The 56,854-nt window shown below is 54.2% G+C and carries 59 protein-coding genes, 1 tRNA gene and 1 pseudogene (1 of these 61 cut by a window edge); 26 read left to right on the forward strand and 35 right to left on the reverse strand.

Going from position 1 to position 56,854, the window contains the following annotated elements; genetic code table 11:
• Nucleotides 1–49 precede the first annotated feature (49 nt).
• Nucleotides 50–126: transfer RNA gene (locus J7447_RS25275), tRNA-Met, on the forward strand.
• Nucleotides 127–364: 238 nt separating this feature from the next.
• Nucleotides 365–673 carry a hypothetical protein gene (locus tag J7447_RS31410; RefSeq protein WP_286189594.1) on the forward strand — a complete coding sequence of 103 codons (309 nt, stop codon included), beginning with the start codon at nt 365–367 and terminating at the stop codon, nt 671–673.
• Nucleotides 674–718: 45 nt separating this feature from the next.
• Here the strand turns inward: J7447_RS31410 and J7447_RS31415 are convergent.
• From J7447_RS31415 to J7447_RS25305, 6 genes and pseudogenes are all read right to left on the reverse strand, one after another.
• A pseudogene (locus tag J7447_RS31415) lies at nt 719–1,837 on the reverse strand (recombinase family protein); the annotation flags it as partial.
• A 221-nt stretch (nt 1,838–2,058) separates the two neighbouring features.
• A complete protein-coding gene (locus J7447_RS25285) occupies nt 2,059–2,382 on the reverse strand; it encodes a hypothetical protein (RefSeq protein ID WP_209171335.1) in 324 nt (107 codons plus the stop codon).
• On the reverse strand, nt 2,379–2,684 hold the full coding sequence (locus tag J7447_RS25290) for a hypothetical protein (RefSeq protein WP_209171336.1): 306 nt from the start codon (nt 2,682–2,684) through the stop codon (nt 2,379–2,381). Before J7447_RS25290 ends, J7447_RS25285 begins: the two co-directional genes overlap by 4 nt.
• A gap of 1 nt (nt 2,685) precedes the next feature.
• Nucleotides 2,686–4,347 (reverse strand): type IV secretory system conjugative DNA transfer family protein, encoded by a 1,662-nt coding sequence (locus tag J7447_RS25295; protein WP_209171337.1) that lies wholly within the window; start codon nt 4,345–4,347, stop codon nt 2,686–2,688.
• Between the two features lie 69 nt (nt 4,348–4,416).
• Nucleotides 4,417–4,560 carry a hypothetical protein gene (locus J7447_RS25300; protein ID WP_209171338.1) on the reverse strand — a complete coding sequence of 48 codons (144 nt, stop codon included), beginning with the start codon at nt 4,558–4,560 and terminating at the stop codon, nt 4,417–4,419.
• Between the two features lie 33 nt (nt 4,561–4,593).
• Nucleotides 4,594–4,893, reverse strand: a complete 300-nt coding sequence (locus J7447_RS25305; RefSeq protein ID WP_209171339.1) for a hypothetical protein — start codon at nt 4,891–4,893, stop codon at nt 4,594–4,596.
• 125 nt (nt 4,894–5,018) lie between these two features.
• Here J7447_RS25305 and J7447_RS25310 point away from each other — a divergent pair, with 125 nt between their 5' ends.
• Nucleotides 5,019–5,966, forward strand: a complete 948-nt coding sequence (locus tag J7447_RS25310) for a hypothetical protein (RefSeq protein ID WP_209171340.1) — start codon at nt 5,019–5,021, stop codon at nt 5,964–5,966.
• A gap of 110 nt (nt 5,967–6,076) precedes the next feature.
• Here the strand turns inward: J7447_RS25310 and J7447_RS25315 are convergent, their stop codons facing one another.
• Complete coding sequence (locus J7447_RS25315; protein WP_209171341.1) at nt 6,077–6,934, reverse strand: hypothetical protein; 858 nt, start codon at nt 6,932–6,934, stop codon at nt 6,077–6,079.
• Between the two features lie 220 nt (nt 6,935–7,154).
• On the opposite strand from J7447_RS25315, the gene J7447_RS25320 reads away from it, so the two are divergent.
• The gene (locus tag J7447_RS25320) at nt 7,155–7,751 is read left to right on the forward strand and encodes a DUF1566 domain-containing protein (RefSeq protein ID WP_209171342.1); all 597 of its coding nucleotides are present in this window, start codon (nt 7,155–7,157) and stop codon (nt 7,749–7,751) included.
• 313 nt (nt 7,752–8,064) lie between these two features.
• Nucleotides 8,065–8,298, forward strand: coding sequence for a DUF3892 domain-containing protein (locus J7447_RS31575; protein ID WP_209171343.1), 234 nt, complete (start codon nt 8,065–8,067; stop codon nt 8,296–8,298).
• A gap of 49 nt (nt 8,299–8,347) precedes the next feature.
• Here J7447_RS31575 and J7447_RS25330 read toward each other — a convergent pair whose 3' ends face one another.
• The 4 genes from J7447_RS25330 to J7447_RS25345 form a co-directional block, all read right to left on the reverse strand.
• On the reverse strand, nt 8,348–9,277 hold the full coding sequence (locus J7447_RS25330) for an endonuclease/exonuclease/phosphatase family protein (protein WP_209171344.1): 930 nt from the start codon (nt 9,275–9,277) through the stop codon (nt 8,348–8,350).
• 93 nt (nt 9,278–9,370) lie between these two features.
• Entirely contained in the window at nt 9,371–10,267 is an 897-nt protein-coding gene (locus J7447_RS25335; RefSeq protein WP_209171345.1) for a plasmid partitioning protein RepB C-terminal domain-containing protein, read from the reverse strand.
• On the reverse strand, nt 10,264–11,148 hold the full coding sequence (locus J7447_RS25340) for a plasmid partitioning protein RepB C-terminal domain-containing protein (RefSeq protein ID WP_209171346.1): 885 nt from the start codon (nt 11,146–11,148) through the stop codon (nt 10,264–10,266). Before J7447_RS25340 ends, J7447_RS25335 begins: the two co-directional genes overlap by 4 nt.
• Nucleotides 11,148–12,719, reverse strand: a complete 1,572-nt coding sequence (locus J7447_RS25345) for a recombinase family protein (RefSeq protein WP_353653818.1) — start codon at nt 12,717–12,719, stop codon at nt 11,148–11,150. The genes J7447_RS25340 and J7447_RS25345 overlap by 1 nt, the downstream gene beginning before the upstream one ends.
• A 108-nt stretch (nt 12,720–12,827) precedes the next feature.
• Between J7447_RS25345 and J7447_RS25350 the strand changes: the two genes are divergently transcribed.
• The 3 genes from J7447_RS25350 to J7447_RS25360 all read left to right on the forward strand — a co-directional run bounded on the left by J7447_RS25350 (nt 12,828) and on the right by J7447_RS25360 (nt 14,963).
• Entirely contained in the window at nt 12,828–13,196 is a 369-nt protein-coding gene (locus tag J7447_RS25350) for a hypothetical protein (RefSeq protein WP_209171348.1), read from the forward strand.
• A gap of 690 nt (nt 13,197–13,886) precedes the next feature.
• A complete protein-coding gene (locus tag J7447_RS25355) occupies nt 13,887–14,321 on the forward strand; it encodes a hypothetical protein (RefSeq protein ID WP_209171349.1) in 435 nt (144 codons plus the stop codon).
• Nucleotides 14,322–14,963 (forward strand): TIR domain-containing protein, encoded by a 642-nt coding sequence (locus tag J7447_RS25360; RefSeq protein ID WP_209171350.1) that lies wholly within the window; start codon nt 14,322–14,324, stop codon nt 14,961–14,963.
• Between the two features lie 29 nt (nt 14,964–14,992).
• Here J7447_RS25360 and J7447_RS25365 read toward each other — a convergent pair whose 3' ends face one another.
• Nucleotides 14,993–16,048 carry a hypothetical protein gene (locus tag J7447_RS25365; RefSeq protein WP_209171351.1) on the reverse strand — a complete coding sequence of 352 codons (1,056 nt, stop codon included), beginning with the start codon at nt 16,046–16,048 and terminating at the stop codon, nt 14,993–14,995.
• A 583-nt stretch (nt 16,049–16,631) separates the two neighbouring features.
• On the opposite strand from J7447_RS25365, the gene J7447_RS25370 reads away from it, so the two are divergent.
• The 6 genes from J7447_RS25370 to J7447_RS25395 all read left to right on the forward strand — a co-directional run bounded on the left by J7447_RS25370 (nt 16,632) and on the right by J7447_RS25395 (nt 23,243).
• The gene (locus J7447_RS25370; protein ID WP_209171352.1) at nt 16,632–17,138 is read left to right on the forward strand and encodes an antirestriction protein ArdA; all 507 of its coding nucleotides are present in this window, start codon (nt 16,632–16,634) and stop codon (nt 17,136–17,138) included.
• An 86-nt stretch (nt 17,139–17,224) separates the two neighbouring features.
• On the forward strand, nt 17,225–18,937 hold the full coding sequence (locus J7447_RS25375) for a ParB/RepB/Spo0J family partition protein (RefSeq protein ID WP_209171353.1): 1,713 nt from the start codon (nt 17,225–17,227) through the stop codon (nt 18,935–18,937).
• A gap of 321 nt (nt 18,938–19,258) precedes the next feature.
• Nucleotides 19,259–20,104, forward strand: a complete 846-nt coding sequence (locus tag J7447_RS25380; RefSeq protein WP_209171354.1) for a type IV toxin-antitoxin system AbiEi family antitoxin domain-containing protein — start codon at nt 19,259–19,261, stop codon at nt 20,102–20,104.
• Complete coding sequence (locus tag J7447_RS25385) at nt 20,091–20,999, forward strand: nucleotidyl transferase AbiEii/AbiGii toxin family protein (RefSeq protein ID WP_209171355.1); 909 nt, start codon at nt 20,091–20,093, stop codon at nt 20,997–20,999. Before J7447_RS25380 ends, J7447_RS25385 begins: the two co-directional genes overlap by 14 nt.
• Before the next feature lie 140 nt (nt 21,000–21,139).
• Nucleotides 21,140–22,168, forward strand: a complete 1,029-nt coding sequence (locus J7447_RS25390; protein WP_209171356.1) for a hypothetical protein — start codon at nt 21,140–21,142, stop codon at nt 22,166–22,168.
• Nucleotides 22,169–22,493: 325 nt separating this feature from the next.
• Nucleotides 22,494–23,243, forward strand: a complete 750-nt coding sequence (locus J7447_RS25395) for a hypothetical protein (protein ID WP_209171357.1) — start codon at nt 22,494–22,496, stop codon at nt 23,241–23,243.
• On the opposite strand, the gene J7447_RS25400 is transcribed toward J7447_RS25395, so the two are convergent.
• Nucleotides 23,240–23,596, reverse strand: a complete 357-nt coding sequence (locus tag J7447_RS25400) for a hypothetical protein (protein WP_209171358.1) — start codon at nt 23,594–23,596, stop codon at nt 23,240–23,242. The two genes, J7447_RS25395 and J7447_RS25400, sit on opposite strands and share 4 nt — an antisense overlap.
• A gap of 158 nt (nt 23,597–23,754) precedes the next feature.
• Here J7447_RS25400 and J7447_RS25405 point away from each other — a divergent pair, with 158 nt between their 5' ends.
• Nucleotides 23,755–24,384, forward strand: a complete 630-nt coding sequence (locus tag J7447_RS25405) for a recombinase family protein (protein ID WP_209171359.1) — start codon at nt 23,755–23,757, stop codon at nt 24,382–24,384.
• Nucleotides 24,381–24,530, forward strand: coding sequence for a hypothetical protein (locus J7447_RS25410; protein WP_209171360.1), 150 nt, complete (start codon nt 24,381–24,383; stop codon nt 24,528–24,530). Before J7447_RS25405 ends, J7447_RS25410 begins: the two co-directional genes overlap by 4 nt.
• Nucleotides 24,531–24,595: 65 nt before the next feature.
• On the opposite strand, the gene J7447_RS25415 is transcribed toward J7447_RS25410, so the two are convergent.
• The 20 genes from J7447_RS25415 to J7447_RS25510 form a co-directional block, all read right to left on the reverse strand.
• Nucleotides 24,596–24,778 carry a hypothetical protein gene (locus J7447_RS25415; RefSeq protein ID WP_209171361.1) on the reverse strand — a complete coding sequence of 61 codons (183 nt, stop codon included), beginning with the start codon at nt 24,776–24,778 and terminating at the stop codon, nt 24,596–24,598.
• A 168-nt stretch (nt 24,779–24,946) separates the two neighbouring features.
• Nucleotides 24,947–25,852, reverse strand: coding sequence for a DUF5677 domain-containing protein (locus tag J7447_RS25420; protein WP_209171362.1), 906 nt, complete (start codon nt 25,850–25,852; stop codon nt 24,947–24,949).
• Between the two features lie 50 nt (nt 25,853–25,902).
• The gene (locus J7447_RS25425) at nt 25,903–27,783 is read right to left on the reverse strand and encodes an antitoxin Xre/MbcA/ParS toxin-binding domain-containing protein (RefSeq protein ID WP_209171363.1); all 1,881 of its coding nucleotides are present in this window, start codon (nt 27,781–27,783) and stop codon (nt 25,903–25,905) included.
• Nucleotides 27,784–28,178: 395 nt separating this feature from the next.
• A complete protein-coding gene (locus J7447_RS25430) occupies nt 28,179–28,568 on the reverse strand; it encodes a hypothetical protein (protein ID WP_209171364.1) in 390 nt (129 codons plus the stop codon).
• Between the two features lie 157 nt (nt 28,569–28,725).
• Nucleotides 28,726–29,121, reverse strand: a complete 396-nt coding sequence (locus J7447_RS25435) for a hypothetical protein (RefSeq protein WP_209171365.1) — start codon at nt 29,119–29,121, stop codon at nt 28,726–28,728.
• Between the two features lie 34 nt (nt 29,122–29,155).
• Entirely contained in the window at nt 29,156–29,971 is an 816-nt protein-coding gene (locus J7447_RS25440; RefSeq protein ID WP_209171366.1) for a CBS domain-containing protein, read from the reverse strand.
• Between the two features lie 889 nt (nt 29,972–30,860).
• Nucleotides 30,861–31,865: a hypothetical protein gene (locus J7447_RS25445; protein WP_209171367.1), complete on the reverse strand. Its 1,005-nt coding sequence runs from the start codon at nt 31,863–31,865 to the stop codon at nt 30,861–30,863.
• A gap of 80 nt (nt 31,866–31,945) precedes the next feature.
• Complete coding sequence (locus tag J7447_RS25450) at nt 31,946–33,241, reverse strand: relaxase (RefSeq protein WP_209171368.1); 1,296 nt, start codon at nt 33,239–33,241, stop codon at nt 31,946–31,948.
• The gene (locus J7447_RS25455) at nt 33,238–33,630 is read right to left on the reverse strand and encodes a hypothetical protein (protein ID WP_209171369.1); all 393 of its coding nucleotides are present in this window, start codon (nt 33,628–33,630) and stop codon (nt 33,238–33,240) included. The genes J7447_RS25450 and J7447_RS25455 overlap by 4 nt, the downstream gene beginning before the upstream one ends.
• Nucleotides 33,631–34,178: 548 nt before the next feature.
• A complete protein-coding gene (locus J7447_RS25460) occupies nt 34,179–34,526 on the reverse strand; it encodes a cupin domain-containing protein (protein WP_209171370.1) in 348 nt (115 codons plus the stop codon).
• Between the two features lie 12 nt (nt 34,527–34,538).
• Nucleotides 34,539–35,543 (reverse strand): zinc-binding alcohol dehydrogenase family protein, encoded by a 1,005-nt coding sequence (locus J7447_RS25465; RefSeq protein WP_209171371.1) that lies wholly within the window; start codon nt 35,541–35,543, stop codon nt 34,539–34,541.
• A gap of 39 nt (nt 35,544–35,582) precedes the next feature.
• Entirely contained in the window at nt 35,583–36,461 is an 879-nt protein-coding gene (locus tag J7447_RS25470) for a 3-keto-5-aminohexanoate cleavage protein (protein WP_209171372.1), read from the reverse strand.
• Between the two features lie 3 nt (nt 36,462–36,464).
• A complete protein-coding gene (locus J7447_RS25475; RefSeq protein WP_209171373.1) occupies nt 36,465–37,211 on the reverse strand; it encodes an SDR family oxidoreductase in 747 nt (248 codons plus the stop codon).
• A complete protein-coding gene (locus J7447_RS25480; protein WP_023003765.1) occupies nt 37,208–38,134 on the reverse strand; it encodes a dioxygenase in 927 nt (308 codons plus the stop codon). Before J7447_RS25480 ends, J7447_RS25475 begins: the two co-directional genes overlap by 4 nt.
• A 9-nt stretch (nt 38,135–38,143) precedes the next feature.
• On the reverse strand, nt 38,144–38,938 hold the full coding sequence (locus J7447_RS25485) for a glutathione S-transferase family protein (protein ID WP_209171374.1): 795 nt from the start codon (nt 38,936–38,938) through the stop codon (nt 38,144–38,146).
• A gap of 16 nt (nt 38,939–38,954) precedes the next feature.
• Complete coding sequence (locus J7447_RS25490) at nt 38,955–39,992, reverse strand: branched-chain amino acid ABC transporter permease (RefSeq protein ID WP_023003763.1); 1,038 nt, start codon at nt 39,990–39,992, stop codon at nt 38,955–38,957.
• On the reverse strand, nt 39,992–40,870 hold the full coding sequence (locus J7447_RS25495; protein WP_023003762.1) for a branched-chain amino acid ABC transporter permease: 879 nt from the start codon (nt 40,868–40,870) through the stop codon (nt 39,992–39,994). Before J7447_RS25495 ends, J7447_RS25490 begins: the two co-directional genes overlap by 1 nt.
• An 11-nt stretch (nt 40,871–40,881) precedes the next feature.
• Nucleotides 40,882–41,610, reverse strand: a complete 729-nt coding sequence (locus J7447_RS25500; RefSeq protein ID WP_209171375.1) for an ABC transporter ATP-binding protein — start codon at nt 41,608–41,610, stop codon at nt 40,882–40,884.
• Entirely contained in the window at nt 41,610–42,353 is a 744-nt protein-coding gene (locus tag J7447_RS25505) for an ABC transporter ATP-binding protein (protein WP_023003760.1), read from the reverse strand. The genes J7447_RS25500 and J7447_RS25505 overlap by 1 nt, the downstream gene beginning before the upstream one ends.
• Nucleotides 42,354–42,425: 72 nt before the next feature.
• Nucleotides 42,426–43,718, reverse strand: coding sequence for an amino acid ABC transporter substrate-binding protein (locus tag J7447_RS25510; RefSeq protein WP_023003759.1), 1,293 nt, complete (start codon nt 43,716–43,718; stop codon nt 42,426–42,428).
• A 579-nt stretch (nt 43,719–44,297) separates the two neighbouring features.
• Here J7447_RS25510 and J7447_RS25515 point away from each other — a divergent pair.
• From J7447_RS25515 to J7447_RS25560, 10 genes are all read left to right on the forward strand, one after another.
• On the forward strand, nt 44,298–45,329 hold the full coding sequence (locus J7447_RS25515; protein ID WP_152505457.1) for a LacI family DNA-binding transcriptional regulator: 1,032 nt from the start codon (nt 44,298–44,300) through the stop codon (nt 45,327–45,329).
• Nucleotides 45,330–45,999: 670 nt separating this feature from the next.
• The gene (locus J7447_RS25520) at nt 46,000–47,418 is read left to right on the forward strand and encodes an NAD-dependent succinate-semialdehyde dehydrogenase (protein WP_353653821.1); all 1,419 of its coding nucleotides are present in this window, start codon (nt 46,000–46,002) and stop codon (nt 47,416–47,418) included.
• Nucleotide 47,419: 1 nt separating this feature from the next.
• Entirely contained in the window at nt 47,420–48,298 is an 879-nt protein-coding gene (locus J7447_RS25525) for a fumarylacetoacetate hydrolase family protein (protein ID WP_209171377.1), read from the forward strand.
• The gene (hpaH, locus tag J7447_RS25530; RefSeq protein ID WP_209171378.1) at nt 48,292–49,092 is read left to right on the forward strand and encodes a 2-oxo-hept-4-ene-1,7-dioate hydratase; all 801 of its coding nucleotides are present in this window, start codon (nt 48,292–48,294) and stop codon (nt 49,090–49,092) included. The genes J7447_RS25525 and hpaH overlap by 7 nt, the downstream gene beginning before the upstream one ends.
• A gap of 5 nt (nt 49,093–49,097) precedes the next feature.
• Complete coding sequence (locus tag J7447_RS25535; protein ID WP_209171379.1) at nt 49,098–49,859, forward strand: HpcH/HpaI aldolase/citrate lyase family protein; 762 nt, start codon at nt 49,098–49,100, stop codon at nt 49,857–49,859.
• 223 nt (nt 49,860–50,082) lie between these two features.
• Nucleotides 50,083–50,970: a methylisocitrate lyase gene (prpB, locus tag J7447_RS25540; RefSeq protein ID WP_286189597.1), complete on the forward strand. Its 888-nt coding sequence runs from the start codon at nt 50,083–50,085 to the stop codon at nt 50,968–50,970.
• Between the two features lie 20 nt (nt 50,971–50,990).
• Nucleotides 50,991–51,962 (forward strand): tripartite tricarboxylate transporter substrate binding protein, encoded by a 972-nt coding sequence (locus J7447_RS25545; RefSeq protein WP_023003742.1) that lies wholly within the window; start codon nt 50,991–50,993, stop codon nt 51,960–51,962.
• A 76-nt stretch (nt 51,963–52,038) separates the two neighbouring features.
• Nucleotides 52,039–52,425 carry a 5-carboxymethyl-2-hydroxymuconate Delta-isomerase gene (locus tag J7447_RS25550; protein ID WP_023003740.1) on the forward strand — a complete coding sequence of 129 codons (387 nt, stop codon included), beginning with the start codon at nt 52,039–52,041 and terminating at the stop codon, nt 52,423–52,425.
• A 19-nt stretch (nt 52,426–52,444) separates the two neighbouring features.
• Nucleotides 52,445–52,885, forward strand: coding sequence for a tripartite tricarboxylate transporter TctB family protein (locus J7447_RS25555; protein WP_075284051.1), 441 nt, complete (start codon nt 52,445–52,447; stop codon nt 52,883–52,885).
• A gap of 2 nt (nt 52,886–52,887) precedes the next feature.
• The gene (locus tag J7447_RS25560) at nt 52,888–54,393 is read left to right on the forward strand and encodes a tripartite tricarboxylate transporter permease (RefSeq protein WP_145903903.1); all 1,506 of its coding nucleotides are present in this window, start codon (nt 52,888–52,890) and stop codon (nt 54,391–54,393) included.
• 31 nt (nt 54,394–54,424) lie between these two features.
• On the opposite strand, the gene J7447_RS25565 is transcribed toward J7447_RS25560, so the two are convergent.
• Both J7447_RS25565 and J7447_RS25570 read right to left on the reverse strand, forming a co-directional pair.
• Nucleotides 54,425–55,195 carry an IclR family transcriptional regulator gene (locus J7447_RS25565; protein ID WP_023003734.1) on the reverse strand — a complete coding sequence of 257 codons (771 nt, stop codon included), beginning with the start codon at nt 55,193–55,195 and terminating at the stop codon, nt 54,425–54,427.
• Between the two features lie 256 nt (nt 55,196–55,451).
• Nucleotides 55,452–56,854, reverse strand: partial view of an AAA family ATPase gene (locus J7447_RS25570; RefSeq protein ID WP_209171380.1) — the 3' portion only. Its footprint extends 1,357 nt past the window's final position; 1,403 of the gene's 2,760 nt are visible here — the last part of the coding sequence; the start codon falls outside the window, past its right edge — the gene reads right to left on this strand; the stop codon is at nt 55,452–55,454.

The following is a 56,854-nucleotide window of genomic DNA, read 5'->3' on the forward strand; positions in this document are numbered from 1 at the left end:
ACCCACTTGGACCAAACGCGCAGCGCGCCAAGGACAAACAAAAAAACAACGCGGGATGGAGCAGCCCGGTAGCTCGTCAGGCTCATAACCTGAAGGTCGCAGGTTCAAATCCTGCTCCCGCAACCAACTTATCCTGCGAAGGTGCAGCATTACCCGTTTCCTCGGGCAACTCTTGATCTAGAGCGGCTTTATGCGCCTCAATCGCAGCGTTGTTCACTCCCGCATGGGAGTGTTTTTCTGCGGACATTGCAAGAATGCCTGCAAGGTTACCGAAGAGATCGGCCACCAGACGGTTTTCGCTTTCATCTGGTGTCAGTACGATCTTTTCGATCAATGATCGAACGATGTCTGCCGCTTCCGCGCGATGCTCGGCAACATTCATCATGGCGATCAAATCCCGAACTTGAGCATGGTACCGTTTTGCCATCTGGGGATGAAGGAGCGGTGGAGCCTCTTCGAAATCCTCCAGCAGGGCTTCCAGTTCCAAACGCCTTGCTTCAAGCGAATGCATCTTGTCTTTGATGGGTGCAACTGGTGCGCCATTCGCAATTGCGTCAACCATCTGGGCAAGCTGCCTTTTGACTTTCTCCAATTCTTGATGGTGATGATCCATCGCAGCATTGTGCGCTTGGCGCAGCTTATTCATATGCCGGGTGTATTCTTCGCAAAATAACGCGCAGAGTTCGGCATCCATCAGATGCGTTTCCAGCGCCATCAAGACGTCAGATTCAAGCCTTTCGCGATGAATCGACTTTCGATTATCGCAAGTGCCTTTGTTGCGCGCATTAGAGCAACCCATATGGGTTTGCGAAATCATCGAATATCCGCCGCCACAGCAACCGCACTTAACCAGTCCCGAGAATAGATTGCGTGGCCGCTGCTTTGCCCAGAACGGCTTGTTGAGCGTGTTCAGTGCTCCCTGCCGATCCTTCACCTTTTGCCAAAGTGGCGCATCAATAATGGTCAACTCCGGGATGTCCTGTGTAATCCATTCACTTTCAGGGTTGAGTTTGGAGACACGTTTTCCGGTGCTCGGGTCCTTGAGATAGCGCAGACGGTTCCACACAAGTCTCCCGGCGTAGAGTTCGTTGTTGAGGATACCCGTGCCTCGCTGGCGGTTACCGTTGATCGTGCTTTGACCCCAGCCCTTGCCGCTCGGTCCGGCGATGCCTTCTTTATTGAGCTGTGCTGCTATCGCTTTCGGTGATTTGCCCGCCGCATATTCATCAAAAATGCGGCGAACGACCGATGCCTGTTGCTCATTGATTGTGCGCTGACCGCGTTCTTCGCCGCCAACGACATCATAGCCAAAACACTTTCCGCCACCTGAAAACCCATTCTCAACGCGGCCGCGCAAACCGCGATGCGTTTTGGCCGCGAGGTCTTTCAGGAAGATCGCATTCATGGTGCCTTTCAGGCCGATATGCAACTCCGTGACTTCTCCCTCTGCCAGGGTGATGATTTTGATGCCCGCGAAAGTCAGGCGCTTAAACACAGCGGCTACGTCTTCCTGATCACGGCTTAGACGGTCAAGCGCTTCGGCATAGACATGATCGAATTTCCCGGCGGCGGCATCCTGCATTAAAATCTGAATGCCGGGCCGCATGAGAGACGCACCAGACAAAGCATGATCGGTGTAGCTCTGGACAATTTGTCCTCCGTCCGCACGCGCCCGTTCGCTGCAAAGCCTGATCTGGTCCTCGATGGATGCCTGGCTTTGTAGATCAGTGGAATAACGGGCATAAATGGCGATACGGGTCATAACTGTCCTATTCTGTGTTCCTCTTGGTTGGTTCTTTATCGCGATTTTCGCATGCCAAAGAATTTTTGAAATCATTATCGGCAGCGCACCGGGCCATAAACCTGACCAGTTCGCGAAGGTGTTGCCGGGATTGAATTTCGCTCATCGCGCGAAACTCCATCCGGCAACCTTTATTTGGCTGCCGACGAGACATACAATGCTACTTTCTTCGTGTTTTATGCAAGAAATAGTTGTGGATACTTTTCTTGCCCTCTTATTTTGAGTTTACCATAATGCAATTATAAGTTGCAAAAAGACTATCGTTCCCGGTCTTTTTTCTGATAGTCCCGTGCGGTTCCAAAATCCTGCCGGGCTTTTTGCGGGCGCTCGTGGAAGTCGCGGCGCAGGGCGTTGATCTGGTCCTGATGGGCCTGTCGCGCGACCTGGATGGCCTCGTCGTGCAAGGCCGGATTGTCGATATCAAGCTCTGGCGATGGCGGTTTCGGGTGCCGGGCTTCCAGCCAGTCGAGGCTCTCTTTGGTGCGGATGCCGCGCTCGTTGAGCGCCGCCGGGTCAGGCAAGCCCTCACGCCGCCAAGCAGCATCTTTGGCGGCAGCGCGCTCAAAAGGTTTCTTGCTCATCTTTCGCGGTCACTATCCCTATCCCGGTCCCGAGCACGGGGACGCTCTTTGGGTTCCTGCTCGCGGGCAGCTTCCCGGATTGCCTTGATCCGGTCGTAGGACTGCTCCGCAAGCCTGGAGAGGCGCAGCAGGTCATTGCTGGTGAAACTATCCGTGTCGCGGTACTGGCCGTCCTGATCCCGGTAGCTCTTGCGGAACTGGACGTTATGCATTGTCTTGTCCTCGCGCTCGTTCTCCCAGATCGCAGCTTTCAAGCCGCCATCGCGCAGGATTTCGACGGGGCGGTTCTTTTGATCGCTCATTTCACTTCTCCTTCCTGATTAGGTCTTTCGGGCGACAGCCCTCGATGAATTGCCATTCGCCATGGCGGTATTGCGGAAAATCGCGGTAGCGGGCCGGAACGGCCTCGCGGATGACGCGCCGCGTCCGGTATCCGAAGTGCGTGCGCACGCGGATATGGTCCATGTCGCGGTCGAAATACGGGTTCGGAAAGAAGCGTCCCGCGTAATGTCGGATCGTGAAGTACGGCACCTTGTCTGCAAAGAACGGGCGGATGCCATAACCCGAAGCCCAGACCAGCGCCTTGTTCGCCGGCATGGACAGGATTTCATCGGGGCTCATCAAAGCGCGCGCCATCTTGCGCGTATGGCTCATCTCGGTGTCCATGGCGCGCAAAGCCAACCCGGTCTTTACCGGGTCTGCGCCGCCGAAGAACGCTGCATGCATGGCTTCCCGCCGTGCCCGCTCTGCCCGCGCATTGGTCAGCGGATCGTTCAGGCTAAGCGTTTGATTGCCGAACTTGCGGCTTAGATGCTGGGCGGTTTCCAGATCGGAAATCCCGCCGCCGAGGTAAATCTCGATGTCTGAACTGGCCGAGAGTGTCATCGCGCCTGTGGGGCCGAGATTGGCCTTGGGCTGGCCGATATCCTGATAGACGCAAAGTGGCGATAGCCCGAAGCCCCGGCCAATCGCATAGAATTCTGCGATTTCGGGGAAGCGGCCAAGCTGCGCTGCCTCATCGATGACGAGATTTACGGTTGGAGCCTGCGGCTTGCGCTGCTTGAGCGTGCGCAGGGTGGAAAAGAATTGCCGGATGACGACAGCGTTTTGGGCAACCAATTCCGCTGGCATCATCAGGAAAACAAAAACCGGACGGTCAGACTCTTCGGTGAGAACATCCAACGTGAAATCCGCCTCCGCCGTTCCGGTGAAGGTGTTCTGCAAAGCCGGATCGGTCATGAAGGCGAGCGCGTTTGTGATCTCGGCCATCACCGAGTCATAAGTGCGGCGGCTTTCCGCTGCCATCTCCCGCATCTCCGCATAGGTGATGGCAAGGTCAGGCTCGCCAAGTGCCGCCATGTGTTCGGACATCTCCGCCCAGGCTTCCGGCGCGGCGCGCATCATGCCTACATGCTCGAACAGGCTGAGCGGAGAAATACCGCCATCGGCATGAACCAGGCCGCGTATAATGGCATCTAACCAGTTCTGCGCCTTTTGTTCGAAGAACCGGGCTTCGCTGCCGCCACTTTCCGGCAGCAAGGTTCTGGCCGAACGCCGGGAGTCCGCCACGAGCGTTCGTGAACCTGGAACCAGATGACTGTAAAGCGCCAGAGTGTGGCTTAAGATGCCGTGCAGGCCATAAGGATTGACGAAGTAGACATGCGCACCGCTCTGGACGAGGCCGGGGCCGATAACGGCAGCCATCTCGCCTTTGGGGTCGAGGATCGCGTAACGTGCAGGTTCACCTTTTCGGCCACGTGCAGCCATGATGTGGGAAAGAATGGTTGTAAACTTGCCGCAGCCCGCGCCACCAAACAGTAACGCTCCGGCATGCCCGGAATGGGTCAGCATCCGGCCATGATAGAAACCTATCGGCAAACCGCCTTTTCTCCGGAAAGCGAGGCGCACTTCCAGTCTAGACGCAAACCGCGCCGAGCCATGCGGATGGTCATGGGCAAAGGACATTGAGGTACTTTCGGTTCTGGATCACGAGATAGGTCGGGGCGGACATGCCGCCCCGCCTGCTTTCAGGGATCAGCCAACGATGATGCCGATGATCACTATGATCACCACTATTCCGCCAGCGATCTGGGCAACCTCTTTCACCTTGTCGCCGAAGGTCTTGACCGTGCGGACACGGTGAACCTCCCCAATTTTTTCACGAATTTGCCTGGGCACTAAAATCACCTCCTTTCAGGTGTAGGGGCATGTTCAAATGAAGCGGTAGGCGAGATAGACGCCCGCCGCCGTGAGTGCGTAGGCAATGCCTGCCCGCGCGGCGAAAAATGTCAGCGGAAATGCGAGGACCATCCACGCCGTCTCAAAGAGCGAAACGATGTCGGGTGGATAGGACCTCCGGGCGATCCCGACCACGAAGGGCAATGTGAGTTCGCTCAATGTCGGGGCGAAGATCATGGCGAGCATGAGCGCCGCAACGCTCGCAAAACCGCCCTTCAGATCGTCACCCGGCCCGCCGTGCTGACCGCCGGGTTGCTGGTTGTTTCCGAACATGTGTTCCTTCCTCGATTGAGCTTTTGGAACCATGTTCGATTTTTCGGAAAATGAGTTCTGTTAAAAATTGCAATTTTGCAGCAACTCAATCTAAGAGTTGTCCAAATGATCCAGCGGGGTCCAGATTGGTGCAACTAGATTTCAACAAACGAAATTTGATGACGTTGCTGCTAACGGTGCACCAGCATCGCAGCGACGGAATTTTTCTGAGCGATCTTTGGGAAGCTATCGCAGAAGCTGAAGCGCAAAATCGCGGCGTTCACGGCGCAAGAGCGCCGTCGCGCTCTACGTGGTTCAATTACTTTCGGGACATTGACCACGCATTCCCTGATGGGTTGCACGGTAGGCCACTATCACTGGCAGCACATGATTTTGTGCGTGAAAACCCAAAACTCACGGACAAGTTTTTCCGGAAGTTCAGGCCAGACACCTTCGCGCGCATGTGCGTTTTTTTGTTTGAGCGGGGCTATTGGGGAAGTGATACACTTGCCGAAAATCTGGCAAGTGTGCCGGGAAGTCTCTACTTCTCTCTTGTCGAGTTTCTCAAACCGGCAATAAGGCCCGAAGGTGACCACAACAGCTTGCCGGGCGTTTACCGCGTCTATCGACCATCCCTGAGCGCGCCGGGGAAGATATTGGTCAGTGCAGCCCTTGTTACATCAAAGACGGACGGAAGCCTGCATTATGCCGAACGCATGCATTTCCGTACAAGTTTCGGATGGCGGGAACAGCACTTGGAAGGGTATATATTAGGCGTTGAAGGCAAAGCGTTTTTGTTGACCAAGGACGACAACACAAAACTGCCGCAGTTCAGTATTCTTAAGCCTCTTGTACGCCAGCCCAGCGGTGACGGTGAAACGCACATCGTTCGCGTAATGGCCGGTTCGTACACCGGGTCGAGCACGTATCGAGAGAACGGCCATTTCTCGACGGGAATCGTCATGGTGCGTGACAACCTGCGCAGCCTCGAAAAGCATCCTATTGGGCGTTGGAAAATTGGTCTTCTTGGCTCCTTTGGGTTACAAAATAGGGAAGACGTACCTGAACAGTTTTTGAAGTATTTGTACGAATAAATTCGTGTCTTCAAACGTATGTTCAATACGTATAGATGTATTAGGAAATACTCACACTCATGAGAAGTATCATCAATGATAACTTGTTGGATACTTTTGGAGTTGCGGACTTAAAAGGTCTTTTCCAAGTTCTCAAATGACTCAATAATTTGTTTTTTCGATTGTAAGAAAAGGTCCTTTTTTACAGGAGCGCTTTCACGTAGCGTTCGTGAATACGAACGCATATTTGGAAAATTTTGCGAATCTAAGGCGTCTTCTAGATCATCCATAGTAGAGTTAAAAGACAAACTCTGTTGCGCATAGCTAGTTTGAAGTTGCTTAGCACTAATTACTAAGCTCCGCACCCTAGATAGAAAAGACTCTCTCAATTCTTGATTATTCCTGTCTTTTTCGAGGCGGTCTGCGTATTCAGCTACGGAAAGAATTGCTAATTCATAATTTCTCCAATTCTTTTCAGCATTTTGGAATTGGGTGTTTTCTTGAGTGGCTAAATCGTAACCCTCTTTATATCCGATTGCCTGCCCCTCTTTTTTTCCGGTTTCATAGCCTAGCTTCTGACCTTCAGTTGAGCCGTCTTTGAAGCCTTGATCATAGGCAACCTTTTTTACTTTTTCGCCGCCCGATTTCTCTCCTTCACTAAAACCAATTTCGCGACCTTGTCTGTAGCCTTCGTCTTTACCTTTTTTAAACCCATCTGCTTCACCCACCTTTCTAGCATTTTGAAGTTCAATTGAATACTTCTTCGCTAAGCGTTCGTTTAAAGTGTTGTTAAAAGTAGTCTCAGCATCAAGAAGGCCATTTTGCAGCCCCTTTTCGTAAGCCTTTTTTATTTCAGATTCCTTTTCTACGGAAAAATTCTTTTCGTAATAATAATTGCTAGTCAAGTAACCTGCGCCAATACCTGCCACTGTGAGTGCAAAAGGAAAGATGTATTGCTGCAGTTTTTCTGTAATTCTATTTTTTGTCATGCCAGCTCCTAATCGCTGAGGCAAAAATTTCCTAACGTAGCGTCAATTCAACCACTGTAGTGCAATGATTAAATCACTTCAAATTGTAAAATGTTTTTGAACTTTGTTTGCAAATGATTGAGGCGCTATCAATCTTCCACTAGGCTGAAACAGAAAATTTTTCTTGTTATTCTTAAAATAGTAAGTTATTGGTAAATATACCAACGTATAGGATATTTGCGTGATAGGAAAAAATTGGCAAACATTAGCGTTTTTTGGAGCGGTTTCTCTATCAAGTATTTTTTCCGGATCAGTACTGTCGAACTCTGAAGCTCAAATTCTCTGTAATGATCCTGGTGATGTTTGCAGAGATGGAACAATTTATGTGGGAGTTTCACCTGATCGTAAATCTAAGATCTTTTCTACGACTTTGGGCGCACCTTCTCAAATGCCATGGCAAAATACCACTCCTAACCTGAATACATTTTCCGGTGCTGAAAGCGAGTTAGAAGGTGATTCGAATACCAAAAAGCTATCAAACGGTATTTTTCAACACTCAGCCGCAAAATATTGTGAGGAGCTAGTATCCAATGGGCATGATGATTGGTATTTACCTGCGAAGGAGGAGCTCGGACGATTATTTGCAATCAAAAAACATGTAAGTGGATTAATAGTGAGGGCCGGTTCTCAATATTGGGCGTCTTCGGAGTATAGTAATATTTTCGCTTGGTCACAGAATTTCCATACAGGCGAATACAGCGGGGTCGTCAAAAATCAGAAACTTAATGTGCATTGTATTCGAAGCATCCCGACAGAAAATACAAATTTAGTATTTTAAACAGCACTTTATTAATAAACCCAAGTTTCGTAATGTATTAGAATAGATATTATGTATGGTTTGATCCAGATTTCGGATAGCTCCAACTCGATCGCATATGTGTTCGCTCCAGATCATGCGCTGGCCACAAGACCAACCGAACCTGTTTTACTTCTTCATCTAATAGCGATCAGGAGCAATCTAGTGAGTTGACCTTGGGGCGCTCAATTAAGCAAAAATTTCGAACCGATCTCCTATACTTAATCTGATCCTGTTGCTCGAAAGTCTGAAATATGTTAAGAACAAAATAGCAACAAGTGCATGGAGAAATGCAATGCCACCGCGCAAAGTTGTAGATGCACGTGCAGATGCCGAAGGGGATATCACGCACGTTCGTCTTGAAGGAAACACCAGGTTTACATCTGTCGAGAAGGCCATGGAGATGGCGGACAGGGGTGACATTTCGAATGCACACTCTGTGCATCGAAGGAACGCAAAACCGCATCTCCGGACAAATCCGGATGGCAAACGTTCAAATAATTTGGACGATATGGCAGGCGATACCTGACCTTCATTCGTCGTCGGATCGAACGGTGAATTGGAAAGGGTAGTTTTACCTATACCATAGGTGCGCCTACGTTGATTTCGACGGTTACGGGTGCGTGATCAGAGGCTTTAGGGTTGTCTTGCCCGACATCGTCGAACCTGTCTTCATTGACGCGGTCAGCGCGCCAAGGCATGCCGCGCAACTCGCGTTCCGGGACCGGATTTCCGGAAGCATCGTCGAGTTTTCTAGACAAGAACACGTAATCCAGTTGTCGGTAGTGACCTTTACGTGACCAGTAGTGTGTCCATTGGTCTTCAGGATCCAACCGCAGCATCGGATCTACAAGAGTGTTGTTATCAAGCAATGCCCCGAGAGCAGTCGTTGTTTCCTGATCTGCTTCACGATAGTCGTTCAGATCACCCAGCACGACGACATTTCCGTCAAGCTCAGCCCCATAATCATCGTGAATGATCTGGTGCACCCCTTCGGCTTGCTCTAGACGGCGGTCCCGAGTCCCTTTGCGTCCCCCCATCATCGACTTGAAGTGATTGCCGTAAAGAGACAGAATTTCTCCCCCAATTTCAAAATCTACACGAAGGCAATCACGAGAAAACAGTTTTGAGCGACCGTTGCTACTTCTGATGTCGCGCGAACTGCGCATGGACTTAACGGGAATGCGCGATAGGAATGCTACATCAATTGCACGGGGATCGTTCCCGTCGAACAGAGTGCGATAGTTATAGCGTTTATTGCTACTTGTTCCCAGGAATTCAGAGTTAAATCTGTCGAGTACAGGCAAACTTTCGACTTCTTGCAGGCAAATAATATCCGCATCTGTTGCTTTAATCGCGCTTGCGGTAATTCGCTTTGCACGAGTACTCAAGATGTCGAATGCGAGGTCGTTGATTGTGAAGCCATTTCCAGCGGAAGCGTTTTCTCGGAAATTGTAGCGAGCAAACAAATTTTCGCAATTAAACGTGGCAATTCTAATTGTTGGCATGACCCTCTCCCAGCCGATTTCTCGAGCAATCAAAGGGTACCACGCATAGGTAGCAACGTTAACACCGTAGGTTGATTAATCGGATTGGAGCGCTCAAGCGCTTGATTGCGAGCTTTCGGTAATATTCTGGAACTCCGTCAGTAGTTCGGGGTAGTGCTGGGCAAGGTAACGGACGACACGGGCGTTTTCCAACAATCGCCGCAAATATCCGACAGCGATTACGAGATCGAGGTGGTCTTTCCCGTAAGTTTCTTCGATCAGCCGTACTTCGCGGTCCAGATTGGCCGACTCCTGCTCCATTAGAGCAATTTGTTCATCCGAGAGCCCGCCATTCTTTTTCGATTTGGCAGTTTCCACGAGCTGTGCCGATGGTGTCGCGCTCACCAATGAGCGGGCGTAGGTGATCGAATATTTATTCATGGTGACCATGAGCTGCGCCGCCTCGATCTGGCGCAAAGGCTTCATCTTGCGCAGTTCGGTGAACGTGTTCATCGGTACATGTTTGTCTTTGAGTAGGTCCACGACTTCCGGACAAATCCCGACAAGGAGACGGCTTTTCGAGCGGATGCTGGAGATATTGACGTTCAGGACCCTGGCAATGGTTTCTTGCGGCACACCTCGCTCGATGGCCCTGAGGATCATTTGATGTTCCTGAACGATGGCAAGGCGGCTGATACGCTTGTTATAGGTGTAGGCTTCATCGTCGGTGGCGATCAGGCAGTTAACTTCACCGATCTCCATTTCCTGCAAGATAGCCAGGCGGATATGCCCGTCCAGCAGAAGATACTTTCCCTTTTCGCTGTGATCCCGCGCCACGACAGGCGGCTCGGCCAGACCTGAATGCTGAATCGAGGATCTGATCTGTCCGTATTTTACTGAGTCTTTGATATGCTTTGAAACGATCCGCAGCGGGGTGATATCCGCAAGGGGAATTGTCTTGAACTCCGGCTCGAAGGCAAGCTTCACAGGTTGGGCCGGCTTGTCGTTCACCGCATCAACTCCTGCCGGTCCATGCGCGCAGCCAGCTTTTTTGGAACGGTATCAAGACTCTCGGTCTGCAGAACTTGCGCGAAGGAATCGTCGTAAAAGAGTTCGCGCATGGCATGCGTGATGAAGATCAGACGGTTGCGGGTGGCATCGGCCTTCCGGATCAGCATTCGCTTGCGGTCTGTATCTTCCTGATAAGCTTTGACAAGAGCGTCCGTCGATAGCTGTTTCTTTGTTTTTGTCGAGGGACTGAGGCCCTTGCCCCTGCGGTTCCGGCTTTCAATCAAACGCTTGGCAACAAGCAGCTTGCGTCCCCGAAGAACGTTCTTTTCATAGGCTTCCTGCAAGGCATCCTGAACGCCGTCATCATCGGTATCGGCGATTTGAACGGCAACACTGACGGGTATGTGGCCAGCTTCGACAGCGCGAAGGAGGCGCTGTTCGTCCTGAAGCAAGAGCTTTGCTATGCCGCGGACATAATCAATCGACAGGCCCGTCTTGTTGGCAATCTCACGGTCTGTATATCCACGTTTTTTCATGCCGCCGATGTCGTAGACAAGATCGATCGGCTGATGTTGCCGGCGCGCACAATTCTCGACGAGGCTCTTGACCATACAATCGTGTGGATCGGCATCTATCACAATTGCTGGAATCTCGGATTGCCCCAATTGTTGGAACGCCTCCAGGCGGCCCTGACCGCAAACCAGATCGTATTCGTCATCACCGCCATTCCTTCGTCTGGTCACAGTGATGGGGCGCTTCAATCCTACTTCAGCGATGCTGGCAACAATCTCTTGAAAGTTCTTTTTGTTCCGGACGCGCGGGTTCAGAACCGTAACGCGGTCCACGGGGATGAGTTCGATGTGAGGCGGTTCTTCCGGCATCACGCGGCCTCCGAAATGGAAATGCGTTCCGCCATTTCAAAGAGCGGAACCAGTGAATCGAAACGGTAGGCGTCGAACCAGATCGCGTTGTTTTCGGCAAGGCGCAGGACGTGCTTGTCCATATCAAGGCTAGGAAGAAGCAGGTAATCGCGCGCCTGTCGGTTTTCGCGGTCCATACGCACGGCGACTGTCAGATCGGGCAATAAGCCCCGGTCAAGCCGGACCTTCCAGCGCAAGGAACCGGAAGATGTTTGAAGAGACCGGACGATTGCCAACGACGCGGTGAATTCGCGGTTTATCGTCAGAATTTCGCTGAGCGGGTCGCGCTCTACATAGCCGCCCGCATCCTCTAGTCCGGATATCGTTTGCGCGACGATATCGGGGTGAAGCCTTCGCAGTGTGCGATTAATCTCGATATAGTGATAGTCGCGATCCGGCGTAAAGCCGACCAGTTTGTAGGCTTTCAAAAGCCCGCCAAACCGATGCTGATAGGCTCTGCTGGATGGACAGTTGTCCGCCTCGTCAATGATCAGGCCTGAAAGCAGGCCCGTGCGTTTATAGAGACCGCGCAGCAAGTCCAGCATCTCGTCATTGGAAAGATGATGGGACCTGGCCTCGATCAAGGCGCGCGCCGCATCAAAGATTTCGTGCTCCACAATCCCCTGAAATGCGCCATCAGAACGCACCCACATCGCCTGATCGTTGACGACGCGTTTTTGTTTCAGCTTGAAGGAAACCTGGTTCCAGACATTGTTGCCGATATATTTTTCATTGATGAGAATTTGATGGACCGTGCCTTTTGTCCAGGGACGGTCAAGATCCGTTAGGACGCCGCGTTGATTGAGTTCTTCCGCGATTGTGGCTTCGTCTTTCCGGTCCTCCACGAAGCGGCGGTATATCCATCGCACGATGGCCACTTCCTCGGATGGTCCCGGAACCAGAACCACCCGGTCAGTCTGAAGGCTTTTGTGTTCGCCCCGGCCGAGCAATCCCTTGGGACGGCCTTGTTCGTCCCTTAATTCGCGCCGCAATCCGAACCCGGCCATGCCGCCCTGGCGGTAGCCCATTTCAATCAGGCGGCATTGCCCCGCAAAGACCTTGACCGAGAGTTCGCGGCTGTATTCCGCCGCCATGCGGCGCTTTACAACCTTTTGCACATCCGAGCCGATGCTGCCGTCATTGTCGAATTGTTCCGCGCAATATTCCACCCGCACGCCCGCGCGGCGGCAGCGGTATTCATAGAAGGCGCTCTCATCCGCATCCTGAAACCGGCCCCAGCGGCTCACGTCATAAACCAGCACGACAGAAAACCCGGCGTTACCGCTTTCAATGTCCGAGATCAGCTGGCGCAGCCCCGAACGGCCTTCGATATTCAGGCCGCTGCGCCCGGAATCGGTATAGGTCCGGACAATCGTATAACCGCGCTGCGCCGCAAATTTTCGTATCATGTCGGACTGATTTTCGGTGGAATAGCGCTGGTGTTCCGTGGACATACGTACGTATTCAACCGCGCGTAGCTCACTTGCCTCGCGGTCGGGATCGGTGTTCTGCCCTGCATTTTTTTCGGACACAGCTTAAAGGCCATCAATTTGTCGCGTACAACCAGTAAGAATGTACTGACGGTATCATCCTCTGGCTCTTCATGAATGCTTCGAATATAGCCGTAGAAAGGATGAAACATGTCGCAGAAAACAGGCAACCTTTTGCAAGAAGGCTTGACCGTACAGTATGACTCGGCAGCGTATGCGGCGCTTATCGCAACGGCCTTGCATCGCGATTTGGGTAATACCCATAGGGCGGTCAAAACCATCCGGAAATGGACAGGAGCCGGAGAGCGCACAGCGACGAATTGGCTTTCGGCCGAGAACGGTCCCAGCGGGCCGCATCTTGCGCTGTTGGCCCATCACTCCGACACTGTGCTCGAAGCATTCCTGATCATGGCAGGACGCGAACGCGTGATGGTCGATCTTCAAGTCTCGCATGTACGGCAAAAACTCGTAGCGGCCATCGAAACAATCGATACGTTGCTGGACCCTAACTTCGGATAAAATCACTGGATACCGGAGGGCTGAAACAGCTATTATCTGGAGCAAGGATCACAGCATCCAAAACCCCGGATAAGAGAATTCTTCACGATAACGCATGGGGCAAGATGTGTACTGTAGTACAATCTTGTTTAAGGGAACCCGCTGCGCGTTCCCGTTAAAAATCCCTCCGGCCATTGGCTCTTCCAGGGTATTCGAACCCATTCCAGAGCCAGCAGAACGTATCGCCGTTCAATCACTCGAAGGGCCTTGGAGCACTGCCGCTCCACCCTTCACCCGAACCATGCACGAGACGGCTGGCCGTTCGATCACCAATCAGGGGAGCTCTCAAGCTCCCACCGATACCCCCATGACCATTTCATGGAGATGATTTCATCAAGAGCAAAGGGCGTTCCTGCCCTTGTGCAATCGGTGACCAGGAAGGGAGCATTTCATAGCTACCCTTGCCTTGGAACCATCCTATCGACCAGGGGGCGTTTCGCCGCCCCTGGACCCACGAGCAGGACTTGGAGATATGCCTCTCCACCTGCACCGAACCACGCACAAACGTCCGGCCAGTTGATCACCACTAGCGGCTATTCTGTCCGTGAATCTGGCCCGCATGAACTCGGGAAAACTGCTGCAAATCCTTTATCACCCCCATCTACAATCAGCGATGGAATCAAGTATAGTGTGATTTCGGGGAGACAAAAGATGACAGGTTCCCAAGATCAAAGCGAGAGCATACGCATTGCGCATCTCACCATGCTTCAAGGCGTGATTTCGCGTATGGGGGCGAATTCCTTTACGCTTAAAGCATTGTCGGCAACATTTGGCAGTGCCGCTGTTGCAGTAACGGCGAGCAGCGATAACCCTTCAGTTTATTATGCGGTCGCAGCGATCGTACCTATTCTGATTTTCTGGCTGATGGACGCGCAATATCTGAGATACGAACGAGCGTATCGCAATCTTTATGATCACGTGCGCAAAGGCGAAGAAATCGATGCCTACAGCTTGAACGCAGCGCCATTTATGAAAGACATCAAGTCAGTATTTATCATCGCTCTTTCTTGGTCGGTTAGCCTTTTTTATGTGGCAATTCTGGTTTCGTTCGGCCTTGTCGTTTATCTGATTTTAAAGGGCGCATAGATGCAATTGGCCTCTTCGCTTCTTGGATTGCAGCCGCAAAAACGGCGCGTGTTTTTCTCTTTCCATTATCAAAACGACATATGGCGCGTAAATCAGGTGAGAAATTCCTGGCGCCACCAGCATGAATCCCGGCGCGAAGCAGAGGGGTTCTTTGACGGGAGTATCTGGGAAAGTTCAAAGCGCACGAGCGACGATTCATTAAAGAATTTGATCCGCGAAGGCATCAAGAACACGTCCGTTACCTGCATCCTTGCTGGAACCCAAACTTTTGCCCGGCGCTGGGTTCGCTATGAAATCGCCCGTAGTATTATTAAAGGAAATGGCCTTCTCGTTGTCCGGGTAAATGCAATGAAAAACCAACAGGGTTATGTTTCTGCCGCCGGACCCAATCCTCTGGCATTTATGGGAACGTATAAATTGGCTGACGGACGGGTCCTTCTCGCCGAAAAGAACAATGGGAAATGGGTGCGCTATATGGACTATACGCAAGCCGTAACGCTTCCAAATTACTGGGTGCCGCCGACGTCGCTCTCAGTTGTACCGCTCAGCGTCTATGCTAGCGATTATTGCTACGTCGCAAATAATGGCGGTGCTAACTTTTCATCCTGGGTTCGGCAGGCTGCCGAGAACGCGGGAAAATGACCATGTACTGCATCCAAGGCGGCAAATGCCTATTGGCTTCTTAGTTTTTGCGGGATTGGAATGTAGCGGGTTTTTGCGATTCCTTTTCCACGCTTGCGAACCCCAAATCTCGCCGGATGTTCCCGCCGGAACTCGAACAAAAACGGCGAGCCGGAACGAAAATCGTTAGACCACTCGGTGAGTTTCATCAGATTGTCCGGATGCAGAAATGCTTTTGCTTCTGCAATCGTATCCCATAATTTGTCGGCTTCATCAACGGCGGCCCGCGCCAGCTTGTCAGCCTGGAAGAGATGATCGTCGTTAGATAGCGTGTCACAGATGAAAGTGAGCGCTTCATCTTCATTGAGTGCCCGGACCAGCATAAGCGCTTGCGCGGTGTTCCTCGCTTGCGCCGCTGTCAGGAACTGCCGGGAGAGGAAACCCAGGCCGTCGACATTTACAGAGCCAACAACCTGTGAAGTGACTTCCGTCCGGGATATGCCGTTATGATCTGTTACTTCAATTTCCGTGCTCTCTTGCAGCAGAAGTGGACCGCGCTGCCCTAATTTCGCGAGCTTCAAACAAGCAGCTTTTGTAACCGTGCCGCGAATGACGTGGCGAATTCTGTCAATGTCTTCCGATGTCGAAACATGAGTTTCCACTTTTTGCCGCAGGGCGGAAATTGTGGGGAGATGATTGAAAAGGAAATCACGCGCCGCATCGACACGCTGCCTGTGCTTGCGAATAGCGCGAGCACGGTTGAAACGGAGCGTGCCAAAATGCTTTTCTGCGCATTCATGCCCGATAGCGCGAATGACCCCTTCGGCCGGGAACCAGGCGAGAACACCTTTGAAGTATTTTCCCTTGTTCGGGGAACAGATCGGACAGCACGCCAAACCGACATCTGCGCGCTTTTTGTCCGGAATCTCGAATTTGACGAGTTCGTCGTAATCATGATCCTTGGGCGGGGTCGAGTGGTCATGCCACTTCCATTTGTCAGGTTGTCCTGTCTCGGCCACCCAGTCTTTGAATTCCTTGATCACCGAAGGCGAAGGCAGTTTCGGGAACGGTCCCAAGGCCTTCTGTACAGCTTGCGTAGTCGACAATGGTCCACATCCCTATTCTGCGGCTCCTCCCCAACCAGGTTTCTCTACGTCTGTTATTAATTGAGCATGATTTTAAACTTGGAACAAAAAAAGAACAAGTTATGGAGGAAGTTTTCCCCGAAGTGCACAACTTGCCTGAGGCAAGACCGGGCTGTCGTGAACCGGGCCTGGTGTCCCGGCCGTCCGGCGTCCATCCCTTGCGCTTTAAGAGATTTGAGAGAAGTGTCGGCGCTTCCGGCGCCGGCTTTATCCCGCGTGTTTCACACGCTCATGGAACCCGTTTTCCAGCTTACGCCGCCACATCCCGCCTGATCCAATAGCCCTGATCCGCGGCTGCCCGCTCCATTCGATGCGGCAAGCCGCATCTCCCGTGTTGCCTGGATCGCCCTTGGCATCGCAAGCGACAGGGCTTTGGGGCGATCTGCTTACGGCACGCCCGTCCTCTTTCATGGTCGCAGCCTCTTCTCATGGCTGCGGCTTTTCCTTTGGTTTTGTTTCGGACGCTCGCCGCTGGGCAAGGGTTCATGCGCGGGGTGACTAGGTTTCTCGCGCTGCTTGAAACCTTAACCCAAGAGAGGCAGCCATGATCCAGCTATTCGCACAACCTTGCGATGTTTCGGCCACGGGCTTTTATTTTGAAAGCGCCGAGGACTACGAAGCCAAGGCAAAAACCAACAGGAACGATTACGGCCAGAGCGTCGAGGAATACGAAATCCAGTTTATCGATGGTGACGGGATTGATTGCGCTATGGCCAAAGCATGGGAGATCAACCAAGCCAATTTCGCAGACTTTCTGGAGGCTGCCGACGACTGGGATAACGAGGCCAAGCTCCGCTACATCATCGCTGTGGGGGAATGCGGCTATGCCCATGACGATGTGGCGGACGATCCGTCCCGTATCGACATGACGCTTTATGAACTCACCTCCATGTGCGAACTGGCCGAGCAGTTTGTGGACGAAGGATTGTTCGGGGACATTCCGGAGCGTCTGCAATTCTACATCGATTATGACGCCATCGCCCGTGACCTGTCGGTGGACTATTCCGAAGTCAGCATAGCCGGAACCCATTTCATTTTTCATTGCGCGTGATTTCGACCCCAGAGGCCAGCCGCCCCGCAAGGTGACTGGCTTCGCGGGTGCAATTCCGCACCGCTTTATTGATAAGGAGAAACCAGATGAAACTTCAACATATTGAACTGAAAGACCTGAAAATCTCTCCCTTGAACGTCCGTAAACACGGGGCGAAGTCCGGAGAAGACCTGATCCCGAGCATCAAGGCCGTGGGGCTGATCCAGCCCTTGCTGGTGCGTCCCAATTGCGAAGGCTATGAAGTGATTGCCGGACAGCGCCGTTTGAACGCCTTGCAGGAAATCGCCAAAGACGAAGCCATCGAAGCCGTGCCTTGCGTCATCATGGATGACGGGGACGACGTAAAAGCCATCGAAGCCTCGCTGGCCGAGAATATTGCGCGGCTCCCCATGGACGTGCTGGATCAGTTTGAAGCCTTTCATTCCCTCTCGAAACAAGGTCAATCGACCAGCGATATCGCGCAGCATTTCGGGGTGAGTGAACGGCTGGTGGGTCAGCGCCTTGCGATTGCAAATCTATACGAGCCGATCCGTAATGCTTTTCGCCGCGAGGAGATCGGCAAGGACACGCTGCAAATCCTGACCATGGCCACCAAGCGCCAGCAAAAGGAATGGTACAAGCTCTTTACGTCCGAAGATGGTTACGCGCCCCAAGGCCACCGCCTGAAAAGCTGGCTCTTTGGCGGCGAGCAAATCCCTGTTTCAAACGCCCTGTTCGATATCGGGGATTTCAAAGGCAACATCGTTTCCGACCTGTTTGGCGAAGTACGATACTTTGCCGACCCGAAAATCTTTTGGGAGCAGCAAGGCATCGCCATTGCGCAGAAAGTTCAGGATTACCGAGATGAGGGATGGAACGAAGTCATCCTGCTTGAAGTCGGGGAGCGGTTCCTGTCGTGGGAATATGCCGATACGCCCATGGAAGAAGGCGGCAGGGTTTACATCCAGCTTTCCGCCGATGGTGAGGTCACGGCCTTCGAAGGCCAGCTTTCCCGCGCCGAGATCAAAAAGCGGGCGCAAGACGGAGAGGAGAAAACCGATGCGGTGCGTCCAGAGCTAACCAAGCCCATGCAAAACTATCTGGCTTTGCACCGCCATAGTGCGGTCAGGCTGGAATTGCTCGGTCATCAGGGCATTGCGCTCCGCCTGACCGCCGCGCAGATCATTGCCGGATCGGCGCTCTGGGGGGGCAAAGCCGAAGAGCAAAGAGCGGCAAGCGAGGCCATTGCCGGAAGCCTTGAGGCAAACAAGGCCGAAAGCCTCTTCGAGGCGGAGCGGCAGGAAGTCCGGACGTTGCTCGGGTTCGCAGAGAGCGAAAGTCCGACACTCGTGCCCCGCAAGGCCGACTGGCAGTACAAGCCCGATCTTTATGATCTGTTTGTCAGGCTGCTTGCGCTCGGTGATGAAGCCGTGATGCGCATTCTTGCTTTTGTCGCGGCAGAAACGCTTGCCGCCGATAGCGCAATGGTGGAAGCCCTTGGCCTGATGCTGGGTGTGGACATGAAACAGTACTGGCAGCCCGATGAGACGTTTTTCGGGCTTTTGAGGGACAAGGAAGCCATCAACGCCGCCGTGTCGGAATGTGCGGGCAAGGACGCTGCCGCTGCCAATCTCGCCGCAACCGCCAAGGCACAAAAGGAGGTGATCCGCAAAAGCCTTGCCGGAGAACGGACGGATGGCAAGCAGGACTGGCACCCCCGCTATATGGCCTTCCCGATGCAGGCCTACACACAGCGCGGCGGTATCGCGGCCATGGATCAGTGGAACGCGGTAAAGAGCCAGTTCGAAAACGCGGCCTAACCGTCAGTCACCCGCGCGTTCTGCTGAACGCGCGGGTGAGCGCGGGGACATGTATCAATGCCCTCTTCGGCGCAAAAAGGATATCAAATGATATCCTTTTTGCGTGCCTTCTGGCCTTCCCCACGGCGTTTAAAACCAGCTTTGTGCGCGTTCCGATATCCGGCGCACTGTTTTGAGGAAGGTATGAGATTGTTGGAAGGCAAATTAGAGGCTCTTGGGGGCGGGGTAGTTTGACTTTGGTTATATTTACTCAGTTTGTTTGAGGCTTTGGAGTAGTTTGCGAACTTGAGCGCAGTTTGAAAATAATGTAAAATACTCAGTATGGCTGAGCAAAATGCATCACTGCTAAACCGATTGGAAAAGGACCTGCCCGAAGGGCTGGTTGTAGATGCGGCTTGGCTGGAAGAGCGCGGGATAGCCAGCAATCTGCGTGCCTACTACGTCAAAAGCGGTTGGCTAGAACAACCCGTTCGTAGCGTCTACAGGCGCCCGCGAGGGACGCTAAGTTGGCAGCAAGTCATCATATCGCTTCAAACTGTACTTTTGAGAATGCCCCTTATCGTGGGTGGGCGGACGGCGCTGGAACTACAAGGATTTGCACATTACCTCTCGCACGAGATCAAGACAGTGCATCTCTACGGGCCGGAAAAACCGCCCGCCTGGCTGAAAAAGCTGAATCTTCCCCAGCGTTTTATCTATCACAACAGCGCGACATTATTCCGGAAAGATCCCATCACGTTCGGGTTGGGTAGCCTTGCCTTAAACATGGCACATGGCACCGAAAGCGATCTTCGGCAAGCGGGTCTAGCACAGGTCGAATGGGGGCAGTGGGATTGGCACATAACACTCTCGCTGCCGGAACGGGCTTACCTCGAAATGCTTGATGAACTGCCGAAACATGAGAGCTTCCATCAAGCCGATATGATCATGCAAAGCGCGGCAAATTTCAGCCCGAGGCGCTTACAAAAGCTGCTTGCCGATTGTGACAGTGTGAAGGCGAAGCGCCTGTTCTTTTTCTTTGCGGATCGCCACCAACATGCGTGGCTCAAACGTCTGGACAAGGCGGCAATCGATCTTGGCAAGGGCAAACGCATGCTTGTGCAAGGGGGACGGCTTGATCCGGTCTATCTGATAACCGTGCCGGAGGACCTCGATGCCGTTTCGTGATCAGTATCAGGGCCAGGTTCGCCTTCTCATGCGTCTTCTTCCCATTGTCGCGCGCGAAGACTGCTTTGCGCTCAAAGGCGGAACGGCCATCAATCTCTTCATCCGAAACCTGCCGCGCCTTTCGGTGGATATAGACCTCATGTATCTGCAGATACACGACAGACCAAAGGCCCTGGCCGAGATTGATGCGGCCATGAAACGGATTAAGGCGGCCGCCCTGTCTGAATTGCCTGGTGCACGGGTTACAGAAAATATTAGCGAGGGTGCCATCCTGCGCCTTCTAGTCATGGCTGACAGGACGCAGGTGAAAGTTGAGGTCTCGCCAGTGCTGCGCGGCGTGGTCAAAGAACCGCAAGTCATCCCTGTCTCCGAAGCCGTGGAAGAGGCTTTCGGCTTCGCGGAAACAAACGTTGTATCCTTTGAAGACCTATATGCCGGAAAGCTTGTCGCTGCGCTAGATCGCCAGCACCCGCGCGACCTGTTCGACGTTCGGGACCTGCTCGCAAATGAGGGGCTAACGGATGAATTGCGCGAGGCCTTCATTGTTTACCTACTGAGCCACAATCGCCCCATGGGTGAGGTGCTTTCCGGCCGCGTTAAAGACCTTGCCAGCGATTATCGCAACGGCTTCGAAGGGATGACCGAAGAGGATGTAGCAATCGAAGAGTTGATCAAAACCCAGCAGGAAATGATCGGCAAGCTGATCGGTGAAATGCCTGACCGGCACCGCGAATTTCTAATTGGCTTTGAGCGCGGAGAACCGGATTGGTCCTTACTCAACATTGCTCATGTCGCCGACCTTCCGGCCATACGCTGGCGGCAACATAATCTTGATAAGCTCAATGCTGATCAGAGGGCAGCCTTGGTAAAGCTGCTGGAAGCGGCTCTTAGGTGACCTGGGTAACGCAGAGATGTACGACTGCACATTGCCTCATCACCTCAAAGTTCTGGAAGAATGTGTCTACAAAGCTAAAGACTATTCTGATACAATTAATGGTCTATATAAGCCATAGAAATTCAATTTAGGAGGGAGCAATGTATCGTTTTGTCCTCTTTGTATTCGTGTGTGTGTTCTCAACAAACTCCAGTTCACAGAATTTGAACATTGAACGGATGTGTAACGCAGCACTCTCATCAGGTATTCGCGACAATTACATTCTTATGTCGGATCGCGAGATGTTGCATTTGTACCAAGCAAGAGTATGTGACGCCAAATTTGAAACCTATTCTTCGTACGCTCAAAATATGTCTAGCTCAGGTTTTAACTTGGAAATCGCTGACTCACTTTTGGGCCTGACGGGGGATAGTTCCGCGAAAAACCGATCTTTCACCGAGCGCTACAGTTCGTTTTGTGCTGCCGACGCGTCAGTGGAAACGTATTCAGATCGGTTTGTCCGTTATACTTCGACCGTTAGTCGTGAGCTTGCCACGAATTGGCGCTTGTGCAAGGAAAGCGCGCTCAACGCTTGGCTTAGCGTAAACAGTTATGGAATTTACCTTGACGTTACTCCGCAAGATGACTTTTCCCGGTTTTCTGTCCAACTAACTAGAAAGTCACCAGATACGCCTGCGATTCTAATCGAAAGTATTACGCCCGAAGGTGCGGTAACGTGTTTCCACGGTGGTAAATTGATACGGTTCGGGAGAACCCGTTTTGATACAAACGAATTTATACTTACCTGTGAAAAGCATCCTTTACGCAGCGTCTCCGTTGCAATCGATACCAGTGCCGGGAATTCCAATTTTGTCTTGGTCCCTGCACAGACTTCAAAGATTTTTGAATTGGAACAAGAAAACGCAGTATTAAGGCAAGCTATTGCCAAGACACGAGATACGCTTGAGGCACTCGATAAAAGGCAATTCGAATACGAAAACAAAGTTTCAGATGCGATGTCTGATTGGGGAAGCGAGAAAGCAACAACATCGGCGGAAAGCGATGAAGTAACAAGGTGTCCTAACGGATATTATGTCTCTGGAATCCGGAAAGTTCCGCAAGGAAGCGGTGAATGTAAACGTTGCTTAGTAGGCATTCGGTTTGAATGTCGCCAATTGAACGCGCCCTAGGTGTTTGATCCCAGATTTTGATGGTGCAGTCTTTTCTCCCAAATATAAGGATGCGCTGAACGACGCTATTGACACCATTTGATGGCGATACTGGATTTCGCGTGGGAACGGCAGGAAATTTTCAGTCTGTAGCATTCAACCCAGCGTGGAGCATACAATTGTCTACCGAATTGAAAGTGATCACATCGCCATACTCCGTTCGCTGGCAGGAAAACAAAATTAGAAAATTGTTCTTGGAAAATAGCCAACCTACCATTGCATTCAAATTTGCATTAACCACCAGAAACGCGGTAAAATATTGGAAACAATAAGTAAATGGTGATCGATGGTGTATTGGGAGGAATTCAACAAAGTCTCTGGCAGTGAGGCGCAAAAGCGTGCTCAGCTGGACTTTGACGACCATCAGAACGAAGCCGCTGGCCGGGACGTTGGCCGCATCAGGCGTTTTCTGACTGGTGCGCAGCATGATCCCGAGACAATCAAAAAACGCCGCGAAGAACAGGAAACTGCCTTTTACCTGGCAATCAAACACAATGCGGAATTGGCCCGGCTTTACGAAGAAGCCGCAGAACGCTTGCGTGAAACCCGCCAATTTCTGGATGATACACGGGAAAAGCTTGTTGCGATCCGTGCCGGGATCGAAGCGCAGGAGCAGGACATTCTTTCCCGCGCAGCGCGCCTGCCGGACGGCACGCTGGTGTTTCTGGGCGAAGATGGCCGCGCCTATACGCGCGATGGCAAACTCAGCGATGATCCGGCCGCACAAAACATTATCTGGCAGAACCATCATGCCACGCTTTCGGAAATCCAGCTTTCCGACCAGCGCCGAGAACTTCTGGAGCAGGCGGAAGTGAAGGTGAACGCGCATGACGCTGAACTCGGCAGCTTGGAAGAGCGCTATAAAAACACCGACGATCTCACCGCTGATGACTTGAAGGACATAAGCAAACAGGTCGAAGAGATTAGCTCCGACCTGTCAAAAAGCATGGAAGCGCTTCATCAGGCTACAGCAAGCCCCGCGCCGCAGACTGCCATATCGGTTCCTGCGCAAATTCGCGGACTGGATAACCTCTAGCGCTTGGGATAGCTCCCGCATTTCTTCTCGATAATTGCAACAAGAACGGCCGTCGGCGGAAACTCCGCATTCTCGGCGATCACCTTGAGAATCTGTTCGTTACGCTCGTCAGAGTTGCTTACGTACCAGTCATCCAGACATTTCTGGATGCTCTTGTCGGTTTGCGAGGCAATGGCGCTGGCCATCATCATGGAGGTGACGATGAAGCCAGCTTGTGATTTTTCGCTCCATTCCTGAAAGTAATGCCCCGTCGCGGGGGAAGGGTCTGTTTTGTCTTCGGCTCGTAATGGCGAAGATATTGCAAAGGATATTAAAGTAATAATTGCAATATTCTTCGAAATAATCGATAACAATAACGATGGTTTTTGTTAAACTATACTTATAGAAAATAATAGTGGAATTTATGCTGTGTCCAAAGCCGCAAAGCCCCGGTTTCTCTCAATCACAATCTGAGGAAAGATCGTCATGCAGGTTTCACAAAAACCATCGTTTTTGTGAAGCGGAAAAGCGCATGAAACAGCCAGTTTCCGGTCAATCTCGCCTGATCGGTTATGCCCGCGTATCCACCAATGATCAAAACCCCGATTTGCAGGTCGAGGCGCTTAAAAAGCAGGGCTGCCAACATATTTTCGTGGAAAGCGCATCTGGCGCGGTTTGGGAACGGCCCGTGCTCGATGCAACGCTCAAAGAGCTGCGCGCGGGCGACACGCTGGTGATATGGCGGCTTTCACGGCTCGCACGGTCCTTGCGCCATAGCATCTATCTGGCGGACTTTCTGCACACCCATGGTGTCGGCCTGAAAGTGCTGGATCAGGCGATTGACACGACAACGCCCGCCGGACGGCTCTTCTTTCATATCATCGCAGCCTATGACGAGTTCCAGCGCGAAATTATCGCCGAGAACACGATTGCGGGCCTCAAGGCCGCGCAGCAGCGGGGCAAGACCCTGGGCCGCCCGCGCAAGATGGATGAGCGCCAGGCGCGTGAAGCCATGGAAATCATGATCCTGAACGAGCTGAATTTTGCCGATACCGCCGCGCTGTTTGAGGTTTCGCACATGACGCTGCGCCGCGCTTTCAGCCAATACGGGCTGGAAGAACCGGAAGTATCACAAATATCAAAAGAAGGAGAAACCCCATGAGCAATGACGAAGACTACGAGCTATCCCCCGACGAACGCGCCAATCTGGAAGCCATGGCCCGGTTGGTGCGCGATATGACAGGAACAGACCTGACGAAATTGTCGGCAGAGGAACTGGCAAGCCTGCTGAGTGGAAGCCGGGCGTGACACAGTTGTGAAACGTAGCAACAACGCCAGAAACTCCGGCATTGCCGCGAAGGTTAGTGCTGACGCTAAAAGCCCGGCGCGGGGCGTGAAGCCAGTTCCGCTTCGATATTGCGCTGTGATGCCAGAGCGATTTCGCGCTCATGCGAGCCGCGCGGAGCGGCAGCCAGGGCGTTAAAAGCCTCGCGGAGAAGACTGTGCAGCTCGGATGTGCTGCGTTTCGCCGCTTCAAATCGCGTGATGAGTTTCATTTGATCCTCCTTGAGTTCAAGGAGGCCCCGACCATCGGAGCCTTTCGGCCCCGGCTCACACACCATCATCAGGGGTAACAAGGCATCCGCATGGATCGGCGGAAAACGCCAACCCAAAGCGGGGATCAAATTGAAGAGGTTCTGCGTTCTATGAGGGGAAATATGCAGTTATAACTGACGCATTCGTTGTTTATTTCTTAGTCTTCTGTCGGACTTTCGTCCTTGTTCTATCTCAACATTAGTTTTTATTTCTTTGAGGCTTAGGAGCGGAGTGGCGGTTTCGGCGTCTGGAAAAATTGTCAAATGCTCGTCCACCACATGCGATAGATGAGTAAGGGCAGCTTCGATAGCAAGCATCATGTAGTTTTTTTCCAGACGCGTTTCTACGCCAACGCCCAGATCATTTTCCCCCATGCGGAAATAGGAAAGTGGACCTGTATGAGTATGTTGAGACAAGAAACGATAGAAAGTTCTGAAGCTTTCTTGCTCTATGCCCATTTCGACAAGAACGTCATCTTGGATATAGGGTGTTTTCTCACCTTTTAAGGCTTCTTTTTTCTTTTTGTCGCTTAAAGCTGCGAGATAGCTATTAGAGTCGAATTTTCTCAGTAGGTCGTCGAAAACTTCTTTGTTAGCTGAAAAGCTCTCCGGGAAAAGCTTACGTCTTGAGCCATAGTCGTGGAGGCAGAGCAAAATATATCGACCTTCACGAACGGGTTCCGAGACGTTGCTGCCGCAAAGCCAGTGATAAGCAAGAGTTGCTTCTAGGAGGTTCCGGACAAGGGAAGCGACTGCACTGAAGTCCCAATGTTCTCCGGGCTTTGGTTTGGGCAATAATTTCTCGATGCTTTTTGCTGTCACAGAAATTCGGGTAAATAGAACAGATGCCCAATACATTCTGACGCCAGTGGACGGAAAGCCACCAGAGCCCAGCGAAATGCGGTTAGCACGCTTGGTTAGCGCTAGAAATTCAGATCGCTTTCTGACGTAACGTTTGGTTACTTTCCTAATATCAATTCTTTCGTAATCATCAGGAAACGTTTCTGTTTCGTCCGGCGCTGCGTTCTTAGACATAACCTGTCCTTAGTGTCAAAGTCGTCGAAGGTCATATTATTCGAAGAATACTAAGTCCGGCGCCTCTTGTTCCCAAATTCGGTCGCCCAAAGCTTCAATTTTTTGAGCGCGATGCCGTACGTACGTTCACATTGGCAAAAATCGATAGCGCTCTGACGTTGGAAGTCATCGTCCCGCCCATGCAGGAAGGCTTTAGAACGTTGAGTTCCGAGCTGACTTATCGCTTCTGCTCCCAGGCTTTTACGCCAGTGCTCAGCTTCTATTTCTGCCCGTTTCTTCCGTTCAATTCGATAAAGAATATCTTTGGCTTTTGTTACACCTTCGGAATTACTGTATGCCGCTTCCAGCGGTGTCCGGCCATTTAACTCACCATTTGGTTCATTGAGCCATTTTTCGCTTTCATCTTCGGGAAAAAACTTAGATGCGAGAGCTTTCACTTCTTCCTGACGGTCTGTTTTTATTTTCTCCTGCCGCTCGGAAAGCATTTCTTCCCTTGCGGCGCATTTAGCTTCAAGCGCCCTTTTGCGCCTTTGGTATTCTTTTTCGATGGGGAGATCGAGTAAGTTTAGTACGTTTGATCGGCGCAACTCAAATACACCAACAATAGACCGCAATTGAGCCTCGATTTTTTTGCGTGTACTGCTTACGTCGATCAGCTCGCCATAGGTCTTATTGTAACCATTTGCGATTTTATGCAGCCAGTTTTTGCTGGTTTCTCGCCCCCGTTCCTCAAAAGGGATTTCATTGAGAATCCAATTCACGGTTTCGGTGATGTGTTTGACAGCAGCTTTACGTTCGCGTTCTTCGAGGTCCCACTCGAACCAAGCCGAAACATAAGTTTCTCTCAATGCGAACCCGTGGTGCATTTTCATCACGACTTCGCTGTCGCAAAGATATTCCAGATACGTTTCCACCGCTCGCCAGGGCGCGGCGAAACTCCCGTCAATTTTCCTGGCGGCGGCTTCAACACCCCTTTTGAGATATTGAAATTCTTTCCTGACGAGCTGTTGTTTTTCCAAGAATTTTACAGCACCAACAGCTCTAATGAGATGACTTCCTGCCCCTCGTTCGAATAGTAGATCGGCAAGAACAATTGATTGCCAATGAGCTGGCTCTGTTATGAAACAAGCTGCACCAGGAACGTCAATCCCGATATGTTGTTCAATGCCGATAGCCCTCAGAGCGGGAAAACAACCTATTTGAGAGGAGCTGTGCGGTCTAAGCGCAACATCCCTATAAAGTTTCAGTTTTCTTAGAGCTTCATTATTTAATCGCTTCTCCTTCGCGGCCCGGCTGGCTTCTGCTTCTTTTTCCATCGAATCTATTTTGTCTTCGATAGCCTTGTTGAAAAGCCATTTTCTTGGAGCCCCGCGAATAACCGCTTCCTTCACCTCTTCTGGCGAGGCATCACGCCTTAATCGTGATAAATCTATTTCCATTGCCGCAATGCCACCATTGCGAATATGAGCAATTTTTTCATCGTTGCAGGCATGCGTGACGAGGATTTCAACGAGCAGTTCATGGCTTTTGGCGGTTACGTAGAGATCGGGAATGATCGAGGAAAATTCTCGTGCCTCCTCACGTGCGCTGTCTAAGGCGACTTCTTTGGCTTCTGAAAGCGTTTCAATATTGGAGCCGAAGGCGGCAATCCGTTTGGGAACAAGCAAAGTCTTGCTCTCGGCAATGATTTGTTTCGCAAGTTTATGAAGCGCTGTTTCAGGAGCACCCGCACATTCAGTTAACGTATGGTGAGCAAAGTGCGGAGTAGCGGCGCGTGTCTTCGCAATCAGCCTGCTACCGCACGCGCCAGGGCAAATACACGCGCACGCAAGACCATTCTTCGCAGTTGAAATATGGACAAGGTTTCCGTCAGCAGCTTGACCATAGACCAGTTTAGCTTTGTCGGAGCCGAAAGCATCATGATTGGTCAAAGTTTTGCTCCCGAGAAACTGACATCGAAGAATAATACAGAACCTTGGCGTGCAAAGTGAAGCTAACTCCTCTTTTTTAGAATTTAGCTCAGCTCAGGCGTGATGAGTTTCATTTGATCCTCCTTGGGTTCAAGGAGGCCCCGACCATCGGAGCCTTTCGGCCTCGGCTCACACACCATCATCAGGGGTAACAAGGCATCCGCATGGAATGGCGGCATTTGCCGAACGTAAAACGGGGATTAAATGGAAAGAAATCTGGAAATTTTGAAGCTTAAGAAATCGTGCTTCCTCCGCGGCGTATGAAAGTACGAGCCCAAAAAATCGGCTGCTCTCGGTTGCGGCAAATCGTCGAGGCAGCCGAAGTCTATGGTCTGCGTGAATGCAGTATTACGTGTTCATGCGAACATATTCAGCGGCCAGGGGATCTCGCCGCCTGCGATTTTGATATCTCTGTCAACAATGGTACCGCCCGAAGACAAGTCGTACTCGACTGGTCCTTCTGACGCGTGAATCCGTATGCCCTGCGCCCAATCGGGAAGTACACCTTCCCAATGTGCGGTAATTTCCGTTTCCACCCTCTCGGCGTGACCTCGCGGCGGCAAAGCCACGAAATCAAAATCAACATATCCATCCTTCGGGGAGGTCACATAGATATAGGGAACCAATTGCCCATCGGTCCAACGCGTTGTGGGAACCATACCTTTTGCGTTTATCAAGGTGATCGGCGGGTTGGTTTTGAATAGTACGTGCGAAATATCAGTTACACGAAGTATTTTCGTATACATGGGTCGTCCTCCGTCAATTTGTCCGGAGCCTGGTAGAAATCCGGCTATCGCCGCATTGCTACTTTGACGTTTTTACACATCGAAATCAACTTTTGATGGATTTTAGGGCTAATTGGCTTGTGACGCTTGGGGCGATTTAGAAACCAGTGGGCGCAAATTACGGAAGAACCGTCCCGCCATGCGCACTCAACAGGGCACGCACGTCTTCCTCGGTTTCGGTGACATATTGCCGATATCCCATGATCTTGATAGCTGATCGAGCTCCTCCGACACGCTGGCTATTTGTTAAGGGCATGGGCCCCACAGCTTTTCGAGCATCGAACCAGATTTGAGAACCGTCCCGGCCCGTCAGAAAAACGAATGTAGGCAGTTCAGCTTTGATAGCTATGACGACCTGAGAGAGTGGTTCTTTGACGAACTGTGTGTAGGCCCAGTCAATTCGGGTCTGAGCGCCTTCAGAAATAGATTCCCCATAAACTGCCCGTCGCGCTCGGATTACCAAAGAACCATCAATTTTCACGCTTGAATTATCAGTACCTGTGAGCGTAATCATGTCGACCCTCCTACTGAAAAATTAAAACTTGTCGTTATTGACTTTCTTTTACGTCAGGTGCCTTTACGCCAATCAAAACCGAGAGGAAGGAATCGACCACGTCTCGGTATCTGATAATTCCTTTGAAAACGCCGAGCTCATCTGTGACGACCAGAAAGTCCGCTTCTGTTGTTTGGAACTTGGCAAATGCCTCTTGCAGCGTTTGATTTTCATTGATGGCCGCTTCAAAACCTTCCCCGGCAGTAATCCGCTTGTCAGGAAACTTTAGCGAAGCACCAAAGATTGTGAGCGTCAGTATTTTTTCGGAAATGGTATTTACGGGCGTTTTTTCATCTACTTTAAGAAATGACCACATGGACAAAGCTTCCAGATAAAAGCTGTCGTCGTAGGTGCCAAGATACCTGTTGTTGTCATCAAGCACGATGACACCAGATAATTTTCCGCATGCTATTGAGCTTTTTATCGCCCAAGAGACATCTACGATGAACTTATCGAGTTTCTCCTTTTCTTTAGGAATAATAGAAGTCTTCAAAACAAAGAGCTCGGAGCAAGACTCGAAGTGGGCAAACAAGTCAGCATCCGATAAGTCCGAAGCTTTATCGTCGGTAACTCTTACGAGCTCCGGAATGCCAATCTTTAACGCGGAAACTGGTTTGCTGGCTTCAACGTTAAATTTTGCAGACAGGCCAAAGCCGGTAAACTCTGAAATGTTGTTGCTTTGAATCCAGACAAGCAAGGTCGGTAGAAATATTATTGCGCCTAACAGAGTATCTCCTACGTCATTCTTGACGAATTTTTTGAATAGGAGAGCCGCTACGACGCACGCCGCAAAAATCAGAAAATACTGCATCTGAATGCACCAAAAATTTGAGACCAAGAGCTACTTTAGGCGTCATCCCGGCGAACGCACGATGGGCAATGATCCGCCTGAAGGAGTTGTTCTGCACGCACTAGGGGAAACAGCCTCCGCCAACGTAATCCCTAAAATAAACTTTGACTCTTCCGACTGCACCGACATCGCGTTTCCCCCAAAAGAGGCAACCAGTCGTCGTAAATTTAGCAATGCATGCAGCATACAATCTACGGAAGATATTTACAAACACAGCGGGTTGTTACCGACGGCTAACGTTTGGATTGCGCCTGCAATCTCCGAAACTTCATCGCTTCAAATCGCGTGATGAGTTTCATTTGATCCTCCTCTAAGTTCAAGGAGGACCCGGCACACACACCATCATCAGGGGTAAAAGGCATCCGTATGGTTCGGCGGCTAACGCCAACCCAAAGCGGGGATCACATTTGAAAAGAAATCGGTTTAGGCGGCGGAGTTTTCACAGCCGGAGATCAACGAGAACAGGGACATTCCATCCAGTTCAGGGACTTTATTCCTGTAACTAAATTTACAGTTTGGAGTTGGAAGTATCGAATTTACCTATAGGGGTTTAACTATTTTTGATTTAACTTGCTTGAATGCGTAATTGTAACGAATTTTTAAGAAATATTTACTATAATTAAAGGTATTAGATGTGGTGAAATACAATTGAGAGGCTGGAGTATGAAGAGTGAAAACCTTGACGATACGTACATATTAAATAGCAAAAAGACTGGAAGACCAGTTGAGCCATGCGCTGATCTATTTAACAAAATGGGGCAGGAGGCTCCCGAAGTTCCCGAAAAACTTCTAGAGGAATATAAGCCAATAGCTCCTACCGCAATTCCCAGGTTAAACAGTACGTTTTGACTTATCTACGGTTCCCTACGCCAAATATGTCTAGTAATGTTTTTCCAGTTGAGACACCTGAGAGTGTTTCCCAAGCTACTTGTCCCGGAGACTTGTATACATAGCTTGCAAAATCGCCTTTATTGTTAGCTGTTAAGTTAAATGCAGGTTTTTGCGAATCTTTCATAAAAGTAAAAAAGGAAACGCCATCGTCAGCAATTCCGGACATCAAACGGACTTGACCTTTCTCATTTAACATTTTCAACACGAACGGCGAGAGTTCGGAGACAGCGCTACCCATAACAAATCTCGGAACACCATACTCATCACCCATCTGGTAAAAACTACGGCCATCAATGTCGCCTAGAAACGTCAAAGTCTTTCCATTCTTTCCGAGATTAATAAAACCTGAATGTCCTTCAGAAGTGGATAAAATTCTAACGTTTTCATCATTGGTAGTCGGGTTGATTAGGTGAATAGCATGAAGGTTTTGTTGCGCCTTTAAAACAATTGCTGGCTTTTCGTTCGGTGAAGCTACTAATAGTCCCGCACCGCTTTCGTTTGGAGCGTTTCCATTAGTGCCCATACTAATTCTGGTTTTCCCATTCTTATCTTTCAGGCGAATGGCTGACCCTCCTTGATCATTTATGCCCACAAAAACACGTTCAGTTCCCGAGGCATCATAAAAGACCTGCCTAAATGTACCGTCTTCATTGAAATACAATGAGATCTTGGCATCACTACCAGCGTGCTTTACTGTCACAGAGTCGAATGTTGGATTCTTAAGCATGGCATCATAGCGCTTTTCGATATCTAATTGAATTATTTTTAAATCGGCGTGAATCTTCGAAATTTTCTCATTTAGTATTTTTACACTCTCACCAATATTTTTTACTTCTGTGGCAGTTATTTTTACTTCTAGTGCTTTGCATTGTATTTCGTATAATGAGTAGCCGCAAAACAGGGCGAAAACACCTGCTAAAACCATAGGAGTAAGATGTAGAAATTTTGATTTCATGATAACCATGACTAAACTGTCTCCCAACGCGAATTTCAGTGGCGGGTGCCTAGGATGTGAATTCAATCCTAAATTGCTTCTTCATGCCACTATAATTCAAAATCCGGCCCGCGCTGGTCCCGCTGCCGAGAGCGCGGCGCTTCCGCGTTTTTGCGTTGATGCTGGGGCGGCTGGCCGCCCATTTCCATGAAGTGCGCGACATCGCGGTTTAGCGCCCGGATCTGCGCTTGTTGCTTTTCACGGGCCTGCACGATCTTGCGCTGTAAAGCCCGGCGTTCAGTGAGTTGGCGTTGAATGGTCACGTGTTTTTCAGCGCGGTCACGCTGGCGCGTCCGTTCGATTTCCGCCTCGTTCTCTTTGCGGATTTTCCGGTTTTTGCCCGTGACCCAGCCCCATAGGCCGCGAATGCCCTTCGGGGTACGCTCAGCCCGTTTGCGCTCTTCTTCCAGCCAGCGCGTCTCTTGCTGCGCTTTGAGCTGGGCTCTGGCCTTGCGGTGCCGCTGCACCATTTGTTCGCGCTGGAACTGTGCAGCCAAGTTTTGCTTGCGCGCGCGGGCTTCCTCTTCCTTTGCCCAGGCTTTGAGCTTCGGCGTCATCCGCTCGGCAATATGGGCCTTGGCAGTCTGTGTTGATTGCAGCTCTTTAGGATCGCCAAGCCGATCCTGTAGAGCTTTGGTCTTTGCGCCTGTGGCCCGGCTCAGGGAATAGACCTCTCCGCGCCAATCAACGGCGACAAAACCCCGCCGATCACCCTTGGCTAGGAAATAGCCTTGCTGGCGCAGAGCCGCCTCGAAGGATTGCCGGGAGTCAGAGGACTTCCAACAGTGCTGGAGCATCTGTTTGATGGCTTTCGGGTCTTGCTTTGTGCGCTTTGCTTGCTGCCATTCTTCGCGGGTAAAACTGAGCGGATCGCGGTTTCGGCCATGCTTGAAACCGTCCGGCAACGCCCAGCCATGCTCAAGATAGAGATCATGGGCGATGCCGTTCAGCCTGCGCTTGTAGTGGGAAAGGTTGACCGCTTTCATTTCATCGCTGTTAATCCGGCTCCAGACCGCATGGGCGTGACGGCGGCCTTCTTTCTCATGAAAGACGATGGCGCGCGGCTGACCATCCAGGCCAAGCTCGCCTTCGATCCGGCCAATGGCAGCTTCGAAAACCTCAACAGGTACGTCTTCGTTTTGCGGCGGGCTCAGGCTGAGCGAGAAGAGATGGTTTTTGCAGCGCGTACCTTTGGCAATGGCGGTGCTTTCCTGCATAGCCCCGTGCAGATCGTCGCTGATAAAGCCGCGCAGCTCATGCAGCTCGATATGTTCGTTCTCCACGCCCATCATCAGGTGGTTGGCAAGTTCCTTTGCATTGCCGCGCTCATTGCCCTTGAGGATCATGGGCAGCCTCCATCCAGGCCAAGCGCCTCAATCAACGCCGCGCGCATTTGCGCGATATCGGCACAAGCTTCCCGCAGTTCCGCCTCGATTTCAGGGTGGACAGGCAAAGTGCCTGTATTCACCGCGCGGGCGAGCTGATTGAGGTTGGAGGAAAGATGCGAGCCGCCCAGTGCCGCCAGCACGCGGCCAAGGGCTTCATGGTCTTTGACCGGATTGGTGCTCCGCCGCCGGACTTTCGGAAGCTCCTCGTCAAATAAGATGGCTCTAATATACGCCCCGAGTGGCACGCCATTCGCGGCAGCGTCCAGTTTCGCCCGTTCTTCGAAGGTCAGACGTAGCGAGAACGGGGGCGGGGTTTTAACTGTTCGTCTCTGAAACTCGTACTTCATGTCGGGTCTCCTCAGGACCCGGCATGACGGCGAAAACAACTCCCAGTTCGATTTTCTTGTTTAGTTCAAATCTCAAGGGTCGTAACGCCACGCCGAGAAATCATGGGCATTCAAGAGCGAGTTAAGTTGGTTGCGAACCCCCGCAACCAACTTATTTTTCTCACCATCATTCTTGCCCAGTAGGTCAACATGGTTGCGTGCTCCCGCAACCAAATAAACAAAAGGCCGCCCAAAAAGGGCGGCCTTTGTCGTATTCGGTAACGGATACAGATTTTAAACTGACCAGCGCTCCCACAAAAAGCGCTATGCCCGACGCCCAAGGCCAAAAAACGCTCAAAGCCTGCTCCCGCAACCAAATAAACAAAAAGGCCGTCCAAAAAGGGCGGCCTTTTTTGTTGGATCACAGCGGGGGCAGGGCGGAAGAACGACGCAGCGGGGCAGAATACTCTCAAAGCCGGTGACAGGCCCAAATAAAAAGCCTGTTCACACAGACACCAACCTGACAGGTCACCGAAACAAGAGCCACGACCGGTTAACCCAAAGGCCTTCTAGAGACTTTTGACTGTTTCCTCCATCGCCAGAAGGATGGTGGCCGGTTGGTTTGTCCTGTTTTCGAGAGCTCTTGGTTCATTTGGAGATAGAACGCAGGAATCCAGTGGTCCAAGGGTCACCACTTCATTTCCATTGGTGATGGTGACCTGGCCGGAAATGACCACATAGATCTTTTCTTGTGGGGACGCCTTGAGAGACGTGTGGCCTCCAGGAAGTAGATGGGACAGTCCTACCCACATAGAGTGCGTTGACGTTGCCTCCTTTCCCTGAAGACGAAGGCACGCCATCGCATAGTGTTCCGGCGCCTCATATTGCTGCGCGCTGTCAATGCGGGTTACCTGCATGTGCGTTTTCTTCTAAGGCTTGAGGATAACCCGCTCAGGCGTTGCACGCAGAACTGAAGCGTAGGCCTTGGCGGCGTCGTCAAATCCGTAGACGGCTTCCGGATTGATCGGGAAAGGCTTCAGAACACCGGCCTCGAACTTCGGCTTTAGCACGTCGAAGATCTTCGCGCCGTACACACTGTCGAGCGCCAATGTATCGATACCGATGAACTTGTGACGCCCGCGGAAAAACGTGAAGATGTCGAAGTCTACCGCCCGGTCGAACGTGGAGATGAAGACCTGACGCCCCTGTTTTGCAAGCGCCTTGTTGGCCATTTCGAAATAGGGGCTTCCGACGGTGTTGAAGACGATATCAGCGCCCCGTCCCCCGGTCTTTTCGCGAACCAGGTCAGCGACGTCCTGAGAAGAGCTGTCGAACATTTCGATGGTTTGCGCACTATGGCCGAGAAATTCCATGGGCTTGTATTCGATACCGAACACTGTTGCACCTGCCATCGTCGCAAGCTGGATTGCAGCCTGTCCGACCTTGCCGTTGGCCCCGCAAACCAGGACATTGTCCCATGGCTGGACGCCGCCAGCTTCCCGCAGACCTTCAAAGGCGGTTATGAAGGGAACACCGATCGAGCCGGCTTCTTCCATGCTGAAGTTGACCGGTTTTTCGCGTACGGCGGCCTGTGGCAAGGCCATATACTTGGCGTGAGAACCGTTTTGAGTGATGCCGAGTTCTCCGCCTCCTCCCCAGATTTCCTTGCCGATCAGATGTGCTGGTCCATCAACTACAACGCCTGCAAAATCGCGACCGGGAACTCTTGGCCAAACCGCATGCGGCATATGGCCGAGAGACGCCTTCACGTCTGAAGGATTTACACCAGCTGCCCTGATTTCAACCAAGACCTGACCCGGCCCGTGCTGTGGTATTGCCGGTTCGATCACGTCGATCAGAAGATTGTCCAGATCCGGCGACTTTTCCGTCACCCAAAGGGCCTTGCCGGTGACTGTCTTGCTTTGAACGTTCATGGCTCTTGTCCCCGTCCTTTTCACTTTGTTGCGGCGCGCTTACTGCTGGAGTCCAAGCATTTGCCTGGCTTCGCCTGCAGTGGCGATTTCGCCTCCCAGTTTCTCAATGAAGTCACGGGCTCTGGCGGTCAGTTCGCCATTGCCCTTTGTCCGTTTGCCCTTGCCGATATAGACGGTGTCCTCCATGCCAATGCGCACGTGGCCACCCAGCAGCCAGGCTTGCACCAGCATCGGAAAAGCCCATCGGCCGACACCGAAGCCGGTCCACGCCGTGCCCGGCTGCAACATTCGGGAAGCCATGGACATGGCATCCGGAGTTGAAGGCAGGCCGTATTTCACGCCCGTTACAAGCGAACACATGGCGGGACCTTCGATATGTCCGGCCTTCAGAAAATCGTTGGCCATGACGATGTCGCCGGTGTCGAACAGTTCCAGTTCCGGTTTCACACCGCTGTCGCGGATGACTTCAGCCATCACGCGCACATTCCGAGGTGTGTTGATGACCACCTGCGCACCTGAATTCATCGTGTTGAAATCCAGTGTGCAGATGTCCGGACGGATCCTTGCGATATGTTCCACCCGTTTTTCGGGAGGCAGGATCGTCGTTCCCGGGCCGGCGACCGAAGGATCGTCATCGGAGGGGACGAAACGGCCGCCTGGACCTGTCGTCAGGTTGAGGATCAGATCAGTGTTCTTCTGCCTGATCAGCCTGACAACGTCTTCATAAAGGCCGATCTCCATCGATGGCTTGGCCGTCTCCGGATTCCGCACGTGAATGTGGGCAATTGCGGCGCCGGCTTCGGCAGCCTCAAGGCACGCATCGGCGATCTCCTGAGGCGTTGCCGGCAGGTCAGGGTGCTGGTCGCGGGTGGTCAGGTTTCCTGTCACGGCGCAGGTGATGATGGTTTTATGCACCATGGTTCAAAGCCCCCGCCCGGCATCGACAACGATGCGCGTACCCGTGGAGTGGGTGAGGTAGGCAACGGACGCAAAGATCGCCTTGCCGACATCCTCGGCTTCGACAACCTTTTGCAATGGGGTCGCTGCACCTGCCTTTTCGACCTGTTCCCGTGTTCTGCCTGGAACAAAATCCGTCGCAACCATTCCTGGAGACACGGAGAGGATCCGGATTTCCGGTCCAAGTGCCAGGCCAAGCGTATGGGTCATCGAATCGAGTGCCGCCTTGGCGCCGCAGTAGGCGATGGAAGAACCGAACCCCTTGAAGGCCGCGATCGAGGACACGTTGATGACGACACCAGCGCCGCTCGCCTTGAGCAGGGAGGCAAAGGCGCGAATGGACGCGAACACCCCCCGGAAATTGGAGGCGAAAACCTCATCGATGATGGTGTCCGTCAGTCCATCCAGATCCTTGTGAGCGACCGGCGTCGTGGTACCCGCCGAATTCACGAGAATGTCGACCCGCCCAACTCTGCTCGCGATTTCCTCCTTGAAGGCCTCAATGCTTGGCGTGTCGATGACATCGACTTTCAGCGCAAGATGGCCGTCGCCTTCGAGTGCCATGACGACTGCCTGTGCCTTGTCTTCGCTGGAGCGATATCCGACGACGACACGCGCGCCCGCCTCTGCGAACAGTTTGGCAGATGCTGCGCCTATTCCGCCGGAGCCGCCGATGACAACGGCGACTTTCCCTTTCAATGACTGGCTCAAGACACTTTCCCCTTGATCGGCGGTTCGGGGAAACGGGGTTCGCCTGGCTTCAGGATGAAGTCGTAGGTGCAGGTGTAGAAGGGGGCGGCAACGTCGGGATATTCGGCTGAAGGTGTTTCCCGGAGTTCCAGATCACCCGCGATCTGTTCCTTCGCACCGAACACAACGTCGTTCACCATCGCTTCGTCCGTATCGGCGAAAATCTGGGTGATGAGTGTCTTGTGTTCAGGGGCGGACACTATGAAATGGACATGCGCCGGACGCATGGGTGTCCGCTTCTGTGCCCTCAACAGGTCTCCCGTGGTGGTGTGAACGGGGACCGGGTACCCGGCCGGTTTCACCGTGCGGATGAGATAGTTGCCGTTTTCGTCCGAAACAAATTTGCCACGCAGATTGAAGTCGGCCTGGTCCTTGTCCTGGTTCTCGTAAAGTCCATCCGGGGATGCCTGCCAAACATCAAGCGTTGCCCCGGCAATGGGTTCACCATTCACGTCCAGTACACGGCCCTTCAGAACCAGCGGGTCTCCCGATGTGGTCGACCGTGCGATGGTGTCGCCAAACTCGCAGACAGGTGCAGATCCCCGATAGAAGGGGCCAAGCAAGGCTGACATCGTCTCGCCCTGCATGCCGTCATTGTTGATGAGATCGATGAGTGTCGAGGCGCCGAGAACGTCGCAGATGAGAACCGCTTCGTTGTGGGCGTTGTCGGTCTGCTGGCCTATGGCATTGAGGATCTGCAGGCCTTTTTCATATTCGGCTTCGGTCGGACGAACCTCCCGCAGAAAGGCATGCAGGTGCCGGACGAGAGAAGTGATGATTTCCTTGAAACGCGGATCCGATGTCGCCTCCATGGCCGCCAGAACGGCAGGGGTGACATCCTCTTCCTTGCTGATCAGTCTTGTGGTCGTAACGTAGCTGTCCATGACGTTCCCTCAGGTGGACACCGCTGTCGCATGTAAGGCCTGGTCGACCCTGGCTGCTTTCAGGTGCGGGTATTTTTCGGTGAGCAAGGAGCCGTGGTAATAGGTGGCCCTGAAGGCGGGCTCCTTGCGAATGTTATCCAGCCATGCCGCGACCATGGGCTTGTCTGCCCAGGCATCGCCCAGGTTGATGTCGTCCATGCGCACAATGACCGGCATGATGGCGATATCGGCATAGGTGAGGGTCTGTCCCATGATCCAGGGGCCACCTCCTTCCAGCAGCCACTGGTTCATCCGGTCCACGCCCCTGTCCAGGCGTCCCTGCGCCTCGTCCATGTCAGCCTTCGGAAAACCGGTGCGGCCCATTTTCATGAGAAACTCGCGGCGCAACGGCTTGCTGTCGCAAAGCGCCTGAAATTCCTCTGCGCTCATGGCCTGAAAATGCGGCAGGAAGGCAAGATTATAGGATGGCACGCGGATCGCCGGTGTCGGCACTTCATCGATGAAGCGCAACATCGCCCGCATCCTTGCACTCTCATGAGGAGCAGACGGCCGCATCGGGGATGTGTCCGGCAATATGTCTTCCAGATACTCCATGATGACGGCGCTATCGGTCACGGGGACCCCGTCATGCACGAGGGTCGGAACCACGCCATTGGGGTTGATCGCCAGATAATCCGGCTTGAGCTGGTCGCCACTGAAGAGGTCCAGTTTTCTTTCTTCAAATGCCTGTCCCTTTGCGTGAAGGCAGAAACGCACACGCTGCGAGCAGGTGGATTGAGGCGCGTTGTAAAGTACGAAACCCATCGGTAGAGCCTTTCTCTCAGTCCCAGTTCAGGAAGCGGGGCAGGCGGTGTTTCGCTGCCAGGGTTCCGACGATGCCGAGGGGAAAGAACATCAGCGCCAGCGCCATGATCAGGCCGGTTGCCAGGATGTTGAATTCCGAAGAGCCAAGCGTTGCGACGAAGATTTCGTTGAAGGCGACAATCAGGACGGCGCCGATGACCGGGCCCGCGATCGTGCCCTTGCCGCCGAGAATGCACATCAGAACCATGTTCACGCTGACAAGAATGATCAGGAAGATGTTTGGACGGATGTAGGTGAGATATTCACCCCAGATAGCGCCTGCCATGCCGACAAAGGCTGCCGAGATGGCGAAGGCGAGCGTCTTGTAGGTGCGAGTATCGATCCCTGCGCTCTCGGCCTTGATCTCGTCCTTCGAAATGGCGCGCAGCCCGAGGCCGAATTTCGAATGCTTGATCTTGTAGCTGATGAAGACGGTCAGCGCCGCCAGAACGACGAAGGCGTAGTAATACGGCAGCTTGGCCCATTCCACACTGAGGTCGTTGGCAGGTAGGGCGACGCCATTGGCCCCACCGACAAAGTGCCAGTTGTCAAACAGGATGCGGGCAATCATCACCAGCGCCAGCGAGGAAATGATGAAGCTCGGCCCGCGCGTTTTGAGCGTGATACGACCGATCAGATAGCCGACAGCAGCGCAAACGAGGCCTGCCAGAGGTGCCGTCAAAAGCGTCGAAATGCCGAAGCGTGCCAGCAGCATTCCGGCAAAGTAGCCGCCAATGCAGAAGAAGACGTTGTGTCCCAGCGAGATGTAACCGGTGAAACCGCCAAGAATGTTCCAGCCCGATGCCATGACCGCATAGCAGGCCGTGAACAGGATGAGGTGGATCACATAGTTGAAGTTGCCGACAAATTGCAGTGCCGGAACCGCCAGCAAGAGGGCCAGAAGGACGATCGGAAACCAGGTGGCCCGTGTCCTGTCGGCGCGCCGTGCAAGCTTTTCGTTGTGCTCGGCCCGGGCCTGCAGAACGTTGGACGTCTCGTTGAAAGCAAGGGACATTATGCAAGCTCCGGTTTTTCACCGAACAGCCCCTGGGGCCGAACGAGAAGGATGAGAAACAGGGCGAGAAAGAAGGTCATGGTCGACCATGTCGCTCCGACATAGGTGCCGACGAAGGCGGCAATCACGCTCAACAGGAAGGATGCGACGACCGTGCCGAGCAGCGAGCCCATGCCGCCGAGAACCACCAGGGACATGAGGACCGCGATCCACTCCCAGTGTTTTGCCGGAAAGAACGAGAAGACGAAGGAGACAAGGCAGCCAGCAGCCCCGGCGAGACCAATGCCGATTGCGAAGCTGACCAGGGCAACGCGGTTGACATTCACGCCCAGCAGTTCAGCCGCTTCGCGGTTCTGGGTGGTTGCGCGGATGGCGTAGCCGAAACTGGAATACTTCAGGAAAAGCGCCAGCACGGAAATGATGATCAGCGACAGAATGCCCGCATAAAGCTGGCCGGTCGGAATGAAGACATCACCGATAAAGATCGCATCGGTCGCGTAGTCCGGAGACGTCACACGCTGGGTGTTCGAGAAGAACCCTCCCAGTGCCCCTTCGACAACCATCGCGATTGCGAAGGTGAGCAGGACCGTCATTTCCGAATATTTGGCCGAGCGTGCTTCCCGTTCGAAAACCAGCTTGTAAAGCACCACACCTATGGCGGCCAGAATGACGATCGCCACGGGCAGCATCATCAAGGGGTCGATGCCATACAGCCGGAAACCCCAGTAGGCGACGTAAGCGCCGGCGATGATCAGCACCGGATGCGCCAGGTTTACGATGCGCATGACACCGAATACGAGACTGAGCCCGGATCCCATGAGGGCGAACACACCACCAAGAGCAAGGCCCAGAATGAGAGTTTGAATAATATCAGCCATGGTTGCCCTCCTCAGGCTGCCTTCTTGCCGCCGAGATAAAGGTCCTGTATCCGCGGGTCGCGCAGGACGTCGTCCGCAGGACCGGAAAACAGGGTGCGTCCCAGGTCCAGAACGACGCCCTGGTCGGAATTCTTCAACCCCATCAAGGCGTTCTGCTCAACAAGAAGGATCGTGATGCCTTCTGCGGCCATCATCTTCATGATTGAAAACATTTCCTGGACGATCTTTGGCGCCAGTCCGAGCGACGGTTCATCCAGCATGACAATGTCCGGCTTCAGGATCATCGTGCGGGCCATGGCCAGGGTCTGTTGCTGACCTCCAGACATCGTGCCTGCGTGCTGGTCGCGGCGCTCCTTCAGGATCGGGAAGAGCTCCTCGATCTCGTCGATGCGTTTTTCCAGACCGGATTTGTCGCCCATGGAAAAACCGCCCATGCGCATGTTTTCCCGCACGGTCATTTTCGGGAACAGCGCGCGCTCCTGGGGAACGAAACAAATTCCCTTTCGAAGCACCTGGTCCGGGCGAAGGCCCTTTAGGCTTTCGCCCTTGTAGAGAACGTCGCCGTTGCGCACCTTGAGCATGCCGCAGATGGCCTTCAGCAAAGTGGACTTGCCGGCGCCGTTCGGACCGATGATGCAGTGGACCTTGCCGGGTTCGACACGAAGCTCGGCTCCGTCCAGAATTGCCGGGCCGTCGCCGTAACCGGCAGTCACATTGGAAACGTGGAGAAGTTCGCTCATTACGCAGCCTCCTCCAGAACGCCACCAAGATAGGCGTCGAGAACAGCAGGATTTTCGCGAACTTCCTCGGGCTTGCCATCAGCAATGACCTTGCCCTGGGCCATCACCACGATCTTGTGAGACAGGCGCATGATGAGGTCCATGTTGTGCTCCACGATGAGCACCGTCAGGCCCTGTTCGTTCAGCTTTTGTATGTGGCCGATGATTTCCTCAAGCAGCGTCGGATTGACCCCGCCAGCAGGTTCATCGAGCAGAATGATCTTGGGATCGCTCATCAGGAGCGCTGCCAGATCCATCAGTTTCTTCTGTCCGTAGGACAGGTTGGAACCGTCCTCGTAGGCGATCCGCGTAATGCCGAGGAAGTCGAGGATTTCCATCGCCTTTTCGACTTCTTCCGCACCAAGGGCGGGTTTGAAAAGATCCCGCCAGCCGCCGATCCTGGATTGGCAGATGACGTTTTCCAGAACCGTCATGTCCGCCAGGTTTCGGCTGATCTGGAACGTGCGGCTCAGGCCCATGCGGGTGATCTTGTGCGGCCGCAGATGTTCGATGCGTTGGCCCTCAAGAAGAACCTTGCCGGCCGAGGGTTCGGTTGTCCGGCTTATGCAGTTGAAGGCGGTGGTCTTGCCCGCGCCATTCGGGCCGATCAGGGCCGTGATGCTGCCTTTGGGAACGGTGAACGAACAGCCGTCGACTGCGCGGATCCCGCCAAAATGCTTGGACAGGTTATCTATTTCGAGCATGGGAACTCGCTTTGCGCTTGGAATGTCAGGAGAGCTTCCCGGGCGCCACGCGCCCGGGACCGGTTCGATCCGTCAGAACGAACCCTTCGGGTAGGTGAGGGCGCTGACGCCTTCAAACTCGTCCGTCGGATAGACAAACTGCAGTTCGCCATCGTTCCACTGGGTCATCAGGAACGGCTTGTCTGCAGGCAGCCCCAGTTCATCCCAGTTGAACCGACCGAGGATCGTGCGAACCGGCTCGTCCCTGGTGCGTTCCGACAACCATTTGCCCATGGCTTCATTGTCGGTTGAACCGGCACCGAGAATTGCCTGCTCGATGCCCTGGCAGACAGCGAAGGGAATGGCAGCGTCTTCATCGGGAACCGCCCCGAATTTTTCCTGATAGGAGGCGACGAAGTCGCTGTTGGAAAACGGTTCGCCGGCCAGCGTCGACTGAAACGGCGCATCCTTGTGCCAGGAGGTATGAACCAGAACGCCTTCTGCACTTGAGCCGGTGCCTTCCAGGTATTCAGCCTGTGTTCCCTGGCTGAAATAGACGAGTTTCGGCTCCGCCCGGACGGTCTTGAGTGCGCGTGTCAGCTGGACCGCCTCTTCCGCGGAAGCTGTCAGTCCGATGATCAGTTCCGCTCCGGAGCGTTTCACCTGATTGGCAAGGTTGAGCCAGTCGCTGAAACCTTCTTCCGGCCAACGCTCGGAAAAGACGACTTCGATGTTGTTTTCAGCAAGGTATCCCGGTGCGAGGTCGCGCACCAGTGAGCCGTCCGCCGGGTCCATGACCTTCTCGCCCATCAGACCGGACCAGACACCGTTTGCGAAGAAGTCGTCCGCGGATATCACGGCCGCAGTCTTGGGTGTTTCACCCTCGGGGATCAGGTCCTTGATGATGCCTGCGAGGGAAGCGCCGACATATTCGGCGGCATTCGGCTGGAAATAGAAGATGTTCTTGTGACCCTGCGTATAGATGCGCAGGGCGCCACCGGCCGGCAACGGGTGAACCATGTTGTTCTTTGCCAGAATGCTGGCGACAGGGAAGGACAGACGCGAGGAAAAGGTTCCGTACACCGCCTCCACGCCGTCGACATTGATGAAGCGTTCGTACTGGTTGATGGCGGTTGCCGGGTCGGATCTGTTATCGGAAACAAGCAGCTCTACCTGGCGCCCCATGATGCCGCCGCGCTCGTTAATGAGATCGACACACAGTTCATAGCCTTGCTGGTGTTTTTGTCCGGCAATTGAAAAACCACCGGTCAAGGGCAGGCTGGCGCCGATCTTGAGCGGATCAGCCGCCTGAGCCATGCCGGTATAGCCAGATGCAAGCATGCTGGCAGACACAAGAGCTGCCACCGTCCAATTAATGCGTTTCATCTTTTTCCTCCCTGAAGATGAGATCAGATCCTTTTCGGTAGATCTGCGGTGGAGCCCTCCCAAGCCCTTGCACCATACCGTAGCCATTCGTCGTGCCCCTTGCTCACGTTCGAGATCGGGGCGGCATTCACATCACCTCATGCATTTCAGCAATCGAATTTAATTGTGCAATCGATTGCACAGATATTCGCAATAATATGCGCGACGAAAATCGTCACGCTCTGATCCGGATGTGTCGGACAGGAAAAGTCTGACTCCCTCCCAAATCATCGATAGCGCCTGAAACACGTGTCGTGTTTCAGAGCGTTGGGCCGACGCCTCTCCCAAGGCTGACTGTCCCAAATCGAAGCACAGATCTTTCGCGCGTCCAACCCGCTTCGGGTTTGCCCTCGCCACAATGAATGAGCCGCACGTACCGGTGCGGTGCCCATTACAGGCAAGTCGCAGAACGCGAAATCCAAATCTCTGCAATCGATTGCATAATCGGTAACACGATCACAAACGAGGTGTCAACAGTTTTATGCAATCGATTGCGAAGAGGGCTCCATCCAGCTATATGGAGGGTGGGAGGACGCAAAGATGAGCCGACGGCCGACACTGAAGGATATAGCCCGGGAAACAGGTGTTCATGTTTCCACGGTTTCCCGTGCGCTTGATCCGCAAAAGCGCAGTTCGCTGACCGAAGAAATTGTCGTGAAGATCCGTCAAGCGGCCGACAGGCTGGGGTATCGGCCCAACCGGATTGCCTTCAGTTTGCGCAAGCAGAAGTCGATGACGGTCGGGGTGATGATCCCGGATATCACCAACATGATTTTCCCGCCGATCGTTCGCGGCATCGAAAGTGTGATGGAGCCGCTGGGTTATGCTTCCATCATCGTCAACACCGATGGTGACAGTGACCGGGAGCGCCGATTGACCGAGACGCTTCAGGAGCGCGGCGTGGATGGCATAATCCATACGGCTGTGTTGCGCAGCGATCCCAATATCGTGGAAGCGGCGCGCCAGGGTCTTCCGGTTGTCACGCTGAACCGAAAGGTCGAAGAAGCCGAGATCCCTTATGTGATCAACGACGAGGAAGCCGGGATACGAATGATTTTTGATCATCTTCATGATCATGGTCACCGGCGAATTGCGCATCTTGCCGGACCTCGGGACTTGTCGACCGGGCTGCTGCGCCGTGAAGCGTTCTGCTCGGTTGCCCGGGACTACGGATTTTCGGCCGATGCACTTGTCATCGAGGAAGCCTGCCGTTTCGAGGAGGAGGAAGGCCGCCGTTGTGCGAAAGAGATATTGAGCCGGTCACCGGAGACAACCGCAATTCTGTGCGCCAATGACAGATTGGCCCTTGGGGCCATGGATTATTGTGCCAGAAACGGGCATCCGTGCCCCGACAAGATTTCCATCACCGGCTTCAACGACATGCCGTTCCTGGATCTCATTCCGCCTGGCCTCACAACAGTGCGCATAGAACAGTTTGATGCAGGGGCCACCGCTGCCAGGCTGCTGGTTCAGATGATTGACGGCTGTGACGGCAAGGTTCCAAGGGAAACAGTTCTTCCGGTCAGCCTGAAATGCCGAAACAGCGTCCTTCGGATAGAAACCGACCATTAGAGAGCGCCTGACTTCTGCTGGCCGGGCGATTTTTGCTCAGCAGCCTCAAGTGCGCCGTCATCCGGCCTTGGGGTGAAGAACAGTCACCCAAAAAGACCAACAACCAGGGCACATCGTTCCCTTGGGGCGACACTCGTGACAGCGGCTGTTAGCTTCAGTTTGGACGATCGAGGTGCCCTGATCGCGAGCCTGGTTTGCTTGAGCCCGCATTTCACTGTTGGCTCCTTCCATTTGGTGTGCCCGGTCGACGGGTTCAGAATGTGGTCGCTGAGCCAGATCGTTGATGTTCCTTCGGTTCTTTCGCCTTCGTTGCCGGACCGTACAGCCGCGTAAACGTTCAATGCCCGGCTAGTGGCACTCATTCATTCGTCTTTTCAGATACTTACGAAAGTGACCGATCCGGCAACCCGATGGTTGCTGGGTCGTCCTGCTTCTTTCAAACGCTCGGTTCGAGCCGCGGTTGGGCAGCCGCAGCTTCTGCTCTCGGCGACAAGGCTTCCCAAAAACACTGTAGTCAAGCGTCCCTTGAACAAATTAGTTCATAATGTGATTGTTATTATTGGATTTGTTGAATATATATCCACAATATGAACTTTTTGAATTGGATGTCTGAGCAGGGGGAGATGCATCAGTGTTAAAAGACAGGAGCCTTCTCTGCGGAAGCGTCCGTATTGGTGAAGGCATCTACGAAGCGGGTGTTGAGGGCCTTACCGTCACGAACCCGGCGACCAGCGCTTGCCTCGGCAATGTTCCCAACCTTGGGGGCGCCGAGACAGAGTTGGCCATCAGACATGCCAGAGAGGCACAGGCCGATTGGGCCGCACAGCCTGCGAAGGCACGGGCGGAAGTGCTTCAGCGCTGGTTTGCGTTGATTGTCGAGAACGCTGACGATCTGGCGCGCATCATCACCCTGGAACAGGGCAAGCCATTGAAAGAGGCGAAAGGGGAAGTCCTCTACGGTGCCTCCTATGTCGAATGGTATGCCGAGGAAGCGCGCCGCATATACGGCGAGACGATACCTGCGACGTCCCGGGACAAGCGCCTCCTGGTGATCAGGCAGCCTGTTGGTGTGGTTGCGGCGATCACCCCCTGGAACTTTCCGAATGCGATGATCACAAGAAAGGTTGCACCGGCATTGGCTGCCGGGTGCGCAATCATCGTCAAGCCCGCCGAGCAAACGCCTTTTTCAGCCCTTGCGCTGGCGACGCTCGCCGAGCGTGCAGGCGTTCCGCCTGGTCTCTTCACGGTGATCACGGGGGACGCGCGCAGGATTGGCGCAGCGATGACCTCCAGTCCCTTCGTGCGAAAGCTGTCCTTTACCGGCTCAACGGACGTCGGCAAGTTGCTGATGCGGCAGTGCGCCGACACCGTCAAGAAGATCTCGCTGGAACTCGGCGGCAATGCGCCTTTCATCGTCTTCGATGATGCCGATGTGGAAGCCGCCGTCGAAGGGGCTGTGGTCGCCAAATTCCGCAACAGCGGCCAGACCTGCGTTTGCGCCAATCGCATCTATGTGCAGTCCGGTGTTCACGACGCATTCGTTGCCGCTCTGGTGAAGCGGATGCGGACCATGAAGGTCGGCGATGGGCAGGCTGATGATACGGACCTTGGTCCGCTGATTGACGTTTCAGCCATAGACAAGGTCCAGGCGCATATCTCGGATGCCATTGCCAATGGTGCCAGGATTGAACTGGGCGGAACGCATCATTCCCTTGGTGGCACCTTCTTTCAGCCGACCGTTCTGACCGGTGTGCGCCATGAGATGCGCATCGCACGTGAGGAGACCTTCGGGCCTGTGGCGCCAGTCTTCCGTTTCGACACGGAAGAAGAAGTGATCGCGCTTGCCAACGACAGCGAGTACGGGCTCGCAGCCTACTTCTTTACTCGCGACCTCGCGCGCAGTTGGCGGGTCGGCGAGCGTCTCGAGTACGGCATGGTCGGCATAAACACGGGCCTGATCTCCACTGCCGAAGCACCGTTCGGCGGCATCAAGCAATCCGGCCTGGGACGGGAGGGATCCCGCCTTGGCCTGGATGAATACCTGGAAGCCAAATACCTGTGTGTTGGCGGAATCGATGAAGGAAATTGACATGACGGCATATGAGCCAGCCATTGCAGCGTTTCGGGCAGAAGGCGCCCTGCGTTATGGCGTCCTGACAGGCGATGATCTGGTGGACGTGACCGACAATCTGGAAGCCCGGTTCAGCAATCTTCTGGACGTTGTTGCCGCCGGCGCCCTGCCGGAACTGGTCAAGGCCGGCGAGGGGCGTCCCGTGAGCTATCGCGCGGCAGATGTCGCCTTCCAGATCCCGATTTCTGCTCCCCAGAAGATCATCTGCGTCGGGGTGAACTACCCGGACAGGAACGCAGAGTACAAGGACGGCCAGGCACAACAGATGCGGCCCTCTCTTTTTCCGCGGTTTGCGAGCGGGTTCACCGGTCATGGCCAGCCACTGATCCGGCCACCGGAAAGCGACCAGCTGGACTATGAAGGCGAGATTGCGATCGTCATCGGAAAAGCCGGCCGTCGCATTCCGCGCGAGACGGCATTCGACCATATTGCCGCGATTACCCTTTGCAACGAGGGAACGATCCGCGACTGGACGCGCCATGCGAAATTCAACGTGACGCAGGGCAAGAACTGGGAAAGGACCGGCAGCATCGGCCCGGCTCTCGTCCCGCTGCATTCCCCGGCCCAATTGCAGGATGTTGCTCTTGTAACCCGCGTCAACGGTGAGGTTCGCCAGCAGGACCGGACGTCGAGAATGATTTTCGACTTCCCCTATATCGTCAATTACGTCTCGACATTTGCACAGCTGATGCCTGGCGACATTCTGGTCTGTGGCACTCCGACAGGTGCCGGCGCAAGGATGGAGCCCCCTTGCTGGTTGAAGCCGGGTGACATTGTGGAAGTCGAAGCCGAAGGCATCGGTATCCTGCGCAACGGCATTGAGGACGAAAAATGCTGAGTGCCGCGCAGGTGCAGGACGTGGCGGCCGAGCTTCTGGAAGCGGAAGCAACCCGGCAACAGACTGGCCTTCTCAGCGTGCGTTACCCTGACATCTCGCTGGATGATGCCTATGCCATACAGGGGGCGCAACTTGCGACCAAACTGGCAGTCGGGCGGCGCATCCTGGGGTGGAAAATCGGCCTGACATCCAAGGTCATGCAGAACGCACTCGGTATCGATACGCCGGATTCGGGCGTGCTTTATGACGACATGCTGTTCCCTGATGGCGGGCAGGTGCCACGCGGCCGATATATCGAACCGCGCGTGGAAGCCGAGATAGCGTTTGTGATGAAGGCGCCAATCGATGGCAACGTCTCCCGTGAAGATGTGATCGCGGCGACGGATTATGTCAGCCCCGCGCTTGAAATCCTGGACACCCGCATCTTGCGTGCTGATCCGAAGACGGGAACGCGCAGGCGCATCTTCGACACCGTGGCGGACAATGCCGCCAATGCGGGCGTGGTTCTGGGAGCCCGACGGCATGACCCCGGCGACGTGGATCTTCGCTGGGTTGGGGCTATCGTCGAACAGGATGGTGAGGTCACGGCCACCGGTCTTGGTGCGGCTGTCTTGAACGACCCCGTGATGGGGCTCGTCTGGCTTGCCCGGCGGATGGCCAGCTACGGCCACCGCATCGAACCTGGCCAGATCGTCCTGACGGGATCGTTTATCGGCCCCATCGAATGTCCACCCGGTACGGCGATCCGGGCCGACTTCGGACCGTTCGGTGCGGTCTCCACCAGATTTGCGTGATCGTCATGACCTTAGCGAAAAACCTCTTCAAGGCGCGGCTTGCAAAGCCGGAGACGCAGATTGGCCTTTGGATGGCGCTGGCACATCCTGGCGCCGCGGAAATTTGCGCCGGAGCCGGGTTCGACTGGCTCGTCATCGATGCCGAACACGGACCGAACGGGCTTGCCGAAATCATGGCGCAGCTGCGGGTTCTCTCCGGCAGCAGCCATCCGGTGGTTCGCGTCCGCGAGAATGATCGTGCCCTGATCAAGCAGATGCTGGATATAGGGGCGCAGACAATTCTGGTGCCGATGATCGAAACGGCGGCGGAGGCGCAGGAAGCCGTGGGCTCGGTCCGTTATCCGCCGGAGGGCGCGCGCGGTGTCGGCGCGGCCCTGGCAAGGGCATCGGACTATGGTCGCATCACCGACTATCTGCACACGGCAAACAAGCAGGTGTGTCTGCTTGTGCAGGTCGAAAGCTGCAAGGGCATCGATGCGCTGGACGAGATACTGGCGGTTGAAGGTGTCGATGGCGTCTTTGTCGGGCCAGCGGATCTGGCCGCGGACATGGGCTATGTCGGCCAGCCCGAAGCGGCTCCTGTGCAAGCGGTCGTGGTTGAGGCCCTTTCGCGGATCAGGGCCGCGGGAAAGCCTGCCGGTATCCTGACGTCCAATCATGAACTTGCGCAACGTTATGCACTCATGGGTGTCGAGTTTCTGGCCGTTGGGGCTGATGTCGGTGTCTTTGCGCGCGGTCTTGCGGAGTTGAGACAGGCATTTCCCTGATCATTTCCCGGTTACGGCCGGGCGTGACCATATTATGAACAGGTAGGCCCGTTGCGTGAAAGCGCGGCGGGCCTTTGTTTTTGGCAGTTTTCTGCGGCTGAGGCGGCTCGAAATCATCGGGAAATAACTTATTGACTTTGAAACAAGCCATAATATGATCTTTATCAAATAGAGAATTCAAAAAATGATCATATTATGATCGGTCAAAAATGAGAGGTTCATAATGACGACACTTTCGGCAGGCGCACGGTTCCGGCAGGCCTTGAAGGAAGAAAATCCGCTTCAGGTCATGGGGTCGATCAACGCCTACACGGCGATGATGGCAGAGCGCGTGGGCTACAAGGCTCTTTATCTTGCCGGTGCAGGCGTCGCGAACGCATCCTACGGGCTTCCCGATCTCGGCATCACGAACCTGAGTGACGTGCTGACGGATCTCCGCCGCGTTACGGATGCAAGCAGTCTGCCGGTCCTGGTTGATGTCGATACCGGCTTCGGCGGTGCCTTCACCATCGCGCGCCTTGTGCGCGGCCTGATCAAGGACGGCGCCGGTGCCATGCACATGGAAGATCAGGTCCAGCTCAAGCGGTGCGGTCACCGTCCGGGCAAGGAGATCGTTTCCAAGCAGGAGATGGTTGACCGCGTCAAGGCGGCCGTGGATGCAAAGACCGACGATCAGTTCTTCATTGTTGCCCGCACGGATGCGCTGGCCATCGAGGGCCTGAACGGTGCGATCGACCGGGCCTGTGCCTACGTCGAGGCTGGCGCCGACATGATCTTCGCAGAAGCCTGCACGGAGTTGTCGCAGTACAAGGCTTTCGTCGATGCGCTCGACACGCCGTATCCGATTCTCGCCAACATTACCGAGTTTTCCAAGACGCCGAACTTCACTCTGGACGAGCTGCGCAGCGTCGGTGTTTCAGCGGCGCTCTACCCCTTGTCTGCGAATCGCGCAATGAACGCGGCAGCCCTGAAGGTTTACAAGCATATACGTGAGGTCGGATCGGCGACCGGTGTGCTGGATATCATGCAGAAGCGCGAGGAACTCTACGACTTCCTGAACTACCACGACTACGAAAGGAAGATCGACGAGTTGTTCCAAAGTCGGAAGTAATTGAGCAAAGGGAGGAAAGAATGCTCACCAAGAGAACTTTGTTGTCAATCGCAGCGGGCGCCTTGGCGCTCACAGTGGCGGCTCCGGTTATCGCGCAGGACGCGTTTCCGGAGAAGCCGGTCCGCCTGATTGTGCCGTATTCGCCTGGAGGGGGGACAGACACTACGGCCCGGATTGTTGCCGACAACATGAAGGAGTATCTGGGGCAACCTGTTGTCGTCGAAAACCGTCCGGGTGCGTCCGGAACGGTCGGCACGCTTCTGGCGAAACAGGCAGAGGCTGACGGGTATACCATTCTGTTCGGTATCCAGGCGACGCTTGCGCTGAACCCGTCGCTTTTCAAGTCGGCGACCTACAACTCGAAAGAAGACTTCTCGGGGATCGCGGTGATCTCCGAGTCGCCCTATGTGGTCACGGTGCCGGGGGATTCCGAAATCTCCGACTATGAAGGCTTTGCCGCGGCCGCCACGGAAAACCTGACCATGGCAAACGGAGGCAGCGCGGCGCTTCTGGCAGCGCGTTTGCTGGCCCGGCAGGCGGATCTCAGCTTCACCAATATTCCCTATTCAGGTTCCGGAGATGCAATTTCCGATATCCTGGCCGGCCGTGTGAATGCGATGATCAGCAGTCCTGTTTCAGTCCTGCCGCATGTTGAGAGCGGTGCCCTGAAGCCGATCCTCGTCACGAGCACGGACCGTTACGCCGCACTGCCCGACACGCCAACGGCAGACGAACTCGGCTTCGACGGTTTCAACGTGGTTGGGTGGTACAGTGTCGTTGCTCCGGCCGGTGTCCCCCAGGAGCGTCTGGACGTTCTGAGCGATGCCTTCAACAAGACCATTGCCAATCCGGACGTGCAGGCGAAACTCGAAAGCATCGGTGTAACGCCGTCCCGGCGTGGCCTGGATTCTGCGGCGACGACGGAATTCATCGCCTCCGAGGTCGACCTGTGGGGCCAGGAAATCAAGGACGCCGGCATCGAGCCGAAGTGACCTTTCCCTGAACTTCCTTTTCGCAACAATTGAACCTACCGGGCGAGCTTCGGCTCGCCCTTTCAAGGATGGAACCATGCCGCACGCCTGGATCGAATATTCCGGTAATATTGCAGATCAGACCGAGGTCGAAACTTTCGGTCGCTGTGTCCACGCCGCCATGACGGAAGCCGGTATCTTCCCGATCGCGGGTATCCGCATCCGCATCACCCGCATTGACGATTGCCTGGTCGGTGACATGAACCCGGACAACGGGTTCGTCCACTTGTCCCTTCGTATCGGTGAAGGCAGGGATGCGCAGACCAAACAGGAGGCGGCAGACTTGATCTTTGATCGGACTTCGTCGCATCTGAAGCCTCTCGCTGACCGTGCCCGGCTTGCATACGCAATGGAAATGCAAGAGATCCCGAGTGCTTACAGTTACAAGATGAACAACCTGCACAAACACTTGAAAGCCAGCTGACGGTTTTCTGGAGGATGGGATGAAGGCTCTCTTCAAGGCTCAGGACGGGCTGCTGGTCGCGCTCGTAGGTGCAATTTTCCTCTACGCTTCCCGCGATCTCGACATGGGCGTGCCGCGCAACATGGGGCCGGGGATGTTCCCGGTCGTCTTGAGTGCCTTGACGATTGTCTTCGGATTGCTGATCGCGGTCGTCAACGTCGTTCGTGACGTCACCCTTCCAAGGCAATTCCCCTGGCTCGGCCTCTGCGGGGTCGTTGCCTCCATCGCACTCTACGCTCTGCTGATCGAACGGCTCGGCATCGCACTCACCACCTTGTGTGCGATCTCGGTGCTGGCGCTCGTCATTCCGCGCATGAAATGGCTGGAAACGGTGCTGCTCTCCATCGGCGTTTCTGCCTTCCTGTGGCTCACATTCGTTCTGGGCCTCGGCATGCCTCTCAGGCTTTTCCCCGGGTTCTGATCATGATGGATTTCCTCTCAGGGTTTACGGTCGCACTGCATCCGGTAAATCTCTTTTATTGTTTCGCAGGTGTTCTGCTGGGCAATATCGTCGGTGTTCTTCCAGGTATCGGCGCGATCGCGGCGATCTCGATCCTGCTGCCGGTCACCTTCTATCTGGAGCCGACGACCGCGGTCATCATGCTGGCCGGTGTCTATTACGGGGCCGAATATGGTGGCTCCATCGCATCGATCCTTCTCAATCTGCCGGGCACGGCTTCCAATGCGATCACAACGCTGGACGGTTACCCGATGGCGAAAAGGGGCGAGGCTGGTCTTGCCCTGCTGACAGCGCAGATCTCCTCGCTGAGTGGCGGCACTTTCGGCATTCTGGCCATGGTCTTCCTGTCGCCGTTGATCGTGAAGTTCTCGCTCTCCTTCGGACCGGCGGAGTATTTCGCGACCTTGCTGCTGGGGCTCGTTGCCGGATCGGTTGCGGTTGGCGGCTCGGCGCTCAAGGGTGTTGCGATGGTCTTCATCGGCATGCTGCTGGGCAGCATCGGCCTTGATCTCAACAGCGGCGTTGCCCGGTTCGACATGGGCTATGCAAACCTTCTCGACGGGCTGTCGATCGTCGCCGTTGCCATGGGGCTGTTCGGCATCCCGGAGGTCATCAACAAGCTGAGGGATGACCAGGGTGACAGGAAACCGATCGCCATTTCCGCCCGCTCCATGTTTCTCGCTTTCGGCAAACTCAAGAGCATCAAGTTCTCGATCCTTCGCGGAGCCTCTGTTGGTGGCATCCTGGGGCCCTTGCCCGGTGCAGGGCCCACGATTTCCTCTTTCCTGGCCTATTCGCTGGAACGGTCCGTGGGGGGCAAGAAGGAAGAATTCGGCACTGGACGGATCAACGGGATTGCCGCACCTGAGGCAGCCAACAACGCTGCCGCCCAGACGGCCTTCATTCCGACCATGACGCTCGGTATTCCCGGAACGCCGACGATGGCGATCATCCTGGGCGCCTTGATGATCCACGGCATCGCACCCGGACCACAGCTGGTGGTCGATCACCCGGACCTGTTCTGGGGCCTGGTCGCCAGTTTCTGGATCGGCAACGTGTTGCTGCTGGTTTTGAACGTACCGCTGATCGGTGTCTGGGCACGACTGGTTGCCGTGCCGAGACGGTTCCTGTTTCCCGTGATCATTGCACTGATCTGCACTGGCGTCTTCGGCGTGGCAAATTCCACCTTCGACGTCTGGGCTGTGTTGTTGATGGGGGTTATCGGGGCGATCCTGCGATTTTACGACTATTCCCCCGCACCGCTGCTCATCGGGTTCGTTCTGGGGCCGATGCTCGAGGAGCACCTGCGCCGCGCCTTGATGATTTCAGGAGGAGACTTCGGTTATCTTCTCGGATCCAGCACGGCCATCGCGATCCACTGCATCACGATCCTGATCATCGTGCTGCCGCTGCTCAACCTGCTCTGGTCGCGGATCAAGCGTAAAACCGAAAATCCCGTTGCCGATTAACAGCCTCGGTCAATCGGAAGGCGCGGCCGGATCAGGCTCTTCCTATCGGTCGCATCTTCGACAGCTTGGCGCTGATCTTCGCGACTTCCTCCCCCATGATGGCGAGTACCGATTGCAGGTGCTCGCCGGTCATGCGCGCCATGATGCTGGAAACGCTGATTGACGCAAAGGGTGTGCCGGCACTGTCGCGGATCGCCATGGCGACGGTCCTGACGCCAACGTCCGACACCCTGTCGATGTAGCCGGTCTCTCTTGCCAGTTCGACCATTTCACGGATTTTCGTGACGCCACCGGAGAACTCCTTGAGGTCGCCGGTGTTTCTGTCCAGGATCGCTTCGGCTTTTGCAGGCGGAAGGGCGGCAAGGACAGCCATGCCACCGGCGCCCAGCCCGATCGGGCGATGAACCCCGACGTCCAGAACAAAGGCCTTCACGGGAAACGCGCCGCTTTCCCGGGCAATGCAGGTCATCTTGTCACCGACGACACGATTGAGGAAAACGGTGTCGCCCGTTACCTCGACCAGACGTTCGAGTTCCGGCTTGCAAACATCTTGCAGGTCATAGGCTGGGAAGACCAGCAGACCCAGTTCGTAAATTCTGGAGCCGAGGAAAAAGCGGCGGTTTTCCGCATCCTGGTCGACGAAGCCATGTTCGATAAGCGCCTGCAGCACTCGTCGGGCAGTCGGCCGGGTCAGGCCGGACTTTGCGAGTATGTCCGCGAAGGGAACACCGTCGGGATGCCCACCGGCGACAAGATCGAGCAGCATCGCTGCGCGGTCGATGCTTTGTGTTCCTGCAGTCATCCTCGTAAGTCTCTATAATCGTATGTGTTTAATATCTAATTCGACCGAATGTCCTAGTAGAGTGGTATTGCATGAGGGCACAGGGGTCCATTGAAATGAAGGGCATTCGGGAATTTATTGGCATGGCTAAGGCCTCGTTTCCGGATCCGATGTTGCCACTGTGTCTCCAAGTCGGAATGGGGTGACCTAGAAGCCTGTTGAACGGCTGGAGATGTGGGCTGAAGTCCTATCCGGACGCGGGTTGGCGGGGTGCTTCTCAGGTCAGTTGACCTGAAATCCGGTCCAGAAGGTCTTGCGCACGTTTTTCGTAAGTCACGGCGTTTTGGGTTCGTGCAAACCTGATTGCACGGCGAAGTGCAGATGAAGCGTTTCGGGTTCGTCCAGTCTGAACCGAGAGCAAGGCCCAAAGGCGATGGAGCTCCGCTTCGTGCCAGCGTTCGCCGGTACGTCTTATGATCTTGAACGCCGACGCAATTGCCTTCAGCCCTTCGACCGGGTTACCGCAGCGGCTGGTCGCTTCTGCGTAGAGTGCCAATCCGTAAGGACGGGTCAGCGTCACGTTCATTGCCGCCTGTGCGTTCAGACCTTCGTGAATTTGCTGAAGGCCGGAAGCGTTCCCAAGCACGACCTGCGCCCACCCGGCCAGCAGGTCGCCATAGGGGCGCCAGAATGGAATTGCGGCTGCTTCGCAGGTTTCGATCAGGCCCGTCGCCCGTTCCAGCACACGCACCGGGTCTTCACGTTCACGAGCGATCAGAGCTCCTGCCCAAAGCATCTGCGCTCGACCGAAAGGCTGCTCCAATGTGTCCGTCAACGTCATGCCTTCGGCATAAAGGCGTTCGGCACGTTCGCCTTGGCCGAGCAACTGATGAACGCAAGCGGCATACTGGCGGCAGACGATGCCGGGGTCCTCGCCGAAGAGAACCGATGCCTCTGCGCCGTGGTTCGTGTCGTAGGCGCTGCAAACAGCGTTGATATGAGGCAGACAGGCGGCAAAATCACCACGGAATAACCGTGTTTGCCCGACAGCATTGTGGGCCACCATTGCATAAAGCGCTGGTGCATCCTCTGCCAGGTCATCGAGACCCTTGGCAAGTTCGTCGGCGGCTGCAAGGTCTGCCTTGGTCAGGTGGTGGTTCCAGAGCCCCGCAAGTGCGGGCACAATTGTCGTCGGGTCATTGGTTCGGCCTGCAAGTGTCGCGGCGCGTTCGTAAACGTCCCGAAGTTCGTCTGTGGTGAAGTGATCCCCGACGATTAGTGCCGCTCCCAGACCCAGTAGCGTGCGGCATTCCGCCGTGTGCGTTTCGGGGTCAGGCTCGCAGGCGGCGAAGGAGACAAGCGCCTGCCGGAACTGGGCGGCCGCATCGGTGATTGCGCCGCGTTCCAGCGCAGTCAGGCCCGCAAGCCCTCGATGGACGGCAGCACGTTTCCAATCGGCGGCACGCTCGAAATGATCGGCTAGTGTGGACGCGATTTCGCCAGTGCGGGATTTGAACACGGTTTCAAGCCGGCTGCCGATGCGTTCGTGAAGTCCTTGCCGATTTGCGGCCGGAACAGCGTCGTAAAGGGCCTCCTGATAAAGCGCGTGCCGGAAGACGTAGCGTGTTGCCTGCGTCCCGTCCGGCCAGACCATGACGCCGGCCCGTTGAATAAAGCGCC

The organism is Labrenzia sp. R5_0 (assembly GCF_017743835.1).
GTDB lineage: Bacteria > Pseudomonadota > Alphaproteobacteria > Rhizobiales > Stappiaceae > Roseibium > Roseibium algicola.

Coding starts and splice junctions, on each gene's coding strand:
- J7447_RS25430 (WP_209171364.1), bottom strand. CDS start 28,568: ATGTATACGAAAATACTTCGTGTAACTGATATTTCGCACGTACTATTC.
- J7447_RS25370 (WP_209171352.1), top strand. CDS start 16,632: ATGATCCAGCTATTCGCACAACCTTGCGATGTTTCGGCCACGGGCTTT.
- J7447_RS25415 (WP_209171361.1), bottom strand. CDS start 24,778: ATGAAACTCATCACGCGATTTGAAGCGGCGAAACGCAGCACATCCGAG.
- J7447_RS25555 (WP_075284051.1), top strand. CDS start 52,445: ATGAAGGCTCTCTTCAAGGCTCAGGACGGGCTGCTGGTCGCGCTCGTA.
- J7447_RS25390 (WP_209171356.1), top strand. CDS start 21,140: ATGTATCGTTTTGTCCTCTTTGTATTCGTGTGTGTGTTCTCAACAAAC.
- J7447_RS25305 (WP_209171339.1), bottom strand. CDS start 4,893: ATGTTCGGAAACAACCAGCAACCCGGCGGTCAGCACGGCGGGCCGGGT.
- J7447_RS25330 (WP_209171344.1), bottom strand. CDS start 9,277: ATGCCAACAATTAGAATTGCCACGTTTAATTGCGAAAATTTGTTTGCT.
- J7447_RS25285 (WP_209171335.1), bottom strand. CDS start 2,382: ATGAGCAAGAAACCTTTTGAGCGCGCTGCCGCCAAAGATGCTGCTTGG.
- J7447_RS25375 (WP_209171353.1), top strand. CDS start 17,225: ATGAAACTTCAACATATTGAACTGAAAGACCTGAAAATCTCTCCCTTG.
- J7447_RS25420 (WP_209171362.1), bottom strand. CDS start 25,852: ATGTCTAAGAACGCAGCGCCGGACGAAACAGAAACGTTTCCTGATGAT.
- J7447_RS25355 (WP_209171349.1), top strand. CDS start 13,887: ATGACAGGTTCCCAAGATCAAAGCGAGAGCATACGCATTGCGCATCTC.
- J7447_RS25505 (WP_023003760.1), bottom strand. CDS start 42,353: ATGCTCGAAATAGATAACCTGTCCAAGCATTTTGGCGGGATCCGCGCA.
- J7447_RS25380 (WP_209171354.1), top strand. CDS start 19,259: ATGGCTGAGCAAAATGCATCACTGCTAAACCGATTGGAAAAGGACCTG.
- J7447_RS25455 (WP_209171369.1), bottom strand. CDS start 33,630: ATGAAGTACGAGTTTCAGAGACGAACAGTTAAAACCCCGCCCCCGTTC.
- J7447_RS31410 (WP_286189594.1), top strand. CDS start 365: ATGCTCGGCAACATTCATCATGGCGATCAAATCCCGAACTTGAGCATG.
- J7447_RS25550 (WP_023003740.1), top strand. CDS start 52,039: ATGCCGCACGCCTGGATCGAATATTCCGGTAATATTGCAGATCAGACC.
- J7447_RS25510 (WP_023003759.1), bottom strand. CDS start 43,718: ATGAAACGCATTAATTGGACGGTGGCAGCTCTTGTGTCTGCCAGCATG.
- hpaH (WP_209171378.1), top strand. CDS start 48,292: ATGCTGAGTGCCGCGCAGGTGCAGGACGTGGCGGCCGAGCTTCTGGAA.
- J7447_RS25340 (WP_209171346.1), bottom strand. CDS start 11,148: ATGCCGGAAGAACCGCCTCACATCGAACTCATCCCCGTGGACCGCGTT.
- J7447_RS25450 (WP_209171368.1), bottom strand. CDS start 33,241: ATGATCCTCAAGGGCAATGAGCGCGGCAATGCAAAGGAACTTGCCAAC.
- J7447_RS25295 (WP_209171337.1), bottom strand. CDS start 4,347: ATGTCCTTTGCCCATGACCATCCGCATGGCTCGGCGCGGTTTGCGTCT.
- J7447_RS25485 (WP_209171374.1), bottom strand. CDS start 38,938: ATGGGTTTCGTACTTTACAACGCGCCTCAATCCACCTGCTCGCAGCGT.
- J7447_RS25410 (WP_209171360.1), top strand. CDS start 24,381: ATGAGCAATGACGAAGACTACGAGCTATCCCCCGACGAACGCGCCAAT.
- J7447_RS25565 (WP_023003734.1), bottom strand. CDS start 55,195: ATGACTGCAGGAACACAAAGCATCGACCGCGCAGCGATGCTGCTCGAT.
- J7447_RS25405 (WP_209171359.1), top strand. CDS start 23,755: ATGAAACAGCCAGTTTCCGGTCAATCTCGCCTGATCGGTTATGCCCGC.
- J7447_RS25515 (WP_152505457.1), top strand. CDS start 44,298: ATGAGCCGACGGCCGACACTGAAGGATATAGCCCGGGAAACAGGTGTT.
- J7447_RS31575 (WP_209171343.1), top strand. CDS start 8,065: ATGCCACCGCGCAAAGTTGTAGATGCACGTGCAGATGCCGAAGGGGAT.
- J7447_RS25535 (WP_209171379.1), top strand. CDS start 49,098: ATGACCTTAGCGAAAAACCTCTTCAAGGCGCGGCTTGCAAAGCCGGAG.
- J7447_RS25395 (WP_209171357.1), top strand. CDS start 22,494: ATGGTGTATTGGGAGGAATTCAACAAAGTCTCTGGCAGTGAGGCGCAA.
- J7447_RS25360 (WP_209171350.1), top strand. CDS start 14,322: ATGCAATTGGCCTCTTCGCTTCTTGGATTGCAGCCGCAAAAACGGCGC.
- J7447_RS25315 (WP_209171341.1), bottom strand. CDS start 6,934: ATGACAAAAAATAGAATTACAGAAAAACTGCAGCAATACATCTTTCCT.
- J7447_RS25500 (WP_209171375.1), bottom strand. CDS start 41,610: ATGAGCGAACTTCTCCACGTTTCCAATGTGACTGCCGGTTACGGCGAC.
- J7447_RS25435 (WP_209171365.1), bottom strand. CDS start 29,121: ATGATTACGCTCACAGGTACTGATAATTCAAGCGTGAAAATTGATGGT.
- J7447_RS25445 (WP_209171367.1), bottom strand. CDS start 31,865: ATGGTTATCATGAAATCAAAATTTCTACATCTTACTCCTATGGTTTTA.
- J7447_RS25525 (WP_209171377.1), top strand. CDS start 47,420: ATGACGGCATATGAGCCAGCCATTGCAGCGTTTCGGGCAGAAGGCGCC.
- J7447_RS25290 (WP_209171336.1), bottom strand. CDS start 2,684: ATGAGCGATCAAAAGAACCGCCCCGTCGAAATCCTGCGCGATGGCGGC.
- prpB (WP_286189597.1), top strand. CDS start 50,083: ATGACGACACTTTCGGCAGGCGCACGGTTCCGGCAGGCCTTGAAGGAA.
- J7447_RS25480 (WP_023003765.1), bottom strand. CDS start 38,134: ATGGACAGCTACGTTACGACCACAAGACTGATCAGCAAGGAAGAGGAT.
- J7447_RS25495 (WP_023003762.1), bottom strand. CDS start 40,870: ATGGCTGATATTATTCAAACTCTCATTCTGGGCCTTGCTCTTGGTGGT.
- J7447_RS25470 (WP_209171372.1), bottom strand. CDS start 36,461: ATGGTGCATAAAACCATCATCACCTGCGCCGTGACAGGAAACCTGACC.
- J7447_RS25350 (WP_209171348.1), top strand. CDS start 12,828: ATGTCGCAGAAAACAGGCAACCTTTTGCAAGAAGGCTTGACCGTACAG.
- J7447_RS25490 (WP_023003763.1), bottom strand. CDS start 39,992: ATGTCCCTTGCTTTCAACGAGACGTCCAACGTTCTGCAGGCCCGGGCC.
- J7447_RS25440 (WP_209171366.1), bottom strand. CDS start 29,971: ATGCAGTATTTTCTGATTTTTGCGGCGTGCGTCGTAGCGGCTCTCCTA.
- J7447_RS25385 (WP_209171355.1), top strand. CDS start 20,091: ATGCCGTTTCGTGATCAGTATCAGGGCCAGGTTCGCCTTCTCATGCGT.
- J7447_RS25460 (WP_209171370.1), bottom strand. CDS start 34,526: ATGCAGGTAACCCGCATTGACAGCGCGCAGCAATATGAGGCGCCGGAA.
- J7447_RS25465 (WP_209171371.1), bottom strand. CDS start 35,543: ATGAACGTTCAAAGCAAGACAGTCACCGGCAAGGCCCTTTGGGTGACG.
- J7447_RS25545 (WP_023003742.1), top strand. CDS start 50,991: ATGCTCACCAAGAGAACTTTGTTGTCAATCGCAGCGGGCGCCTTGGCG.
- J7447_RS25560 (WP_145903903.1), top strand. CDS start 52,888: ATGATGGATTTCCTCTCAGGGTTTACGGTCGCACTGCATCCGGTAAAT.